The following is a 49,767-nucleotide window of genomic DNA, read 5'->3' as shown; positions in this document are numbered from 1 at the left end:
GGTGGTGGGTGCGGGAGATTGATCTGGGGGGTGCCTAGCGACTTGGCGTGGTCGGTTGGGGGATGTAGTTGGTCTTGACGTTCGGTTCTGGCTTGGGCCGGGGTGGGGGAGTAGCGGTCGGGCTCCCGGCTCTTGCGCTTGGGGTGCTTCGCCCTGGCGGGGAGTTGGGAGAACAGGAAGAGGTGTTCGCCTTGGCGGTCTTCCCTGTGGACGGCGGTGAACGCTGCGCGGTCGACGGCGGGGACCTGCCGGCGGGGGCGTGGAATGTCGGGGGACGTCGCCTCCGCGGTCGCCGGGGCGCCGATGGAGAGGACACCGGCCGCCGCCGTGCAGCCCAGCGCTCCGCATGCGGAGCGGCAGAGGCCGCCGACCACGGCGGCGAGTCTGAGGTCTGCCACGAAACGGTTCATGTTCGCCCCGGGGGATCGCCTTGGTCGTCGTCGGGACCCGATCGTAGCCAGGGTGACTACAGAGCGTTGACTTTTGGTCACATTGAGGCTGTGGGGGTGAAGATCTTTTTTTGTGCGCCCCGGTGTGCTGCCTGGTGATTTCGCGTGAAATGCGGGCCCGGAACACGTGACCGTGCGGTGCTCCCACGGTGCAGTGGGAGCCACACATCTCGAACCGTGGGGTCAGGCGGCCGCGGGCAGCGACGGGTCGGCGGGCGAGCTGATCACGTCGTAGAGGCCGAGCGGGATCTGGTCGCCCCAGAGCCAGTCGTTGACGGTGCCCTCGTGGTCCTCGGGCGGGCCGACGGTCAGCAGACGGGGGGTGAGCGGTGTGAGGACCACCTGGAACGGGGTCGGGGACGTCAGGCGGACCCGGCGGCTGGAGCCCCAGAAGTCGCCGAAGTCCGCTTCGGTGAGGTGGACGTCGCGGTCGATCGTGCGGGAGCGGTGGGCCGGGCCGGTGGCGAGCCAGGACCAGTGGTCGGTCAGGAGCCGGCGGGCCGTGGAGCGCAGCACGTTCAGCGCCGCGAGGTCGTGCGGGCAGGCCACGCCGGCGATCTGGAGTTCGGGCAGCCCGAACCGGCGGAGGCCGCGGGTCCGGAGGCGGACGCACGAGCAGCCGTTGACGCCCTCGGGGTCTCGCTCGGGTTCGGGGGCGGTGCAGCGGCCGTTCGCCCGGAACGGCGGCAGGACGTCGCCGAGCCACTGGTCGGCGAGGACGAAGCGGGACCGTTCGGCGCCGGGTGCGAGGACGTGGCCGGTGACCAGGTCGGCCGCGACTCCGCCGACGGCCTCGGCGAGGGCGCGGGCGGCGGCCCGCGCGACCTGGGACGCGCGCGGCTGGTCGGTGATCGGCGCGGCGGCGGTGACGAGCACGAACTCCTCGGCGTCGTGGAAGGCCCACGCGGCCCGCCGGTCCTCCGGGCGGACGGACGTGACGCCCAGCGGGTTCCAGCGCATGGCGGTCACGTGGTCGCGGGCGAGGTCGAGGGAGGGGGAGCCGACGCGTCCGGCGATGTGCGCGTCGTAGGGACCGGCGGACGTGCGCAGCAGAAGGTTCGCGAGGTCGTGCGGGACGTGCTCGGCGGCGACGGCGAACCGGGACACGGTGGTCGCGGGTACCTGGATCGTGATCATGCGGGTCTCCTTCCGTGGTGACGGGGCCAGCATGGGCCGCCGTGACCGTCCGGCGCGGCGGAAGCGCGGGCTGTGGATAACCGGGGGTCGGGATCCGGTCACGACACGCCGTTCACCATGGAAAAGACCAGCTTCGGCCGAATTCGCGGCGATTCGCGCGGCATCGCGGGCGTAATTGGGGGGAATGTGTACGTTGTGTAGATCAACACTGCTGTGAGCTGCGGGGACGGACCCGCCGCCCAGCCGTCGAACAGGAGGTCCCCGTGACCCGAACGCTGTCGAGGGGCACCCGAGTCACCGGTGCCGAACGCACGCAGCTGGCCAAGGAGCTCGCTCCGCGGTACGCGGCCGGCGAGAGCATCCGGGACCTGGCGGCCGAGACGGGCCGGTCGTACGGGTTCATCTACAACGTCCTGAAGGAGGCGGGGGTCCCGCTGCGCGGCCGCGGCGGCAACACCCGGCGCAAGAAGGGCTGAACCGCTCCCTGCCCGTGACCCAATCCGACGAGCACGAACCGACGCACACAGAGGCGAGCAAATGAACGGACGTCCCCCTCGCCCCCCGGGGGGACCCCGTACGCAGCGGGGCCGCGCCCTACATGAGGCGACGCGCCCCGGTGACCTCCGAGCGGCCGTTGAGGCTCGCGAGGTCCGCGGCCGCCCGTCCGGCCGCCCAGCCCTCGAGGTTGGACACCGAACCCGCCCGTCCCATGGCCAGGTTCGGAAACAGCGACTCGACCGCCCGGTCGACGGCCGCGCCGCGCGCCGCCAGCACGGGAAGCGGATCCCGTTCGCCGGCGACCCGCTCGGCCGCGACCCGTTCCGCCGCGCCGTCGGCCGCGCCCCGCAGCCGTTCCCCGATCCGCGCCGCGTAGGCGTTGAGGAACGCGTGCCTGAACGATCGCGTCCTTGAACGGCCTCGCGCGTCCCGCCGCGGGCCCGCCTGGACCATCGCCGACGTCGCCTGCACGAGCAGGGACGTGAACAGCATCTCCACCGCCGCCAGGTCGGCGGGATAGCCCAGCACAGTGGAGAACCCCAGTTCGCGGTGCCACACGGCCCGGCAGTGGTTCGCGTCCGCCACCACCGTGAGCAAGACGGCCTTGGGCGCGTCGTACGGATTGTCGACGGGCACACGGCATCCGGCCGGCGCGGCCACGTCGTCCGACTCGGCGTCCAGAAGCGCGTGGTCGATGCTGTGCCGGGCGATGAGCTCCTGGGCGCGCGCGCTCAGCGCCTCGGCCTCTTCGGGGAACTCCGTCGACTCGGCTTTCGCGAGCAGCGCCCGGACGCGCCCGAGCATCCGCTGGTCGACGTCGCTCGCACGGTGCCGGGGGACGTCCCTGGGCGCGGACCCCGGCGGCGGCCCGATCCGCGCGAGCCGGGGCAGACCCTCCAGGAGATGGATGAGCTCGGCGGCACAGGTCACGAAGGTCGCGCGGTCGGCGTCCTCACGCGCGCACCAGCCGCCCGGGTGATCCGCGTCGTCGCCCCACCAGACCCGCGCGTCGAGGTCGGCGAGCTGCTGCCGCCAGCGCTCGTCGACGGTCGCGGCGGAGTAGGCGCGCATCTCGGCGGCGATCGCGTCGGTCGCCAGCCGCGCGTGCCGGGCGGAGCGGCGGCGCGCCGTGTAGCGGACGACGTCGGCGGGCTGCCAGCCGCGTTCCCATGCGGTGGTGACGGCCCGGTGCAGCCGTCCGGCGAGGCGGCGGTCGGCGGCGCGGGCGTCCGGGTGCGCGGCGAGCGCGGACGCCCGCTCCCGGAACACGCCCGTGTCGCCGTGCGACAGTGCGGCCAGGGCGGCGTCGACCAGCTCCGCGGAGTCGCCCTCCCGTGGCGGTCGCCACGTATCGCGCACCTGCCGCTCCCGTCTCGTGAGGCCGTTCCGTCGAGGACAGGAGGCATACTGCCACGTCCCCGCACCGACCCGTGCGCGGACGCGTCGCCGTACGCACCGCGGCCTGGCCGGGCGGGCCGGGCCGCGACTGCGGGGGCCGGGCGCGACCGCTGGGGGTGGACGAGACTGCGGTGCTGGACGGAACCGTGGTGCTGCTGGACGGGCTGGACGACGCCGGGAAAAGCGGCGTCCGCATCGCGGCGACACCCGTACCGTCCGCGCCTCGCCTGTCGGTGACAATCCAAGGTGAATGCCCCATGCCGTCGTCAGCAGCCTTCAGCGGCGGTCAGCGGCTGTCGTCGGCCTGTCATGCGCAGACCCCCGAGCTCGTCCCCTGGGGCCGGTACGTCGAGCACGTCGACGCCCTCGCGGACATGGTCGCGTCCCCTCGCGTCGGCGACCCGGCCGCCGAGGTCGAGCCGCTCGTCGCGCGCCGCCAGTGGGAATGCGTTCGGGGGATAGCGCGGCGGGCCGCGCCGAGTGCGCGCGGATCGTCGCCGCTGTTCGCACGCCCGCTCGCCGTCGCCAATGCCGTTGCCGAGCCGGGAACCGGGAGCCGGGGGACGAAAGGGGCGCCGACGGATTAGATAACGGGGCGCGGGTTCGCCGAGATTGCCCCCGGGGTTGTCCGGGCGTTCTGCCGTGCCCGTCCCGAAGGGCGCCGTCCGCCGTCCGTCAGTGGCAGCCGTCGGTCGGTCGCTCGTAGGTGCTTCGGCGGTCGTTCGCGGGGCGGCCGCCGGTAGCGGATGTCAGCCGCCGTCGGCGGCGGGGTGGGGGTCTCGCATCTCGTCGACGACGACGCTCTGGTAGGCGCGGGAGGTGTCGGGGACGTAGCTCAGGCGGGCGAGAGCCCGGCCCGCGTCGTCGCGGATCTCGAAGTGGTAGTGCTCCGGGGTGTCGCCGACGTGCGCGACGGCTTGGTCATGCCGGAGCCGGCACATGGTGTCGACCTTCTCCAGCGCCACCTCCAGGGTCCCCGCGTCGCTGATGAGCCGGGCCGGCTCGCTCGTCTCCCAGATCTCGAACATGGTCGCGTCCTGTCGGCGGTGTGTCGGAAGGAACGGGCGGGACATTCCAGACGTCGGGAGACAGCTTGCGCTGAAATGGTGGATCTTTCAATCAGTACAGATCTCAGATCGATCACTATTCGGAGTCGTTCGCCCCCGTAGCGTCATGCGCGCCGACGGTGACGGAGGTCTCCCGCGCCGCCGGTTCGACGAAGCGCAGCAGCGCCTCGCCCTCCGCCGTCAGCGCGTCGACGGCCTCCGGCGGCAGCGGCTCGAACGGGCGGAGCCGCAGGGTGGCGACCCGGCGCTTGTACTCGGTCTCCCAGACGCCGCGCGCGAACCCGTCCCACAGGAACACGGCCCGCACGCGGAGGTTCTTGGTGGTGAGGTTCGGGCGGTGCGCGTCGGCGATGACCCTTCGGCGGTCCGCGTGCGCCAGGACGAGCGAGTCGAACTCGGGCAGGAAACGCGCGGGCGCCGGGACGTCCGGGTCCGGCCGCGGGGCGTCGGGAAGGTCGAACAGTTCGCGGCCCGTGTCGTCGGTGAAGACGCGCAGCCGCGGCCGCCGCCGGTCGAACACCTCCCCGAGCCCGGCCAACCCCGACCAGGTCTGCGCGTCGGCGGCCGAGGCGGGACCGAAGGCCGCCAGGTAGCGCAGCATCAGCGCGTCCACCGCCGGTTGGGCGGCGAGCGGCGAGCCGAGCCAGGAGTCGGCGAGCGCGAACTCGGACGCGCGCGGGAAGCCCCACCGGTCGTCCGTCGGCACCATGACCAGCGGGACGCACATCCGGACGGCGTAGCCGAGCGCCCGTTCGTTGACGTCCGGGAACTCGTCCTGCAGCAGCGCGCGGATCTCGTTGAACGTCCTCGGCCGGTCCCGGAGCAGCGTGCGCGCGGCGTCGGCCGTCGCGGCGACGTCGAGGCCCTCGGCGCGGCTTCCGAGGACGCGCAGGCCGCCGTCCAGCATCGGCTGGAGCGTTGTGCGGAAGGCGCTGTAGTCCGGGCCCGTCATCAGGTGCAGCGTCGCGCGCATCGCGGTCGCCCGGACGACCGAGCGGTCGTGCAGGGCCGCGTGGAGTTCGGACGCCTCAAAGCCGTCGAGGCGTGACCAGAGGCCGAAGTAGGGCGGTTTGGGCTCCTGCGCCTGCATGCCGAGCAGCCTGCCGACGGCCTCGGCGACGGTCGTCCGTTCGCGCGCCAGGAGCATCTGCCGGGCCAGGGTCGCCCGGTTGAGGTCGCGGATGCCGAGTGTTTCCGTCACCGCGCCGAGCCTACTCTCGGCCGCTTCCGGGCCTGGAGGCGACCGCGCAGCGCCGTCTGGGCGTGCTCCCGCAATGACGCGTGAACGGGCCCGGCATCGCAGCGGGCGTGCCGCGCGAGGGGCAGGACGAGCGGCGGCAGTTCCAGCGGGCTCGGCACCCACGCGAGCCCGAGGCCCGCCGTAAAGAGCCGGTGCGGCCGTTCGCTGGCGAAGCCCACGAGGTTGCTCTCCCGGACGGACGAGCAGCGCCGCGGCGATCGTCGGGACGGTCGCTGCGGCCCGCCTTGATTCCGACGCCCGAGAGGCGCTCGTTCAGGGGCCGGTCAGCCGTCCGCGCCGTGTATGGACAACGTGGGCGGCCCGGCCGAACGACCGATGTGACCGGTTCTCCAGCGCTGGCGGCGACCGTCCCGGCGAACGCCGCGAGTCCTGCCGCCCCTCGTCGTCGGACACCTCCAGGGCCGACTCGAACCCCTCGACGCTGGTGGGCCGCCTCGCGCAGCGCCAGGCTGCAGTTGAAGGAGTTGCCGCGGCAGATCGCCTGCGGGTTGTTCAGGTCGAGGCCCCCGGCCTCTCGCGGCGGGCCCCAAGCTCGCGTCGGTGTCGATTTCGGTCGCTGCTGCCCGCCCGCGCCGGTCTGGGGTCTGGAGTGAACGGTGCCGCGCTGGCACCGTCCTGACCGGCTGGTGTGTGGACGGTCTGCTGCGGTTCGGGGCGGGGCGTTGAGCGCGGTCGACGCGGCGGTGCACGCGGGGGAGATCGAGGCGTTCACGGACGGGGTCTCCGCCGGGTATCGGGGTCGTCGCCATCGTGGTGGGCGTTTTCGCGGTCCTCGCGGCCGCAAGACGGCCCGGGCCTGGGGCCGTCGAGGGGGTGCGGAGGGCGTTCGGGGCGGGTGAGACACGAGTGAGATAAGTCTCAGGGTGCTCGGCGGCGGCAGCGCGTGGTGGGTCCGGCGGCCCGGTTGGGCAGGGAAGTGCAACGTCAGGCGGTGCGTCGCCGGGGGCGGGCCGTCTGGTCGTGTCCGGGCCGGTTCGGTCTCGGACCGGGCGGCGTCCTCCGCATCGGTGCTGGTCAGGGCGTTGCGGGAGGTCGGGAAACGGGAGGTCGGGTGATCGGGAACGAGCGGTGGGCGGGAAGGTTACGGGCTGATATACCGTAAAATGCACGTGCATCGGCTCTTGCACATGCACGCCATTACTAGCAGGATTGCCCCGGACCCCCCGCACGTGAACTCGCCGGAGATCGCGATGACCGCACACTTGAGCGACAGTGACCGACAGGCGCTGCGGCTGGCCCAGGATCTCCGCGAGGAGATGCGGGCCGCGCTCCCGCAGCTGCCGGCCGACCCGTCGGTTTCCCCCTTCGTCGACCCGGGCGGGACGCCCAGCGTCCTCCTGCGGATGGACGCGGACACGGCGCGCGCGCTGATGGCCGTGCTGGCCGAGCGCCGTGCGGCGCCCGCGGGGGAGCAGCCGGCGGAACCGCGCCGGGCCGACGGCTCGCACGTGCCGCCGCCCGTGCCCCCGCAGAGCGCGCAGCCCGCGGCCCCCGCGCAGGCGCCCGCGGCCGCCGCCGGCGTGCCGTTCGGCGACCCGGCCTTCGGGATGAGCGCCGCGCCCTACGGGCAGCCCGCGTTCGCCGAGGCGCCCTACGCGCAGGCGCCGTACGGGGAGGCTCCGTACGGCGAAGCCCCTTACGGTGAGGCCCCCTACGCCGAGGCTCCTTACGCGCAGGCCCCCTACGCGCAGGCCCCCATGGCGGGGCAGGACACGGGCGGGCACATGGCTGTCGGCGGGACCGGCCCGACGCCGCTCGTGCCGTCGGCCTACCCGACGCACTGACCCCCGGCCCGTGCGTTCCCGGGCGTAGGGAGTCCCGCCGAGCGCCGGCTCGCGCGCCCGTCCGAGCTCCCTCGGACGGCGTCCACGCTTTCACTGATCGGCCCCGGCCGCCCTTGGGCGGCCGGGGCCGACTCGTTTCCCGTGTGACCGCCGCCTCACGGAGGTGCGTGGAATGCGGGCCGCCCGTGCGGCGTTACTCCCCGGACACGACGAGTGGGGCGGTGACCCGCCCGTACGCCGTGAAGGTAGATCGATATCGTCCCAGGCCCAGCTCGGGCACCGTCCGCCGAAGATCGTTGCGGGGACGGGGCGACCGGCCGGAAACGCCGATGAGAAAGGCGATCCGGCGCAGTTCTCGATAAAACGATCTACCTTCTCAAAGGTAAAATATCCCTGGATTTGGCGAAATGCAGGTAATGGCGTATATGCTCGTCGTCAGGTCCCGGTCAAAGAACCCTTGACCTGGGCCGTCACAGAGCCGTCGCTCCCGCCCGCCAGGCGGGGACCACTCTGCCGAATCGCGGCCGCATCCATGCAGCCGGCCGCGGCCGGGCGGGCCTGAGCGCCCCCGGTCGGCAATTCTCCCGCTTCATTCCACCCGCGTCGACGCGCGCCCGAGCACGGGCGTCCGGCGAACGGCGCGGGCGCGGCCCCGCCATGCCCGCGGGGTGCGGCATGCGGGTCCGCTCAGCGGCGGTGCATCTCGAGTCCCGAGTCTCGAAAGCCGTTCCCTCCTGCCCGGACGACCCCTGTGCTCCGGCGCGGAACGGCGGTCCTGTTGACCGAACGAAGGAATCACATGCAGAAGCGAGCGATCAACGTCGTCCTGACCAGTATCACCGGCACCGCACTTGCCGGCATGCTCGTGGCCGGTGTGGCGGCCGCCAGCGACGACGGCGCTCCCGACCAGCAGCGGCTCCTGTCCGAGAAGATCACCGCGCAGGAGCACAGCCCCTCCCTGCCGGGCGAGGGGAAGGCCCGGCCCGAGCCCGCGAAGCCCGAGCCGGGGAAGGCCGGCGGCGCCGAGGCGAAGCAGCCCGCGAAGCCCGACGCCGCCAAGGACAAGAAGGACGAGGACGTGCTGCTCAGCGGCACCACGAAGGCGTCCTACTTCTGGGACGACGGCTCCGGCATCCGCGGCGACACCGGCGCCCCCGCGAGCGGGGAGCCCATGCAGAAGGGCATGTTCGCCAGCCCGAGCTGGCCGATGATGACGAAGGTCCGGGTCAGCTACGACGGGCGCACCGTCACCGGCTTCGTCGGCGACCGCGGCCCGGGCGAGCCCTCGCACCGCGGCATCATGCTCGACCTCGACACCCACACCTTCCGGTACCTGCTGGACGGCGGGGAGCCCGAGAGCAACTACGACGCGGGCACCGGCCAGGGCCACATCGAGGGCCTCAAGTGGGAGGTCCTGGAGTGGGGCGACGGCGCCGGCGAGCGCGGCGAGCCCCAGCCCTTCGGGTCCTGACCCCCGGCCTCCGCGCGGACGGGCGATGCCCCGGCGATCTTCGGATCGCCGGGGCGTCGCCCGTTCAAGGAGGGGACGCGGAACGCGTTACGCCGTCACCGGCGGGGAAGCGTCGAGCAGCCGCCGGAACGCCGCGGCGGCCTCGCCGATCCGGTGCACCGAGCACGACTCGTCCGTGACGTGCGCCTGCTCGGGATCGCCGGGGCCGTAGACCACGACGTCCGGTCCGCCGAGCATGCCCGTCAGCACCGAGGCGTCCGTGAAGTACGTCGCGTACTCGGGCTCGCGCGCGGACGCGCCGGGCGCGAGCAGCTCCAGCACGCGCGCGACGTCCGGGGAAGCGGGGTCCGTGGCGACGCCGGGCAGGTCGACGAGCCGCTCGAGCCCGACCTCCGGCCCGCACAGCTCCGCGATCGCCGCGACGGCCGCGTCCGACCCGAAGCCCGGGACGGTGCGGACGTCCAGCCGCATCTCGGCGCGGTCGGGCACCAGGTTCGGCTGCACGCCCGCGTGGAAGGTGCCGACGTTCACCGTCACCGGCCCGTGCGTCGGGCTCACCGGCCATCCCCGGTGCCCGTGGACCCGCGTCGCGGCGGCGGCCAGCGCGGCGAGGGCGTTGCGGCCCAGCTCGGGACGCGAGCCGTGCGCCGACACCCCGTGCGCGGTCGCCCGCAGCCACAGCGTGCCCTTGTGGCCCAGCACCGTCCGGTTCGCGGTCGGCTCGGCCACCACCAGCAGGTCCGTCGGGACGAGCGACGCCGGGTCGAGCCGCGCGGCGCCGTCGCATCCGGTCTCCTCACCGAACGTGAACACCAGCTGCAGCGGACGGTCGCGCCCGGCGTCCGCCGCCGCGGCGATCTGGCACGCGACGCCCGCCTTCATGTCGCTGCTGCCGCGCCCGAGCAGCCGCCCGTCCCGCACCTCGCCGCAGAGCGGGTCGAACGACCAGCCGGACGGGTCGGCGGGCACGGTGTCCAGGTGCCCGGTGAGGGTGACCGGCACGCGGGGCGCGGCCGGTCCGCGGCGGGCGACGACGTTCGCGCGCCCCGCCTCCGGCTCGTCCACGCGGACGTCGAAGCCCGCGCCGTCGAGCACTCCGGCGACCAGGTCGGCGGCGGCGCGCTCCCCGCCGGCCCGGGTGTCGGTCCGCACCAGCCGCCGCGCCAGGTCCAGCGCGTCGATCGTCGGGCCAGCCGTGTCCATTCCGTCCCCCTGCAGCTCAGGCGTCCGCGCGGGTGCTGTCGCGCACGACCAGGCTCGGCACCAGCGAGATGTGCGCGGACGGCCCGCGCTCCTCCCGCGCGGCCCCGGCGGCCGCGGCCAGCAGCCGGACGGCCTCGGCCGCGATCCGCTCGCGGGGCTGGTCCACGGTCGTCAGCGCCGGCTCGCTCAGCCGCGCGAACTCGATGTTGTCGTAGCCGGTCACCTGCACGCGTCCCGGGACGTCCACGCCGTGCGCGCGGCAGGCGCGGGTGACGCCGAGGGCGATCAGGTCGTCGGCGCACACGATCGCGTCCGGCGGGCCGCCCTCGGCGATCAGCCGCGCGGCGGCCGTCTCGCCCCACTCCACGCTGTAGTCGCCGAGGAGGACCTGCTCGGGCGCCACCGCGATGCCGAGGTCGTCGGCGCGGCGGCGGAACCCGGCGAAGCGCTGCTCGGTCGAGGAGTTGGTCAGCAGCGAGCCGACGAACGCGGCCGAGCGCGCCCCGCCCGCGTGCAGATGGTCCATGACCTGGCGCATCGCGGCGACGTCGTCCACGCCGACCCAGTCGGTGCTGGTGCCGCCGACGAACCGGTCGAGCTGGACGAGCGGCAGCCGGTCGGCCGTCTCCTGCACGGCGGCGCCGCTCAGCGTGCCGTGGCTCGGGCTGACGATGATGCCGTCGACGTTGCGGGCGACGAGCGTCGCGAGCCGCCGCGCCTCGACCTCGGGGTCGGAGCGGGCGTCGCACAGCAGCAGCTCCTTGCCCTCGCGGCCGAGGGCGTGCTCGACGCTTTCCACCAGCGAGGTGAAGAACGGGTTGGAGATGCTCGGCACGACCATGCCGACGGTGTCGGTGCGGCTGTTGCGCAGGGCCCGCGCGATCGAGTTGACCTGGTAGCCGAGCTCGTCGGCGGCCGCCCTGACCTTGCGCTGCACCGCCGCGGAGACCGGCCCGCGGCCCGACAGGACGCGCGAGACCGTCGCGGTGGAGACCCCCGCCCGCTCGGCGACCTGTGCGATCGTCACCCGCTGCAATCGATTACTCCTCCAGCCGCCGCCGGCGCCGAACCCTGCCAGATCAAGTTGAGATGTGCCGACTATACCCCCTTGACGGCCTGGGGATCTGAAATCTACGGTTCTCCAAAACTTCACTGCAATCGATTACACAGGAGGCGGCATGACGGCGGCGACGGGGAACGACGAGCGGGCGCTGGGCGTCTTCCCGCCCAGGCCGAACGCGATCGAGGAGCTGTTCGGGACCCGCAAGGTCGTCATCGGCGTCGTGCACCTGCCGCCGCTGCCGGGCAGCCCGCACTACGAGGGCGTCCCGATGGACGACGTCTGCGCGTTCGCGATCGAGGAGGCGCGGGCCTACCTCGACGGCGGCTGCCACGGCGTCATCGTCGAGAACCACTGGGACATCCCGTTCCTCAAGCCCGGCGAGCACGGCTACGAGACGGCCGCGGCGATGGCCGTCGTGACCGACCGGGTCCGGCACGCCACCGGCGGGCGGACGGGCGTGAGCGTGCTGTCGAACGCGGCCGAGTGCTCGATCGCCTCCGCGTGGTCGGGCGGCGCCGGGTTCGTCCGCGTCAACCAGTGGGCCAACGCCTACGTCGCCAACGAGGGGATCATCGAGGGGCAGGCCGCGCACGCCGCCCGCTACCGCAGCCGGATCGGCGCCGGACCGGTGAAGGTCTTCGCCGACGTGCACGTCAAGCACGGCGCGCACGCCATCGTCGCGGACCGCACCCTCGCCGAGCAGACCGAGGACGCCGAGTTCTTCGGCGCCGACGTGCTGATCGCCACCGGCTCCCGGACGGGCGACGCCGCCGCCCTCGACGAGGTCGAGGGCATCGCCGCGCACACCAGCCTGCCGGTCGTGATCGGGTCGGGCATCACCGCCGCGAACATCGGGGAGCTGCTGCCCGCCTGCGACGGCGTCATCGTCGCGTCGTCGGTCAAGGACAACGGCCGCTGGTGGGGCCGCGCGGACGCGGCGAAGGTCCGCGAGCTGACCGCCGCGGCGGCGAAGGCCGGAGCGGAACTGCCGTGATCGTCTTCTGCGGGTACGCCAACGTCGACCTGACGGTCGAGGTCCCCGTGCTGCCCGGCCCGGCGGCGCGCGTGCAGGCCACCCGCGTCCGGCGCGGCGAGGGCGGGATGGCGGCGAACGCGGCGGTGGCCGCCGCCCGGATGGGGGCCGACGCCCGGTTCGCCGGGGTCGTCGGGCCCGACCCGGAGAGCACCGCGTTCCTCGCCGCCCTCGCCGGAGACGGCGTCGACACCCGCTGGACGTCCCGGTCGGGCGTCCTCACCACGGCCGTCGTGCTGCTCACCCCGGACGGGGAACGTTCCATCATCAGCCAGGACGACCTGGTGACGGCCGAGCAGGTGGCGTCCGCGGCGGCGGCCGCCCGGCAGGCCGGCGCCTGGCTCTACCTGGACGGCTACCGGTTCCCGGCGGCCGCGGACGTGCTCGCCGGATCCGGGCGGCCGCGCCTGGTCGTCGACCTCGACGGCTGCGACGGGCCCGACGCGATGCGGGCCGCGCTCGCCGCGGCCGACCACGCGCTCGTCGGCCGCGCGCAGGCGACCGCGTTCCTCGCCCCCGACACGGACCCCGGCCCCGGCGGCCACGCGGCGGCGGACGCCGCGCTGGCCGCCGAGGCCGCCGCGCATCGGGTAAACCTGGTGGTCACCGACGGTGCGCGCGGCTGGACGCTGTTCGCGCCGGACGGCGCGCGGCACGCCGGCGCGGCGATCCGCGTGACGGCCGTGGACGCCACCGGGGCGGGGGACTGCTTCGCCGGCGTCTACTGCGCGGAGCTCGACCGGGGGACCGCCCCGCCGGACGCGGCCCGCACGGCCGCCGTCGCGGCCGGGCTGTCGTGCACCCGGCCGGGGGCGCGCGACGGCCTGCCGCACCGCGCGTCCGTCCTGTCCCGGATCCGCGCCGAGAACGACCCCCGAACCACCGCCCCCCGCCCGGACGACCGACCCGCCGACCTCCGAACGACCGAACCCCGAACGACCGACCTCCGAACGACCGAACCCCGAACGGACGGCTCCCGCCCGAACGACTCCCGCACACCGGCCCCGGACGCGCCCGCCGCGCCCGCCCGGCCCCATCGAGAGGAGACATGATGCGACACGCGGTGCGGGCCGTGGTCGCGCTCTGCCTGCTGCTGACGGCGACGGTCGGGTGCGACGTGCAGGCCAGGCGTGAGATCGCGGCCGAGAAGAAGGCCACCGAGAAGGGGCCGCCGCCGCCCGAGCGGATCGCGGAGTCCTGCGAGGTGGACGGGCGGCCGCCCAGGATCGGCGTCGTCCCGATCAACCTCCAGGCCCTCTTCTTCAACCAGATCAACACGGGCGCGAAGACGGTCGCGGACGCGGCTGGGGCGCACATGCAGGTCGTCAACGGGGACGACGACTCGGCGAAGCAGGCCGACGCGATCGACAACCTGGTCGCGGGCGACTACGACGCGATCATCGTGGACGCGGTCGACACCGAGGGCATCAAGCCCGCGATCCGGCGCGCGAAGGCCGCCGGGGTGCCGGTCGTCGCGGTCGACGCCACCGTCGACGACCCGGCCGTCGCCACCCAGGTCGGCACGGCCAACGCCGAGGGCGGCGAGCAGATCGCCGCGGAGCTGCTGGAGATGTCCGGCGGGAAGGGCGGGATCGGCGTCGTCGGCGCCCTGAACAGCACCGTCCAGAACGAGCGGCAGAAGGGCTTCACCGACGCGGTCACCGCGGGCGGCATGAAGATCGAGACGGTGGTGGACGGCCGCAACGTCCAGGAGCAGGCCCAGACCGCCGCCGAGAACCTGCTGACCGGCAACCCCGACCTGCCCTACGCGTACGCGACGGGCGAGCCCGCGCTGATCGGCCTCGCGGCGGCCGTCCGCAGCCAGGAGCGCACCGACGACATTGAGGTCGTCGGCTGGGACCTGTCCCAGCAGGCCGTGGACGGGCTCCGGGAGGGCTGGATCGCCGGCGTCGTCCAGCAGAACACCTTCACGTTCGGCCACGCCGCCATGAACGCCGCGATCGACCTCGCCTGCGGCCGGTCCGCCCCGGCGGACGTGCCCGTCCCGACGCAGATCGTCACGCCCGCGAACGTCTCGGACTACCTGTACTACCTGGAGAAGTGATGACCGAACCACCCCTGGTCTCACTGCGCGGCATCACCAAGTCGTTCGGTGTGGTGAAGTCGCTGCGCGGCGTCGACCTCACGCTGGCGCCGGGCGAGGTCCTCGGCCTCGTCGGCGACAACGGCGCCGGGAAGTCCACGCTGATGAAGGTCCTGGCCGGCGCGCTGCAGCACGACACCGGGACGATCGAGATCGACGGCCGCGAGGTGCGGTTCGGCAGCCCCGCCGACGCGCGCCGCGAGCGGATCGGGATCGTCTACCAGGACCTCGCGCTGTGCGACACGCTCGACGTCGCGAGCAACCTGTTCCTCGGGCGCGAGCCCCGCAGGGGACCGTTCATCGACCGCCGCACCATGCACCGCCGGGCCGCCGAGACGCTGTCGGAGCTGCACGTCCGCGTCAAGTCGACGTACCAGGAGATCGGGCACCTGTCCGGCGGGCAGCGGCAGGCCGTGGCGATCGCCCGCGCGGTGTCGTTCAAGCCGCGCGTGCTGATCCTGGACGAGCCGACGGCGGCCCTCGCGGTCGCCGAGGTCCGCCAGGTCCTCGCGATGATCAAGGACGTCGCGGCGCAGGGCGTCGGCGTCATCCTCATCACCCACCGGCTGCAGGACCTGTTCGAGGTCTGCGACCGCATCACCGTCATGTACGAGGGCCGCAGCGTGGACGACGAGCCGGTGTCCGCGCTCGACATCGAGCGGCTCGTCGCCCTGATCACCCGCTCCGGCGCCGCCACCGGGCCCGAGTCCACCGAGGAGGTGGCCTGACATGACCGTGCAGGCCCCGCCCGCGCCCACCGTCCGCGCCGAGACGCCCGGCCTGTGGGAACGCGCCAACAAGGCGACCCTGGCGATGGCGGGCGTGACCGTCGCGCTGTTCGCGGTCTTCGGGATCGCCTCCGACAACTTCCTGACCTTCGACAACATGTCGAACCTGGCGACCCAGGTCGCGATCACGCTGATCGTCGCGGTGGCGATGACGTTCGTGATCACCACCGGGCAGATCGACCTGTCGGTGGGGTCGACGGTCGCGTTCGTCGCCGTCCTGACCGCCGAGATGCTCCAGGCGGGCTGGGACTCCTCCCTCGTGATCGTCGCGGCCCTGCTGGCCGGGCTGTTCTGGGGCGGGGTGAACGGCTACCTGTCGGCCTACCACCGGATCCCGCCGTTCATCGTCACGCTCGCGACGATGTCGGTGATCCGCGGGCTGGCGCAGCTGTGGACCGAGGGCTTCTCGGTCCCCATCGACGCCCGGCTGTACGTCGCCAAGATCGGCCGCGCGGAGTTCCTCGGCTTCTCCGCGCTGGCGTGGATCGCGCTCGGCACCGTGGTGATCGGCGCGGTGCTGCTCGCCAAGACCCGGTTCGGCAACTACGTCAACGGGATCGGCTCGCAGGAGGAGTCGGTCCGCCGCGCCGGGGTGAACACGAACCGCATCAAGATGGTCGCGCTGATGCTGACCGGGCTCGCCGCGGGCGTCGCCGGGCTGCTCACCGCGGCCCGGCTCGGCTCCGGCTCGGCGAACTCCGCGCAGGCGTTCGAGCTGACCGTGATCGCGGCGGTCGTGCTCGGCGGCACCGACCTGTTCGGCGGCCGCGGCACGATGACCGGCACCGTCATCGGCGCGCTGATCACCGGGATGATCGCCAACGGCCTGACGCTGCTCGGGGTGAGCCCGTTCCTCACGCCGATCGTCACCGGCCTGGTGCTGCTCGCCGCGATCTGGCTCAACCTGCGCGGCCACGGCATCGCGGAGCTGGGCGCGCACCTCCTGGGACGCGGCCGCGGACGGGACCGCGCGAAGGAACCCGCGTGACCGGGGACCGGCCCGCCCGCGGCGCGGCGGTCGAGGTGGCCACGGTGACCGGCCCGGCGTCCAGCGCGGACCTGGGCCTCACCCTCACCCACGAGCACCTGCGCAACGACGTCCGGAAGGCGGTCGGCGCGCCGGCGGACCCCGCGCTGGCGTACCTGCGCGACGCCCGCACGACCCCCGAGCTGGCCTGGCTGCTGCGCGAGGAGCCGTACGCCTGCCTGGACCACTGCACGCTGGACGACGACGCCGCGATGCTCGCCGACCTGCGGTCCTTCGCGGCCGCGGGCGGCGGGACGGTCGTGGACGTCACGCCGGGCGGCCTCGGCCGCGACCCGCTCGTCCTGCGGGCGTTCGCCGAGCGCAGCGGCCTGCGGATCGTCATGGGCTCCGGCTGGTACCTGGAGCCGTACCACCCGCCGCACCTGGCCGGGACGGACGAGCGCGGCCTCGCGGCCGAGCTGGTCGCGGAGCTCACGGACGGCGTCGCCGGCACGGGCGTCCGTCCGGGCGTGATCGGCGAGATCGGCGTGTCGCCGGACTTCACGCCCGCCGAGCACCGCGCGCTGCGGGCCGCGTCCCGCGCGCAGCGGGAGACCGGCGTCCCGCTCTACGTGCACCTGCCCGGCTGGCAGCGGCGCGCGCACGAGGTCCTCGACATCGTCCTGGACGAGTACGGCGTGCCGCCCGGCGCGGTGGTCCTGTGCCACATGGACCCGTCCCACGACGACCCGGGCTACCAGCGCGCGGTCGCGGACCGGGGCGTCTGGCTGGAGTTCGACATGATCGGCATGCCGTTCCGCTACCCGGGCGAAGGGCAGTCGCCCGCCGCGCACGAGACCGCCCGCGCGGTCACGTGGCTCGTCGTGCACGGGTACGGCGGGCGGCTGCTGCTCAGCCACGACGTCTTCCTCAAAAGCATGCTCACCGCCTACGGAGGCAACGGCTTCCGGTACGTGCCGACCCTGTTCGTCCGGCGCCTGACCGAGCTCGGCGTCCCGCGCGGCGTGGCGGAGGGCCTGCTGCGCGACAACCCCGCCCGGCTGTTCGAGGCCGCCGCGGCCTGACCGGCGCGGTCCCCGCGACCGTCCGGCGCCCGCGCGGCGGCCGAGCACCCACGACCGACCCATCCGAAAGAGAGGAACCACAGTGAGCCGCGTCCTGATCGCAGGAGAGAGCTGGGTCACCCAGTCCACCCACATCAAGGGGGTGGACTCGTTCACCACCACCTCCTACGTCACCGGCGTCGAGCCGCTGCGCCGCGCGCTGGAGGGCCGGGGCCACGAGGTGGTGCACATGCCCGCCCATCTGGTGCCGGCCGAGTTTCCCGGGGACGCGGACGCCCTGGCGGCCTACGACGTCGTCGTCCTGTCGGACATCGGCGCGAACTCCCTGCAGCTCGCGCCGGAGGTGTTCGAGCAGGCCGTCCCGGGCCGGGACCGGCTCGGGGCGCTGCGCGACTGGACGCGGGACGGCGGCGGCCTGCTGATGGTCGGCGGGTACCTGTCGTTCACCGGGTTCGAGGCCAAGGGCGCGTTCCGCAACACGGTCCTGCACGAGGCGCTCCCGGTCGAGCTGCTGCCCGAGGACGACCGGGTGGAGCTGCCCGCCGGGGCCGGTGCGGCCGTCACCGACGCCGGCCACCCGGCGCTCGGCGGCGTCGCGGGGGACTGGCCGGTGCTGCTCGGCTACAACCGGGTCAAGGCCCGGGAGGGCACCGAGGTCCTGGCCACGCTGAACGGCGACCCGCTGGTCGCCGTCGCGGGGTACGGCGCCGGCCGCTCGGCGGTGTTCACCTCCGACTGCTCGCCGCACTGGGCGCCGCGGCCGTTCTGCGAGGACTGGGACGGCTACGCGAAGGTGTTCGGCGGCCTGGTCGAATGGCTCGCGGCGTGACGCGTTCGCGGGCGCTGCTGGACGCGTGCGCCGAGCCGCTCGAGCGGGCCGCGGCCATGCGGTTCGCCGAGGACGTCCGCACGGGTGCCCTCGGCGTGCAGGAGTTCGCCGACTACCTGGAGATCGAGGCGTCGTTCGTCGCCACCGCCGCGCGGCTGCACGGGCTGGCGATCTGGGACGCGCCGGACGCCGCGGCGATCGAGCGGAACGCGGCGGCCGTCCACGCGCTGACCACCGAGCAGGCCGACTACTTCCGCGCCGCCCGCGCGGCCTGGCCGGTCCCGGCGCGTCCGGGCGCGGCGGCGCGCGGCGCGGTGCTGTCGGAGTTCGCGCTGGCGGCGGCCCGCGAGGGCGGGCACCCGGCCGTGGTGACGGTGATGTTCGCCGCCGAGAGCCTGTACCTCGCCTGGTGCGGCCGGGCGCACCGGGAGGGCCGCGTCCCGGCGGGGCCGGTCGCCGACTGGGTCGCACTGCACGCGGGTGACGCGTTCCGGCGGGGCGTCGAGGCGCTCGCGCGGGAGGTGGACGCGATCCCCGCGGACGTCCCGGACGACCGGCTCGCGCGCTGGTTCGCCGGGATGCTGGGAGCGGAGATCGCCTTCCACGACGCCGTCTACGCCTGACGCGGCCGACCGGCCAGGAGCGCCACGACCGGCGCGAACTCCTCCATCGCCGAGTCGGGCACCTGGTAGTAGGTGAACCCGTAGCGCTCCCGGCGCTCGGTCATCTGCGCGGCGATGTGCTCGGGCGGCCCGACGAACTGGGTCGGCATGCCCAGGACGAGGTCGGCGTCGGCGCCCCAGCCGCGCGCCGCCGCCACCCGGGCGGCGGCGGCGCGCGGGTCGGCGCCGAACCGCGGCGTGACCATCATGCTCAGCTCGACGTCCCGGTCCCCGGCGGCCTCCCGGACGCGGTCGACCTTGCGGGCGATCGTGTCCGGGAGCCGCTCGGTGATCGCGTCGGAGATGGCGCCCTCGGGCAGCGCCCGCGGCAGGATGCCCACCGTGTCGGCGTGCCGGCCGGCGATGCCGAGCATCCGGGGGCTTCCGGCGCCGATGACCAGCGGCGGGCGCCGCGCGGGCCGCGGGAAGACGGTCAGCCCGTCGATCCGGTAGTGCTCGCCGGCGAACACGGTCTTCTCGCCGGCCAGGAGGCTGCGGAGGATCAGCAGCGACTCCTCCAGCCGCCCGACCCGTGTCCCGGCGGCGTCGAAGGGGATCCCGGCCGCCGCGTACTCGGCCCGCAGCCATCCGGCGCCGATGCCCAGCTCGAACCGCCCGTCCGACAGGTGGTCGAGCGTCGCGGCCTCCTTCGCGAGCAGCACCGGGTGCCGGTAGTCGTTGGCGAGGACCATCGTGCCCAGCCGCAGGGTGCCCGTGACGGCCGCCGCCGAGGCGAGCGCGACCATCGGCGCGAGCTGGTCCCCGAAGGGCTCGGTCACGAAGTGGTCGCGCAGCGTCAGCGTCGCGTAGCCCAGCTCCTCCGCGCGGCGGGCGGTGGCGGCCAGCTCGGCGCCGGACCGGATCGACTCCCCGACGACCCCGAAGCGGAATGCGCGTGCCTGTTCGTCCATGGCCCCGAGCATGGCGCCGGTTCGGGCGGCGGCGCTGGCAGGAAAACGACGTGGGCTTCGCGAACCGGTGCGGGGGTCGGCGGACGCGCAGACCGGCGGGACGGGCGAGCGGCTCGGTCGCCGTCCGTGCGGCGTAAGGGCGTCACCGACTGCCCGGCCCCACCGGTCCGTTCCAGCGTGCGTCGCGGACGGCCCGTCCGCAAGTCACCGGGCGCCGTGCGGTTCGACGCGCTGGGCGAGCAGCCGCCCCGGCCAGTCGCCGACGGTGAACTCGGCCACCGGCTCGAAGCCGTTGCGGCGGTAGTACTCCACGAGCCGCCCGTCCCCGCCGCCGTAGCAGTCGACCCGCAGCAGCCGCGCGCCGCGCGCCGCGGCCTCCCGCTTCGCCTCGGCGATGAGGGCCGCGCCGACGCCGTGCCCGGCGAACGCGCGGTCGGTGACCAGCAGCGAGATGTACAGCTCCGGTTCGCCGGCGGGCTCCACGTAGGGCATCGGCTCCGGTCCGGCCGCCATGAACCCGGCGGGGCGGCCGTCGATCTCGGCCTCCCACACGCCGTTGTCGCGCGCGATGCCGGTGATCCGCTCCACCCGGCGCGGGTCCCGCGACCACGGCTCGGTGCCCCACTGCCCGGACCGCCCCTCGCGGACGAGCCATTCCACCGCGCCGTCCAGCATCGCCAGCATCGCGGGCGCGCTCTCCGGCCCGCCCCTGCGGATCCTCATGTGCCACCTCCGCCGGTGATCATCGCACGGCGGGACGGCGGAACGGCGGGACGGCGGGGGCGGCCGCCCGGCGTCAGGCGGACGCGATGAAGGTCTGCGCGCGGCGGAAGAGGCCGAGGGTGATCGAGTGGAGCAGGTCGCCGGTCTCGCGCGGCGCCTTCCCGGCGCAGGCGCGGGCGTGCGTGCCCTCCAGGACGATGCCGAGCTTGAAGCACGCCAGCACCGCGTACCACCGGATGGCCGCCAGGTCGCGCCCCGCGACGGCGTCCGCGCGGCCCGCGTAGGCGTCGACGAGCTCGTCCGCGGCGGGCAGCCCGCCCGCGGCGCCGAGCGGTCCGGCGAGCGCGGCGCTCTCGTCGTCGCGGTCCGGCCAGGTGGCCAGCAGCCAGCCGAGGTCGAGCAGCGGGTCGCCGATCGTGCACATCTCCCAGTCGACGATCGCGGCGATCTCCGGACCGGTGGGGGAGTACATCAGGTTGGCCAGGTGGTAGTCGCCGTGCATGATCCCCGGCCGCCACGTCGCCGGGCGCCGCTCCCCGAGCCAGCGCGCGACGTCGTCCAGTCCGGGGATGTCGGGGCCGGGGTAGCCGTCGAGGGCGCCGTAGGAGTCCAGCTCCGCGGTCCACCGGCCGACCTGCCGCTCCAGGAAGCCGGCCGGCTTGCCGAAGTCGGCGAGCCCGACGGCCTCGTGGTCGACCGCCCCCAGCGCCGCCAGCGCGCGCGCCGCGTTCAGGCCCATCTCGTGCCGGACGGACGCGTCCTTCGCGTGCGGGTCCGGGAGGGTCACGGAGGCGTTGAACCCGTCGACCGGGGTCATCAGGTAGAACACGGCGCCGTTCATCACGGACTCGTCGGGGCAGGCGGCGACCAGGCGCGGCGCGGGCACGTCCGTGCCGTCCAGCGCGCCCAGCACGCGGGCCTCCCGGCGCAGGACGTCGTTGGTGCGGGCCCGCAGGTGCGCGGGGCCGCGCCGCAGCACGTACTCCCGGCCGCCGCGCCGGAACCGGACCAGCGTGTTCTGCGTCCCGCCGGTCAGCGGCGCGACGTCCTCGAACGGCCCCTCGGGCAGGCCCCGGGCGTCCATCCACCCGGCGAGGACCTGGAAGTCCACGAGCGCGCGATCGATCTGCTCAGGCTGCTGCACGGCGGGGTCCCTTCGACACGGCGTAGTACCGGAGAGTAACAGTCATGCACTTGCATTACTCGCTCAATCACATGCATTATCGGCGGGACGCCAGCCACCGACGGCAGGAGACGCGCCATGGCATGGGACTTCGAGACCGACCCCGCCTACCAGGAACTCCTCGACTGGGCCGACGCCTTCGTGCGGGACGAGGTCGAACCGCTCGACCTCGTCCTCGGCAGCCCCTACGACAAGTCCGACCCCCGCTACAAGACGCTGGTGCGGCCCCTCCAGGACCGGGTGCGCGAGAAGGGGCTGTGGGCGTGCCACCTCGGCCCCGAACTCGGCGGCCAGGGCTACGGCCAGGTGAAGCTGGCGCTGCTCAACGAGATCCTCGGCCGGTCGCGCTGGGCGCCGTCGGTGTTCGGCTGCCAGGCCCCCGACTCCGGCAACGCCGAGATCATCGCCCACTTCGGCACGCCGACGCAGAAGGAGCGCTACCTGCGGCCGCTGCTGGACGGCGAGATCTCCTCGTCGTACTCGATGACCGAGCCGCACGCCGGCGCCGACCCCACCCTGTTCACCACGCGGGCCGTCCGCGACGGGGACGGCTGGGTCGTCAACGGCGAGAAGTGGTTCTCCTCCAACGCCCGGCACGCCGAGTTCCTGATCGTCATGGCGGTCACGAACCCCGACGTCAGCGCGTACGAGGGCATGTCGATGTTCATCGTCCCCGGCGACGCGCCCGGCCTGGTCACCGTCCGCAACGTGGGCGTCGGCGGGGAGCGCGAGGGGTCGCACGGGTACCTGCGCTACGAGGACGTCCGCGTCCCGGCCGAGAACCTCCTCGGGGACGAGGGCGGCGCGTTCGCCATCGCCCAGACGCGGCTCGGCGGCGGCCGGATCCACCACGCCATGCGGACGATCGCGCAGGTCCGCAAGGCGTTCGACATGATGCTCGAGCGGTCGGTGTCCCGGCAGACCCGCTTCGGGCCGCTCGCCAAGATGCAGATGACCCGGGAGAAGATCGCCGACAGCTGGATCGAGATCGAGCAGTTCCGGCTGCTCGTGCTGCGCACCGCCTGGCTCATCGACAAGCACCGCGACTACAAGAAGGTCCGCAAGGACATCGCCGCCGTGAAGGCCGCGATGCCGAAGGTGTACCACGACGTCGTGCAGCGGGCGATGCACCTGCACGGCGCCCTCGGCGTGTCGAACGAGATGCCGTTCGCGTCCATGATGATGGGGGCGCAGGCCATGGCGATCGCGGACGGGCCCACCGAGGTCCACAAGATCACCCTGGCCCGGCAGCTGCTCCGCGACGTCGAGCCGGTCGAGGGCCTGTGGCCGTCCGAGCACCTGCCGACCCGGCGGGAGGCGGCGCGCGAGCGGTTCGCCGACGCCCTGGAGCTGGCGATCGGCGAGGAATGACGGGCGAGTGACGGGCGAGTGAGGGACGGCGCGGGATGAACGACACCCGGGAACGGCTGCTGGACGCCGCCGAGCGGCTCTACGCCGAACGCGGGGTGGACGCCGTCAGCCTCCGCGAGATCGTGCAGGCGGCGGGCGTCCGCAACGCGACGGCCGTCCAGTACCACTTCGGCGACCGCGCGGGGATGGTCCGCGCCGTTTTCGCGCGGCACGCCCCCGAGGTCGAGGCGCGCCGGCACGCCCTGCTGGACGCCTGCGAGGCGGACGGCGGCGGCGACCCGGAGGCGGCCGTGCGGGCCCTCGCCGCCGCGCTCGTCCGCCCGCTGACGGCACGGCTCGCCGACCCGTCCGGACGCGCGTTCCTGCAGGTCTGGGCGGACGTGCTGAACCGCCCGGACCCGATCGTCCCGGTCGCCGTCCTGGACGACCCGTCCGACAGCCTGTGCCGCTGGCGCGCGCTCGTCGAACCCCTGCTGGAGGAGGACGCGGCGCGCCTGCACCGCCGGTTCACCGCCGTCCGGTACGCCGCCATCGAGGTGGCGCGCCGCGCCCGCTCCGGCCCCCGCACCGACGACCGCCTGTTCACCAGCTACCTGATCGACGTCGTCGCCGCGATCCTCGGCGCCCCGGTCTCGCCGGAGACCCGCCGCCTCGCCGCCGAACGCGACGCCGCCCGCGGGTGACATTCGTCCAAGACGGGCCCGCGCACCCGGGCGCAGAGTGGGCATGTATCCCGCGATGACCAGGGAGGACGACATGGCGAACGAGAAGAACGGCGCGATCAGCCCGATCGTCGGCTACACCGACGTCGAGAAGGCGCTGGCGTGGCTGGAGCGGGCGTTCGGGTTCGAGGTCCAGGCGGTGCACCGGGACGACGACGGCACCATCGTCCACACCGAGATGCGGCACGACAACGGGGTGCTCATGCTCAGCGGCGGCAACCCCGGGAAGGCGGCCAACTACGTCGTGGTGGCCGACCCGGACGCCCACCACGACCGGGCGAAGGCCGCGGGCGCGGAGATCTTCCGCGAGCTCGCCGACAAGGACTACGGCTCCCGCGACTACGCCGCCCGCGACCTGGACGGCAACGAGTGGTACTTCGGGACCTACCGGCCCTGACCGCCGGCGCCGCCCGGCCCTGCCGCCCGGCCCCTGGCGCCCGGTCCCGGCCGGACGCCGGGGCCGGGCGCCGGGGCCCGGAAAACCCGGAGACCCGGACCGGGCCCCTCTGCCAGGGTTGGCCGATGACCATGTCCCGAACAGAGCTGCTGCGCTGGCAGTTCGACTTCACCTGGGCCCTGTCCGAGTACCACCTCGACCGGCTCGTCCCCGCCGACCACCTGTGGGAACCGGGGCCCCTGTGCTGGACCGTCCGCCCCAGCGCCGACGGCGGCTGGGAGCCGGACTTCGCCGAGACCGAGCCCGACCCCGTGCCGGTCCCCACCGTCGCCTGGATCACCTGGCACATCGGCTGGTGGTGGGGCGTCGCCCTCGACCACGTGCACGGGCGCCCCCCGCGCGACCGCACGGAGATCGTGTGGCCGGGGGAGGAGAAGGCCGTCGCCTGGCTGCGCGGCCTGCGCGCCGAGTGGGCGGAGGCCCTCGACGGGCTCACCGACGCCGACCTCGACGCCCGCACCGCCTACCCGTGGCCGGAGGACGCCGGATACACCGTCGCCCACACGGCCGGCTGGGTGAACGCCGAGCTGATGAAGAACGTCGCCGAGATCGGGCAGCTCCGCATGCTGCGCGCCGCGTCCGGCGGCGCGGACGCGGGCGGAAAATGAGCGGAACGCGCTGATCGCCCGATGCTACGGTTCGGGTGCCGGCCGCGGGACTCCAGGTGCGACTTCCGGAACCCGCCTTTACAGCGATGATTCGCCGCTCGCGCCCCCCATTCCCCGGCCGGCACCCCCCCATCCCCGGCCAGAGCGGGACGCCATGACCGAGACGTTCGCCGACCTGATCGCGTGCGAGGACGCGCTGATGTTCGTCAACGCGGCGATCACCTCCACGGGGCAGCGCGAGTTCCACCACGCGCAAGGCGAACAGCGGCTCAGCCTCGACTTCCTGCACGAGTACATCCTGGAGAACTACCGGAACCTGTACGCGGCGGCGCTCGCGCTGAACGTCAACGACCACAACGCCGCGAAGATCGTCCTGAACCTGCTGCTGCGGGCGGGCGACGTGGACGCGCAGCGGCGCCGCCGCGAGGGGCGGCTGATCGCGCGGCGGCTCGAACTGCTGCCGCCGCAGCGCGTCTACCGGCTGTTCCGCGAGCTGCGCCGCCGCGGCGTCAACAACCGGCGCACCCGCGCGATCATGCGGGACTGGATGGCGGCCCGCCCCGACCCCGCGTTCGACGCGGTGAAGTACCGCGGCGCCGTCAAGAGCGCGATGCGGCACGCGCACGTCCGCCCCGGCGCCGCCGCCGGCGGGGAGCTGGGCCCGTTCCTGTTCGCGCCGCGCGGCGTCAAGCGGTTCGGCACGCCCGTCTTCGAGACGTGGCGGCGGGCGCACTTCGAGCGGGAGGCGCTGTACGACCTGCCGTACACGGTCGCGGAGGGGTTCGCCGCCAAGCACAAGGTGCCCCGGGAGGTCTTCCTGCAGCGCATCGAGGCGCGGATGACGCGGCTCGAACGGCTCCGCCTCCAGGAGAGCGCGGGCGTCGGCGCGGACCTCGGCGCGATGCCCCTCACGCGGCTCGCGACGTACGTGCTGTCGCTGCCGCTGGACGACCGCGCCCGGCGCCGCGCGGAGCTGACCGAGGCCCTGCGCACGTCCGCGCGGCGCGTCGCGGGCGCCGCCCGCGGCTCGTGGGGGCGGGTGGCCGCCGTCCTGGACGACAGCCACTCGGCCTCCGGGTCCGGGCAGAAGCGCCGCCGCCCGCTCGCCGTCGCGCTCGCCGCGTCCTGCCTGCTCGAGGCGCTCGCGAAGGAGTACACGCCGCTGTGGACGTCGGGCCGCACCGACGAACTGCTGGTGTACCCGTTCGGGCCGACGCCGCTCGGCGAGCGGATCCTCGACGCGCTGGAGACCGGCCCCGAACGGCTGATCATCGTGTCGGACGGCTGGGACAACGCGCCGCCCGGCCTCGCCGCGGACGTCCTGCGGATCTGGCGGTCGCGCCTGGACTCCGGCCACCGGTACGGCGGCGCTCAGCGGGTCCAGATCACGCACCTGAACCCGGTGTACGACGCCGACGACTTCGACGTCCGACGGCTGGCGCCGACCGTCCCGACCGCCGGGATCCGCGACGCCGAGGACCTGCCGACCCTCGTCGAGCTCGCCCGCTTCGCCGAGGGGCGCGTCGGCCTGGCCAGGCTGCAGGCGCACCTCGACGACCGGACCGCGCGCTTCCTGGAGGACTCATGACGTTCGGCCTGGACGGGCTGGAGACCCGCCCCTCGCAGACGTGGGGCTCGATCCGGCTGGTGCCGCTGGTCCGCGACGAGCCCGTCCCCGGCCTGCGGCTGCACCGCGTCGCGTTCGAGGAGCCGGTGTCCGTCGTGGACGTCGGCGACGGAACGGCCTACGCGTCCTACATCCCGCACGCGTTCGTGGCGCGGTGGGACGGCGGCGACCAGACGCCCGGCGCCTCCTACGGCGCCAGCCTGCTGGAACGCGACACCGCGCCCGCGCCGGAGCGGATGCCGATCCGCACCGTCCGGCGCATGGCGCGGAAGGCGGGCAAGGACCGGCTCCGGTTCCTGCCGCTGCACCTGGCCGTCGAGGGCTACCTCGCGCTGCACTTCGGCGGCCCCACGATCGCCTGGGAGGAATGGTCCCGCAAGGCGATCACCCAGGGGCTGTCGCCGCGCGCCGAGGCCGCCTACCTCGGCCACCGGGTGCGCGGGCTGGAGGACGCGCTCCGCGTCTTCGAGATCCACCCCGGCCAGTGCGGCGTGCTGGTCTACGTCGCCGACGCCCTCGCGAGCGCGTTCGTCGTCCCGCACCCGGACGACTACCGCGCGCTCCACGCGACCCTCGTCGAGGACATGTTCGGCGAGACGGTCTACCTCCACGGGCTGCTCGCCGCGCGGACGGGGGACGTGTCGGCGGGGATCGACGACGCGCAGATCCGTTCGCTGGCCGACCTGCGGACCGCCGCCGACCTCAGCCGCGCGGAGTGGGCGGCGTTCCACGACGGGGTCATGGCCCGGTGGCTCTTCGACGAGCGCGCGACGTACCGGAGCGTCCAGCGGCTGCGCGGGTTCCGCCTCACCCGCTTCCTCCCGTCGTTCGAGATCAAGCGGGAGAACCACATCGGCGAGGCCATCGCCGACGAGGACGGCCGCCTCGCCTACCTCAAGACGTTCCGGCTGTCGGAAAGCCAGATCCGCCGCGGCCACCTGCTGAACTCGCTGGCCGAGCACGACTGGCGCCTCGCCGACGCGGCCGCCGCGATGCACGTCACCGAGGCGAACCTGGCGCTGCGGATCGACCGCGCCGGCTACGGGAACCTGCTGCGCCGGGACGTCCTCGACATGTACCGCGCGCGGGCGCGGCGGGGCGAGACCTACCGCCCCCGCCCGCCCGGCGGACCCGCGGGCGGCGGCGCGGTCACCTGAGGCCGGCGAACAGGTCGTCCTCCAGGTCCGGGGCCGGGACCCGGCTGAACCGGCGGACGAACGCCTCCCGCGCGAGCACGAGCGGCCGCACGTCCTCGGGCATGCGCAGGATGAAGATGTTCTCGCCCTGGCTGGCGTGCGCCTGCAGCGCCTTGAACTTCCGCTCGGTGTACGCCGACACGTCGACCGTGGTGGTGACGAGCTCGTCCGGGGTGCCGAAGTCGTCCGGCGGCTCGAACCCGAGATCGATGCCGAGCTCCCGGGCGCCCTCGATCATCTGCCGGACGCCGGACCGGGGGACCGCGGTGTAGTAGAGCTTGTCGGGCACGCCGGAGCGCTCGGCGGCGGCCACCGCGATCCGGTGCGCCATGATGTGGTCGGGGTGCCCGTAGCCGCCGTTCTCGTCGTAGGTGACGACCACCTGCGGCCGGTACTTCTCCATCAGCGCGACCAGCGGCGCGACCGCGTCGTCGAGCGGCACGTTCGCGAACGCGGCCGGGTCGTCGTTGCCCGCCCACCCGACCATGCCGGAGTCGCGGTGGCCGAGCAGCTCCACGCGGTCGATGCCGAGGTGCCCCGCGGACTCCTCCAGCTCGGCGAGGCGGCGCCGCGCGACGCCCGCCGCGTCGTGCCCCGGGTCGCCGGGCTTGAGACCGCCCTCGTCGTCGCCCTGCTCCCCGTTGGTGCAGGTCACCAGCACCGTCCGGACGCCCTCGGCGGCGCAGCGCGCCAGCACCCCGCCGGTGCCGAGCACCTCGTCGTCGGGGTGGGCGTGGACCGCCATCAGCGTGAGTTCCTGGGGCATCTCGTGCGGCTCCTCGGCTTCTCTCCCGGGACGACGCCGGTGACGCCCGGCGCGGCACCGCCGCGTCGTCCGGCACGATCAACTCTACGGCGGCCGAAGCCGGAAAATTACCTCCTCATCCGCGCCCCGATCGCCTACCGTCCAGGTATGGGGTCGCCGGTGATTCTCCTGGACGTCGACGGGGTGCTGAATCCTTTCCAGAGGCCGAGCCGCCGTTTCAAGCGGCACCGGTGCTCGCCGAACGGCATCACCTACGAGCTGTGGCTCAACGCGCGGCACGGGCCGGCGCTGCTCGACCTGGCCGAGTCGACCGGCGCCGAGCTGGCCTGGGCGAGCTACTGGTGCGACAACGCCAACATGTGGATCGCCCCGCGGATCGGGCTGCCCGTGGCGCTCCCGTACGTCCCCATCCCGCGGTTCCCCGGCGCGGACGAGGGCGTCTCGCTCGGCGCGTGGAAGGCGCGGCACGTCGCCGCCTGGGCGGAGGGCCGCCCGTTCGTCTGGTTCGAGGACGAGCCGGACGCGACCGAGCGCATCGCCGCCGCCCCCGACGTCGCCGAGCACCTCCTCGTGGAGATCGACCCCATGACCGGGCTCACCGACGAGCACCTGCGGACGGCCGGGGACTGGCTCCGCGCCTTGGCCCGCTGACCCGGCGCCCGCCCGGGCCGCCGGTCTCCGCTGGTTGCATTCGTCCAAGACGCGCCCCGCTCCGGCTCCTTAACGTCGTGCGCAGACGAGAGGAGCCATCGATGTCGGCACGACCAGCGCTGCTGGACATGGCATTCGGATACATGCCCGCACAGATCATCCACACCGCCGCCGAACTGCGGCTCGCCGACGCCCTCGCGGACGGCCCCCGGACGAGCACCGACCTCGCCGCGCGGACCGGCGCCCACGCGCCGTCCCTGTACCGGCTGCTGCGCGGCCTGGCCTGCCTGGGCGCGGTGGAGCAGAAGGAACGCGACCTGTTCGCCCTCACCGACGCGGGGCGGGCGCTCCGCGCGGACGGGCCCGGCTCCGTCCGCGCGCTCGTCCGGCTGTTCTGCGGGCCGGACGTGTGGGCGTCCTGGGGCGACATGACCGGGACGCTCCGCACCGGCGAGGACGCGTGGCGGCGGGTCACCGGACGGACGTCGTTCGAGTCGTTCGCCGCGGACCCGGAGCTGTCGGCGACGTTCAACGCGGCGATGGCCGAGCACACCCGCACGATCGCCCCCGCGATCATCGGGGCGCACGACTTCGCCCGGTACCGGACGATCGCGGACCTCGGCGGCGGCGACGGCACCCTGCTCGCCGCGATCCTGCGGGCCGTCCCGGGCCCGCGCGGCGTGCTGTTCGACCTGCCGCCCGCCCTCGCGGCGGCGCCGGAGGTCCTCGGCGACGTCGCCGGCCGCTGCGAGATCGTCCCCGGCGACTTCTTCGCGTCCGTGCCGCCCGGCGCCGACGCCTACCTGCTCAAGAGCGTCCTGCACGACTGGGACGACGAGCGCGCCGCCGCGATCCTGCGCACCTGCCGCGCCGCGCTGCGCCCGGACGCCCGCGTGCTGATCCTCGAGCAGGCGATGCCCGAGGTCGTCACCCCCGACGACCGCGGCACCGTGATGAACGACCTCAACATGCTCGTGTCGGTGGGCGGGCGCGAGCGCACCGAGGACGAGTTCCGGGAACTGGCGCGGGCCGCCGGGCTGTCCGTCGCGTCGATCGGCGGGCCGCTGCCGCCGTCCGGCTACCGCGTCATCGAGGCGCGGCCCGCGGACTGACCGGGCGCTCCCCGGACAGGTTCAGTGGCGCGTCCAGTCGGGCTGCGCGAAGTCGGCGACCCGCGCCCGCCCGCCCAGCAGCACCACCTCGCGGAACTGCCACAGCAGCGCGCCGGTCGGCGCGTGGACCCGCCAGTCCGGGGCCAACCGCATCTGGAGCATGCTCCCGCCGTCCGGCTGCGGCACCCACCGCGGCGTGTCGTCGGCCGCCAGCCGGCGCAGGCTCGTGTGGTGCACCGACCGGACCTCGCGCGGGTCGGGGACGAGCGGGCCGGGATCGTCCAGCGCCACCACGACCGGGGTGATCGCGAACCCGGAAGCGGCCGGGAAGTCGTCGAGCCGGCCGAGGACGTCGGCCGCGCCCGCCGTCAGCCCGATCTCCTCGCGCAACTCGCGCAGCGCCGCGCGCTCGGGCGTCTCGCCGTCCTCCGCGCGCCCGCCGGGCAGCCCCCACTGCCCGGCGTTGCGGCCGCGGTCCGCACGCTTGATCAGGACGACCGAGGGCGCGCCGTCGTGCTCCAGCACGCACAGCACGACCCCCGCGCGGCGCATGCCCGGGGCGTCGGGAACGGTCGTGTGGGCGAACGCGGCCAGCCGTTCGGCCGCGACCTCGCGGAACGCCGCCAGGTCGTCGAGGGGGGACGCGGGAGGGGCCATGGGGCCGATCCTGCCAGGATGCCCGGCGCCCCGCCGGGTAGGGGTCGGCGCAGCGGGCCGCCAGGCCGTGTCGCGTTTCTCCAAGACGGCGCGGCCGGGCCCGCGTAGCGTGGCCGCGTCGATTCGAACAGATAAGCGAAGGAGGGGTCATGGACCTTCGTCACCGGATGCTTCCCGCCGCCGAGGCCGCGGCGCGGATCGTGCTGGAGATACCGGAGGCCCGGCTGGACGACCGCACCCCCGACCCCGAGTGGGACGTGCGCGCCCTGGTCAACCACCTGATCCTGTGGACGTCCCGGGGCGAGAACGCCGCCCGCAAGGAGCCGACGACCGGGCCGGGGGAGGACCACGACTTCACGGCCGAGCCGCGCTGGGCCGAGCGGTTCGAGGAGCAGGCGCGCCGGACGGCCGAGGCGTGGCGCGACCCCGCCGCCTGGGAGGGCACCACCAGCCTGACCGGCAACAAGGAGGGCATGCCCGCCCCGTTCGTCGGCGGGATCCTCTACGGTGAGTTCGTCGTGCACGGCTGGGACCTCGCCGTCGCCACCGGACGCGACCCCGGGTTCCCGCCCGAGGTCGTGCAGGACGCGTGGGAGCAGCTCGTCCCGACCGCCGAGGTCGGCCGCGAGTACGGGGCGTTCGGCCCCGAGGTGCCCGTCCCCGAGACGGCGCCGCTGCTGGACCGCCTCGTCGGGCTCGCCGGCCGCGACCCGAACTGGCGACCCTGAGCGGTCCTGACACCGATTTGGCCGAGCGGCGGGCGATCGGGGCGCGATCCGGTGCCCGCGCGCTCTACGCTGGTGACATGTCTTCAACGTCTTCGATCCGAGTTCGATTCGCGCCGTCGCCGACGGGCATGTTCCACGTGGGCGGCGCCCGGTCCGCGCTGTTCAACTGGGTGATGGCCGCGCAGTCCGGCGGCACGCTGGTGCTGCGGATCGAGGACACCGACGCGTCGCGCAACAGCCCCGAGTGGACCGAAGGCATCATCCGTGCCCTCGCCTGGCTCGGCATGGACGGCGAGCAGTACGAGGGCCCGTACTTCCAGTCGGCGAACGCCGACAAGCACGCCGAGGCCGCCCGCACGCTCCGGGACGCGGGACGCGCCTACTACTGCGACTGCACCCGCGAGGCCGTCACCGCCCGCACCGGCGACCAGCACAAGGGCTACGACGGGTTCTGCCGCGACCGCGGCCTGGAGCCGGGCCCCGGCCGCGCGCTGCGCTTCCGCGCCCCCGACGAGGGCCAGACCGTCGTCGTCGACCTGCTGCGCGGCAAGCCCGTCTTCGAGAACACCGTCCTGGAGGACTTCGTCATCGCCCGCGCCGACGGCTCGGTCACGTTCCTGCTGGCCAACGCCGTCGACGACATGAGCCAGGGCATCACGCACGTCGTGCGTGGCGAGGAGCACCTGTCCAACGCGCCCAAGCAGCAGCTGCTGTGGGAGGCGCTCGGCGGGGAACCGCCGGTGTGGGCGCACGTCCCGGTCATCGTCAACGAGAAGCGGCAGAAGCTGTCCAAGCGGCGCGACAAGGTCGCCCTGGAGGACTACCGCGCCGAGGGGTACCTCGCCGAGGCGATGCGCAACTACCTGATGCTGCTCGGCTGGGCCCCGTCCGGCGACCGCGAGATCGTCCCCTGGGACGTGATCGTCGACGAGTTCCGCATCGACGACGTCAACACCTCCCCGGCGTTCTTCGACGAGAAGAAGCTGCGCGCGTTCAACGGCGAGTACATCCGCGCGCTGCCGGTCGAGAAGTTCATCGCCGAGTGCCTGCCGTTCCTGCAGGAGGCGCCGTTCGACGTGGACGTGTCCGTCTTCGCCGAGCTCGCGCCGCTCGCCCAGACCCGGATCGCGCTGCTGTCGGAGATCGTCGAGATGATCGACTTCGCGTTCCTGGACGAGCCGCCGGCCGACGAGAAGTCCTGGACCAAGGCCATGAAGGAGCCCGCCGCCGAGATCCTCGCGGCGGCCGAGCGGGCCTACATGGACGCCCCGTGGCGCGCCGACGAGCTCAAGGACCGGCTGGAGCGGGTCGGCCAGGAGCACGGGCTCAAGCTCGGCAAGACCCAGGCCCCGGTCCGCGTCGCGGTCACCGGCCGCACCGTCGGCCTGCCGCTGTTCGAGTCGCTGGAGATCCTCGGCCGCGACCGCACCCTGGCCCGCATCGCCGCCGCACGCGCCAAGCTCGCCGCCGGGTCCTGACCCGGCCGGCCCTCACCGGCCCGCGGCCTCCCCGCCCCGGGCGGGCCGCAGGCCGGTGTGGGCCGCGCAGAACGCGAGGATGTCGGTCTGCAGGCCGAGCCAGCGCGACAGCGACCGCTCGCCGTGCCCCACGTCGGCCTCGCAGCGCAGCAGCACCGGCGCGTCCGACGAGGTCGCGTACTGCAGCGCCGCGGTCATCTTCCGCGTGTGCATGGAGTCGACCCGCGGGTCGGTCCGCGCGCACGTCAGCAGCACCGGCGGGTAGCCGGTCCCCGCCCGGACGCGGTGGTAGGGGGAGTAGCCGAGCAGCACGGGGAGCTGCTCGGGATCGTCGGCGGTGCCGAACTCCTCGGTCCACAGCCGCCCGATCCCGAACCGCTGGTACCGGACCATGTCGGTGACCGCGTCCGTGATCACCGCCGCCGCGTACAGCTCCGGGCAGCGGACGAGCGCCGCGGCGACCAGGAACCCGCTGTGCGAGGAGCCCCGCATCGCCAGCAGCTCCGGCGTCGTGTACCCGCCGTCGACCAGCGCGCGGGCGGCCGCGGTGAAGTCGTCCACGGCGTTGGGCTTGTTGCGGCCGCGGCCCGCCGCGTGCCACGCCGTGCCCTCCTCGCCGCCCCCGCGCACGCTCGCGACGGCGTACGCGCCGCCCGCGCCGACCCACGCGGCGACCGCCGGCGAGTAGGCGGGCGGGGTGGACGCGCCGAACCCGCCGTACGCGCTCAGGATGAGCGGGCGCGGGCCGCTCTCCCCGGGCGGCACGAGGACTTGCATCCGCACCGGCGTCCCGTCGGCCGACCGGTAGGTGATCCGCCGGACGTCCGGACGTGCGCCCCCGGCGGCCTCCGCGCCGTCCGGCGCGTCCTCGGCGACGCACGAGCCGTCGCGGACGTCGACGCGGTGCACCGCCGGCGGGGTGGTGTAGTCGGTGTAGGCGAACCAGGCGCGGGGGCCGCCGGCGGGCGGCGCGGTCAGCCGCGCGACGGTGCCGTACCCGGGGGCCGGGACGTCCCGCAGGACGGTCCCGTCGGCGGCGTGCAGGCGCAGCTCGCTCGCCCCGTGCCGGCTGCGGACGGTCAGCAGGCGCGGTTCGCCCGAGTCCGGGTCGGTGAGCGTCGCGCAGTCGGCGAGGACGCGGCCCGGCTCCTCCGCGACGATGGTGCGCCACCGGTCGGCGCGCGGGTCGGCGGGGTCCACGGCGCAGAGCCGCCCGAACGGCGCGTCCCGGTCGGTCACGGCGACGATTCCGCCGTCCGGCGCGAACTTCAGCACGGCGCGCGCGCCGTCGGCGGTGCCGTCGTGGACGAGCGCGGGCGCCAGCTCCCGCGCGTCCTCGTCGGGCGCGTCGGCGAGCCACAGCAGGTTCCCCGACGTGGCGCCGGGCGCGGCGCTCAGCATGAGCCGGCGCCCGTCCGGCCCGATCGTGACGGCCAGCTGCGGGAAATCGGTGGCGAACAGCACCGGGTCGTCGGCGGGGTCGGCGCCGATGCGGTGCAGCCGCAGCCGCCTGCCCGCCTCCAGGCCGGGCCCGGGCGTGTCGACGTAGCAGAACGCCGCGTCGCCCCGTAGCCACGCCACCGGGGTCGGACGGCCGGGCTCCAGCGGACCGTCCACGAGCCCGCCGCCGGCCACGTCGAGGACCCACAGCAGCGGCCGCTCGTCGCCGTGCCGCGTCATCTGGTAGGCCAGCAGCCCGCCGCCGTGCGACGGCCGCCAGACCCCGAGCGTCGTCGCCCCGGACGCGTCCAGGGCGAGGGGGTCGAGCAGCACACGCGGGGGCTCGTCCGGCCCGGCGGTCATCAGCACGGGCAGCTGCATGCCCGGCGTCCGCCGCAGGTAGAACCGGCGGCCGTGCCGCCACACCGGGGGAGACCCGGTCGGGACGGCGGCGCCGCCCGCATCGGCCGCCGCCGCCAAGCGCGCCAGCCACCCGTCGCGGTCCGGCCAGCCGGCGGCGTGCCGAGCGAACACCTCCGCCTGCCCGTCCAGCCACGCGGCGCAGTCCGGGTCGTCGGCGTCCTCCAGCCACCGGTACGGATCGGGCACCTCGTGCCCGTGCAGAAGGTCCACGATCGCGTCCCGGCGCGCCGCCGGCCATTCCGTCGCCGTGCTCATGCCTCTGTGCCCACTTCCGTGCCCCGTCTCGTGTGCCCGCTCCGGTCCCGGTCACGGCCGAGGGCTCCCCGCACGGCGGGGAGCCCTCGGTCGCACCTGGATCGGGTCAGTTCCGGTCGCCCTCGATCAGCTCCTGGCGCCATCCCTCCAGGGTGATGACCTCGTCGGCGAGCAGCAGCGGGAGCCCGATCTGGGTCGGAAGCTCGGTCATGTGTCCCTCCGGTAACGCTCCGTGGTGATCTGAACGCACACAGGTATACCAGCTCTATGCGACGCGCATAGGCCGTTCGGAGGACACCGCGATGAGAAAGCCGGTCAGGACTCCTCGGCGGGGACGCCCGCGGCGGACGCCCCCTCCACGGGAGCCTCGTCGACGGCGAGCGCGGCGCGCAGGCCGGACAGGCGGCGCTCCAGCTCGTCCATCTCGTCGCGCAGCGCGGGCGGCACCCGCTTGCCGAGCAGCTCCGCCTGCTCCTCGACCGCCTTCAGCAGCTCGTCCAGCCGCCCGGCGAGCGCCCGCCGCGCCGCCGGACCCGACTCCTCCGCCGGCCGCTCCTCCAGCAGCGTCGACTGCTCCCGCAGCAGCGCGGACTGCTCGCGCAGCAGGGTCGTCTGGTCGCGGAGCTGCTTGTTCTTGTTGTGCAGCTCGACGAACACCGACACCTTGGCGCGCAGCACCCACGGGTCGAACGGCTTGGAGATGAAGTCGACCGCGCCCGCCGCGTACCCGCGGAACGCGTAGTCGGGGTCGCTGTTGACCGCCGTCAGGAAGATGATCGGCAGGTCGCGGGTCTTCTTGCGCCGCTTGATGTCGCGCGCCGTCTCGAACCCGTCCATGCCCGGCATGACGACGTCCAGCAGGATGACCGCGTACTCGTCGGTGAGCAGCGCCTTGAGCGCCTCCTCGCCCGACCTGGCGCGGACCAGATCCTGATCGAGGGAGCTGAGGATGGCCTCCAGCGCGATGAGGTTCTCCTCGCGGTCGTCCACGAGCAGGATCTTCGCCTTGTCGTCCACGCGCGTCCCTCCGATCCGGTCGGCCCGCCGTCCTGGCCCGTGACCGCACACGTTCACCCACGGCAGACCCTACTGCCCGCGGCGCCGTTCCTCAGCGGACGACGGAGGGCTTCAGCCAGTTCCGCATGACGTCGAGGAGATGGTCCACGTCCACGGGCTTCGGCACGTAGTCCGACGCGCCCGCCTCGAGGCTCTTCTCCCGGTCGCCCTTCATCACCTTCGCGGTGATCACGATGATCGGCAACTCGGCGAACTGCGGCATCTTCCGGATGGCGGAGGTGGTGGCGTAGCCGTCCAGGCCCGGCATCATCACGTCCATCAGCACCAGCGCCACGTCGGGGTTGCGGTGCAGGAGGTCGATGCCCGCCTGCCCGTCCTCGGCGTACAGGACGTCCATCCCGTAGCCCTCCAGCACGCTGGTGAGCGCGAACACGTTCCGGACGTCGTCGTCGACGATCAGCACCTTGCGGCCCGACAGCACGGTGTCCAGGAAGTCCGCGGGAGGCTCCGCCAGCATGCCCTCGACGGCCCGGTCGGGCTCCGCGCGGCGCCGCCCGCGCACCGGGCGCCGCTCGCCCCGCCGGCCGGTCTCGGGCGCCGCGGGCGCGGCCTCCGCGGCGGGCGCGGCGCCCTCCGCGGCCTCCGCCGCGTCCTCGGCCGGGGCGATCGCCGGGACGTCAGGCTCGGCCACCGCGCCGTCCTGCGGCGCCCTGCGGCGCCCGTCGGACTCGCTGTACTGCGCCGGCAGGTACAGCGTGAACACGCTGCCGTGCCCGGGCTTGCTCTCGGCGTGGATCTCCCCGCCGAGCAGCCGCGCGATGTTCCGGCTGATCGACAGGCCGAGGCCGGTGCCGCCGTAGCGGCGGCTGGTCGTCCCGTCGGCCTGCTGGAACGCCTCGAAGATCACCTGCAGCTTGTCGGCGCTCACCCCGATCCCGGTGTCGATCACGCGGAACGCGATGACGTCCGGGGTGTTCCACAGCGCCGGCAGCGTGAAGTCGATGTCCCCGGCGCGCTCGATCAGCAGCCGGACCTCGCCCTCGGCGGTGAACTTCACCGCGTTCGACAGCAGGTTCCGCAGGACCTGCTGCAGCCGCTGCTCGTCGGTGAACAGCGTCCCCGGGACGTCCGGGGCCACCTCCACGCCGAACTGCAGGCCCTTGTCCTGCGACAGCGGACGGAACGTCGCGTCCACGTAGTCGACCAGAGCCGGCACCGACAGCCGCTGCGGGTGCAGCTCCATCTTCCCGGCCTCGACCTTCGCCAGGTCCAGGATGTCGTTGATCAGCGTCAGCAGGTCCGTGCCCGAGTCGTAGATCGTCTGCGCGAACTCCACCTGCTTGTCGGTCAGGTTCCCGCCCTGGTTCTCCGACAGCAGCTTGGCCAGCACCAGCAGGCTGTTCAGCGGCGTGCGCAGCTCGTGCGACATGTTCGCCAGGAACTCCGACTTGTACCGCGACGAGATCGCCAGCTGCTCGGCGCGCTCCTCCAGCGTCCGCCGCGCCTGCTCGATCTGGTAGTTCTGAATCTCGATCGCGCGGTTCTGCTGCGCCAGCAGCGCCGCCTTCTCCTCCAGCTCGGTGTTGGAGTGCCGCAGCTCCGCCTGCTGCCGCTGCAGCTCGTCCGACCGCTCCTGCAGCTCCGAGGCCAGCCGCTGCGACTCGGCCAGCAGCGCCTCGGTGCGGGTGTTGGCGCTGATCGTGTTCAGCGTCACCCCGATCGTCTCGATCAGCTGGCTGAAGAACGCCAGGTGGACGTCGGTGAACCGGCCGAACGACGCCAGCTCGATCGCGCCGAGGACCGTCCCTTCGAACACGATCGGCAGCACGATGATGTTGACCGGCGACGCCTCGCCCAGCCCGGAGCCGATCTTGACGTAGTCGGCGGGCGCCTCGGAGATCAGCAGCGGCCGCCGCTCCTGCGCGGCCTGCCCGACCAGGCCCTCCCCGAACGCGAACCGGACCGTGCCCTTCTGCGTCCGCCGCCGCGTCCCGTACCCGGCGATGAGCGCCAGCTCGGTCTCCTCGCCGGAGGGCTCCGCGAGGTAGAACGCGCCGTACTGCGCGCTCGCCGTCGGCGTCAGCTCCCGGATGATCAGGTTGGCGACCTGCTGCAGGTCGCGGTGGCCCTGCATCATCCCGCCGATCCGCGCGAGGTTCGACTTCAGCCAGTCCTGCTGATCGTTGGCGCGGGTCGTCTCCCGCAGCGTCGCGACCATCAGGTTGACGTTGTCGCTCAGCTCCGCGACCTCGCCGCGCGCCTCCACGGTGATGGTGCGGGTCAGGTCGCCCTCGGCGACCGCGCTCGCGACCTCGCCGATCGCCCGGACCTGCGTGGTCAGGTTGCGGGCCAGCTCGTTGACGCTCTCGGTCAGCCGCTTCCAGGTGCCCGAGACGCCCTCGACCTCCGCCTGCCCGCCGAGGCGCCCCTCGCTGCCGACCTCGCGGGCCACCCGGGTGACCTCGGAGGCGAACGACGACAGCGTGTCGACCATCGTGTTCAGCGTCGTCTTCAGCTCGAGGATCTCGCCCTGCGCGTTGACGTCGATGCGGCGCGTCAGGTCGCCGTGCGCGACGGCCGTCGCGACCTGCGCGATGTTGCGGACCTGGTAGGTCAGGTTGGACGCCATGCCGTTGACGTTGTCGGTGAGGTCCTTCCACATGCCGCCGGCGCCCGGCACGATCGCCTGGCCGCCGAGGCGCCCCTCGGTGCCGACCTCCCGCGCCACGCGGCTGACCTCGTCGGCGAAGGCCGACAGCGTGTCGACCATCGTGTTCAGGGTGTCCTTCAGCTGGAGGATCTCGCCCTGCGCGTCGACCTCGATGCGGCGCGTCAGGTCGCCCTGCGCCACCGCCGTCGTCACCTTCGCGATCCCGCGGACCTGCATGGTGAGGTTGTTCGCCATGCCGTTGACGTTGTCGGTGAGGTCCTTCCAGACCCCGCTGACGCCCGGGACCCGCGCCTGGCCGCCGAGCCGTCCCTCGGTGCCGACCTCGCGGGCGACGCGGGTCACCTCGTCGGCGAACGCCGAGAGGGTGTCGACCATCGTGTTGACGGTGTCCTTGAGCTCCAGGATCTCGCCCTGCGCGTCAACAGTGATCTTCTTGCCGAGGTCGCCCTGCGCGACCGCCGTGGTGACCTGCGCGATGTTGCGGACCTGGAACGTCAGGTTCGACGCCATGCCGTTGACGTTGTTCGTCAGGTCCTTCCAGACGCCGCTCACGCCCGGCATCCGCGCCTGGCCGCCGAGCCGTCCCTCGGTGCCGACCTCGCGGGCGACGCGGGTGACCTCGGAGGCGAACGCCGACAGCGTGTCCACCATCTGGTTCACCGTCAGCTTCAGCTGCAGGATCTCGCCCTGCGCGTCGACGGTGATCTTCTTGCCGAGGTCGCCCTCGGCAACGGCCGTCGTGACCTGCGCGATGTTGCGGACCTGGTACGTCAGGTTGTTCGCCATCGCGTTGACGTTGTCGGTGAGGTTCTTCCAGACCCCGCTGACGCCCTGCACCCGCGCCTGGCCGCCGAGCTGCCCCTCGGTGCCGACCTCCCGGGCGACCCGGGTCACCTCGTCCGCGAACCGCGACAGCTGGTCCACCATCGTGTTCACGGTGAGCTTGAGCTCCTGCAGCTCGCCCGTCGCCTCCACCGTGACCTTGCGGGTCAGGTCGCCCTTCGCCACGGCCGTGGTGACCTCGGCGATGTCGCGGACCTGCGCCGTGAGCCGGCCCGCCATCGCGTTCACCGCCGCCGTGACGTCCCGCCACCGGCCGGTCATGCCCCGCGACGGCGCCTGCCCGCCGAGCCGCCCCTCGGTGCCGACCTCCCGGGCGAACTGCGTGACCTCCCAGGTGAACTGGTCGAGCAGCTCCACCATGCCGTTCACCGACCGCGCCATGCGCAGCAGCTCGCCGCGCATCGGCCGGCCGGCGACCCGCAGCTCGACCCGCCGGCTCAGGTCCCCCGCGGCGACGGCCTCCACCACCTGGTGCATCCCGAGGGAGAGGTCCGTCAGCTTCGCGATGATCGCGTTGGCGTCGTCCACCGCGCCCGCCCACGAGCCCTTCAGCGTGCCCGTGGTCAGCCGCCCGCCCAGCCGGCCCTCCCGGCCGATCTCCCGGCGGACGCGGGCCAGCCCCGCGTTCAGCTCGCTGCCGTTCTGCCGGATCTCCTCCAGCAGCGCCCCGGCCACCGCCACGGCGCCCTCGCCGGGCAGATCCAGCTCGGCCTTGGCCTTCCCGTCGCGCACGGCGACCAGCGCCTTCAGCAGGGGGGCGAGATCGGCGTCGCTGTAACGCGGCGTGGTGTCGCGCGACCCGCCGGAGCGGGCGCGAGACGTGGTGCGCGGCATGCTATTCATCCTCCTGGCCCGCGTTCGTGGGGTACCGGATGCCACTGACTCCTTCTCCGGGCCTTTTCCGGCCGCTTCGGGCGGCCTCCCGGCCGCATCTGTACTCTACGTTGCCGGACGGCCCGGAGCCCGAATCACACTCTGCCGGTCAACGGACGGTAACGACCGCGCATCCGTGCACGTAGTCTTCGCACGTAGTCTTCGTGTTACGGTCTGTCGTGTCGTGGCCGGGGGCTCGACGTTCCCCGGGCTCGGAGGCGCGGTGCGGCCCCGGCGCGCGGCTCTTCTGGCCGGGCGGTCGAGCAGTCTGTCACGATAGCCAGACCCGGGTAGTGGACGCATCGAACGAGGGACGACAGTTGGATCGGCAGACGGCGTCGGCCACCTTCCCGTCCGCCGCGGCGGCGGTCGCGGACGCGCGCCGGTTCGTCCGGAAGGTGCTCGCCGACTGGGGCATGGACGAGATCTCCGACGACGCGATCCTGGCGACCAGCGAGCTGGCCACCAACGCGATCGCCTACGCGGGGACGTCCTTCGAGGTCACCTGCCGGCTCGAGGGCGACGACGTCGAGATCGAGGTCCGCGACCGGCACCCCACCCGCGGCATCGAGATGCCCGGCGTCACCGCGTCCAGCGGGCGCGGCCTCCCGTCCATCGCCACGCTCGCCGACTCGTGGGGCGTCTCCTACGACCGCCGCACCAAGGGCGTGTGGTTCCGCCTCCCGCGTCCCGGCGCCGAAGCACGGGACGAGGACGCCCCTGAGTCCGCCGGTGAGCCCGCCCGCGAGGACGCCCCGGGCTCCGAGACCGCCGAAACCGACCGGGGCGCGCCGCGCGCCGAGCCGGCCGACGCGGCCCTCGCCCGTCCGGCCGACGCCCCCGTCGACCTGACGGCCGCGGGCGAGAGCGGCACGGGCGAGAGCGGCGGGGACCGGGCCGCGGCGTCCCCGAACGGCGCAGCGGCGCTGCGCGACCGCCTGCGCGAGCGCGCCGCGCGCCCCCGCGAAGCAGACCCGGCGGCCGACGCCGCGGTGGCCGCGGACGCGCGCGTCGCCGGCGAGGGCGTCGGCGAGGTCCCCGCCGACGGGGCCCGGCTGCTCCGCTCGCCCGCCGCCGTCGAGTCCATGCAGGACGGCGTCGCCGCCGTCCGGGAGATGCTGGGCGCCGAGGGCGCGGCCATCCTGCTCACCGAGCGCGACGGGCGGCTCATCATGGGCGCGTCCAGCGGCACCGCCGCCGAGCTGCCGCTCGGCGAACTGTCGGTCGCCGGGCTCGCCCCCGCCGTCCGCGCCGGATCCCCCTGGGTCGCCGTGGACGCGGCCGACCCGATCGCCGTCGCCCTGCGGGCCAGTTCGGTCACGGCCGCGCCCCTGGAGTCCCAGGGGCGCCTCACCGGCCTCCTCGTCGCCGTCTCCACCGCCCCGGGCCGCTTCACCCAGAGCGACGGGGCCCGGACCGGACGGCTCGCCGAAGAGTTGTCGCTCTCCCTGGAGAAGGCCCGGGTCGGCGAGCTGGAACGGTCCTGGCGCGGCTGGCTCAGCTTCGTCGCCGAGGCCAGCGACCTGCTCGCCGGCACCCTCGACCAGGAACGCACGATGGCGCTCGTCGCGCAGCTCGTCGTGCCCCGGCTCGCCACCTGGTGCGCCGTCTACACCGTCGCCGAAGCCGAACCGGCCCGGCTCGCCTACGTCTGGCACGCCGACGAGGACCGCGCCGACGGCCTGCGCGCCCTGCTCGACGAGGCCGGGCCCGCCCCCGCCATGGACGTCCCCGGGCCCTGGCACGGCTTCGCCGATGCGCCCGAGGACGTCCGCGCCGCCGCCGGCGACACCGCCGCCGACCAGGTCTACGCGTTCCCGCTGATCGCGCGCGGGCGGCGCATCGGCACCATCCTCATCGGCCGCCCCGCCGGCGACCGCTTCGCCCGCAGCGCCATCGAGCTGGCCGAGGAGCTCAGCCGCCGCGCCGCGCTCGCCGTCGACAACGCGCGCCTGTTCTCCGCCCAGACCGCCATGAGCAGCGCCCTGCAGCGCAGCCTCCTGCCGCCCGCGATCCCCGAGATCCCCGGCCTCGAGGTCGCCGTGGTGTACGAGCCGGCGGGGGAGGGCAGCGAGGTCGGCGGCGACTTCTACGACGTCTTCGAGAGCGGCCCCGGCGACGGCGCGCCCGCGCTCGACGACGCCGCGCCCGGACGCTGGCGGTTCGCGATCGGCGACGTGTGCGGCACCGGACCGGAGGCCGCCGCCGTCACCGGACTGGCCCGGCACGCGCTGCGGATCCTCGCCGCCGAGGACATGTCGGTCCCCGACGTGCTCGGCCGGCTCAACCGGCTCATCCTCGGCGAGGGGGAGCGCGGACGGCTGCTCACCCTGCTGCACGGCGAGATCATCGCCCGCCGCGCCCGCGACGGCGTGACCATCCGGCTGTCCAGCGCCGGGCACCCGCCGCCGCTGATCCTCGACCCGGACGGCGGCGTCCGCGAGGCCGCGTCCTCGCAGCCGCTGCTGGGGGTGTTCGACGACGTCGACTTCCAAACCGATACGGTCGAACTCCGCCGCGGGGAGGTGCTGCTGTGCGTGACCGACGGCGTCACCGAGCGACGTTCCGGCGGACGGCTGCTCGGGGACGGCAACGGGCTCGAGCGGCTGCTGGCCGGCTGCACCGGGCTCAGCGCGGGGGCCGTCGCCGCCCGCATCCAGCGAGCGGTGCGCGACTTCGGCCCCGAGCCGTCGAACGACGACGTTGCCCTGATAGTTCTGCGGGCGTCATGATGGAGACCAACGATCGGTAAGGTGGGGTGGCGTGGGGCTTGCCTTGCACACGACACGACAGGACGGCCGCGCGACGATCACCGCGCGCGGTTCCATCGACCTGAACTCCTCCGATGAGCTGCGCTCACGGCTGACCGAGCTCGTCGACGCGGGAGAGCGGGCCGTCGTGGTCGATCTCGCCGCGGTCGACTTCTGTGACTCGTCGGGCCTGAACGTCCTCGTCCGCGCGTACAAGCACGCGCGGGCGCAGAACGCCACGCTCACCGTCACCGGTGCTTACGGACGGGTCGAGAACGTCCTGCGCACGACCGGCCTGGACCGCTTCCTCATGGAAGACGCGCCGGAGGAGACGGCGTCCGACGGTGGACGGTGACCGGCACACCGAGGACGGGCACACGGGAGTTCGGGACATGACGGAGCGGGACCCGATGCAGAACGGCGAGCGGGCGGAGTGACCGACCCGATGACCGAGACCACGCTGCGCGCGGCGCCGCAGACCGAGGCGGTCGAGTACGCGCGCCGCCTCGCCGCCCGCACCATGCGCACCTGGGCCCTCATGGAACGCGAGGAGCTCGTCACCGCCATCGTGGCCGAGCTGGTGGCCAACGCCGTCCGGCACGCCGGGACGGCGCTGGAGCTGCGGCTGCTGCGCGGCGCCGGGCGGGTCCGCGTCGAGGTCCGCGACCGCGCCGCCCAACTGCCCCGCCTCACCGTCCCCGGCCCCCTGGACGAGTCGCACCGCGGCCTGTTCATCGTCGACCGCTTCGCCACGTCCTGGGGAGCCGACCCGGTCACCGGCGGCAAGGTCGTCTGGGCCGAGGTCAGCATCTGACGGACGCCCGGAACGACGGCGCCCGGCGATCCCGCGGAGGGACGGCCGGGCGCGCGCACGAGGCTCAGACGGACTTGCGGTACAGCTCCGCGACCATGAACGCCAGGTCGAGCGACTGCCCGCGGTTCAGCCGCGGGTCGCAGGCCGTCTCGTACCGCTGGTGCAGATCGTCCTCCACCAGCCCGTGGCCGCCGCCGACGCACTCGGTCACGTCGTCGCCGGTGAACTCGATGTGGATGCCGCCCGGGTGCGTGCCCAGCGCCCGGTGCACCTCGAAGAAGCCCGCGACCTCGTCCAGGACGTCGTCCAGCCGGCGCGTCTTGTGCCCGCTCGGCGCCTCGAACGTGTTCCCGTGCATCGGGTCGCACACCCACGCCACCGGGGCGCCGCTCTGGTGCACCTTCTCGATCAGCGGCGGCAGCGCGTCCCGGATCTTGCCGGCGCCCATCCGGGTGACGAACGTGAGCCGCCCCGGCTCCCCGTCCGGGTTCAGCCGGTCGATCAGCGCGAGCGCGTCGTCGGCCGTCGTCGTCGGCCCCAGCTTGACCCCGATCGGGTTGCTGATGTGCCGGAGGAACTCGACGTGCGCGCCGTCCAGCTGCCGGGTGCGCTCACCGATCCACAGGAAGTGCGCCGACACGTCGTACGGGCGGCCGCTCAGGCTGTCGATCCGGGTCAGCGCCCGCTCGTACTCCAGCAGCAGCGCCTCGTGGCTGGAGTAGAACTCCACGCCGTGGAACTCGTCCGGGTTCACCCCGCACGCCTTCATGAACGTCAGCGCCCGGTCGATCTCGCCCGCGAGCCGCTCGTAGCTGCGTCCCGCCGGGCTCTGCTGGACGAAGTCGCGGTTCCAGGTGTGCACCTGCCGCAGGTCGGCGTACCCGCCCTTGGTGAACGCCCGGCACAGGTTCAGCGTCACCGCGGAGCAGTGGTACGCCTTCAGCAGCCGCTGCGGGTCGTTGCGGCGCGACTCGGCGTCGAACGCGAACCCGTTGACGGCGTCGCCCCGGTACGCGGGCAGCTCCACGCCGCCCCGCGCCTCCACCGGCTTGGACCGCGGCTTGGCGAACTGCCCCGCCATCCGCCCGATCTTCACGACCGGGACGCTGGCGGCGTAGGTGAGCACGACCGCCATCTGCAGCAGGGTCTTCAGCTTGTTCTTCACGGCGTCGGCGTTCGATCCCTCGAACGTCTCGGCGCAGTCGCCGCCCTGCAAGACGAACGCCTCGCCGCGGGCCACGTCCGCGAGCCGGTCCTTGAGCTGGTCGCACTCACCGGCGAAGACGAGCGGCGGCTGCGCGGCGAGCTCCGCCGCGACCGCCCGGACCTCGTCCGGATCGTCCCATTCGGGCTGCTGGAGGGCGGGGAGGGAGCGCCAGGCGTCCAGATCCCCAGAGGGCGTGGAAGTACTCACGTGAAAAGGCTATGGCACGGTCCGCCGCGGCGGGGCCATCCGCCCGGGACCGGACGGTACCTCCGGCCCCGAACGCGAACCGGGCGGCCCCGTTCGGGACCGCCCGGTGATGTTTCTCGGACCGTGGGGACGGGCCGCGGCCGCCGCTCACGCGGCGCGGCTGCCGGCACCGGCCCGCACGGGGCCCCGCACCGCGGCGTGCGCGTCCGCCAGCGCCCGGCGGCCGCTCAGGTCCGTCTCGTTCGCGAGCTGCCGCAGGCGCCGCAGCGACCGGTCGGTGATCTGCCGCACCCGGTTGTGGCTCAGGCCGTACCGGGCGCCGATCTGCGCGTACGACAGCGGCTGGCCGCTGTCCATCCCGAACCGGGCCCGCAGGATCGCGGCCTCCCGCTCCGGCAGCCGGTCCAGCAGCCGCGCGAGGCCCTCGATGTCGTCCAGCGCGAGGATCTCCGCCTCGGGCGTGACGGCGTCGGGATCCTCGAGCAGGTCGCCCATCGGCGTCTCGCCGGCGTCGTCGACGGTCGCGTCGAGGCTCGCCGGGTCGCGCCGCCAGCGCAGCAGCTCGTCCACGTGCTCGGCGTCGGCGCCCACCGCCCCGGCGAGCTCCTCGCGGGTGGGCTCGCGGCCCAGCTCGCGGCCGAGCTGCCGCTCGGCGCGCCGCAGCCGGGAGAGCTCCTCCTCCACGTGGACCGGCAGCCGGATCGTGCGGGCCGTGTGACTCAGCCCGCGCCCGATCGCCTGCCTGATCCACCACGTCGCGTACGTGGAGAACTTGAAGCCGCGGCGGTAGTCGAACTTCTCCACCGCCCGCATCAGCCCCAGGTTCCCCTCCTGGATGAGGTCGATGAGGGGCAACGAGTCGGTCGGGTATTTGCGGGCGATCGAGACCACGAGCCGCAGGTTCGCCTCGACGAAGCGCTGCTTCGCGCGCAGCCCCGCCGCGGTCAACTCCTCCAGCTCCTCGCGGGACACGCCCTCGGGCACGTTCCCCTCGGCGAGGAGCTGTTCGGCGTACAGGCCCCCTTCGATCGCCTTCGCCAGATCGACCTCTTCCTCCGCGTCCAGCAGGGGGGTTCGGCCGATCCGGTCGAGGTACGCCCCGACAAGGTCCTTGTCGGTGACGTCGACCCTGTCGCCCTTGGTACGGGTTGCAGCCATCCTGACCCTTCTCCGGTGCGATCTCCCTATGGGGACAACGCTAATTACCGCTCTGTGATTCCCAGCGGGGGAATACTCCGAGGCTGTAAGCCGCTCTACGGACCTGATACCCCGACTGAGGAGAATCCGACATGGCGACCGTGAACCTGACCGTCGACAACTTCGACGAGGTGGCCCAGGGCGACGGGATCGTGCTGGTCGACTTCTGGGCGTCCTGGTGCGGCCCCTGCCGCCGGTTCGCGCCCGTGTACGAGAAGTCGGCGGGCAAGCACGACGACATCGTGTTCGGCAAGGTCGACACCGAGGCCGAGCCCGAGCTGTCGGAGCGCTTCGGCATCTCCTCGATCCCCACGCTGATGGCCATCCGCGACGGCGTGATCGTCTTCGCGGAGCCCGGGGCGCTGCCCGAGCAGGTCCTGGAGAACGTCATCGAGCAGGTCCGCGGGCTCGACATGGACGACGTCCGCGCCCGGATGAAGTCCTGACCGACGCCGGCGAAGTGCCCCTGTGCGGGCGGACGCGCACGGGCGGACCATACGGGCGGACGTGTGCGGATGGAGGAGCATGTGCCGGTGGGAACGGCCGGTGGCGTCCGGCCGTTCCCCGAGGTCGGCAATGACGGGACGCGCCGGGTGGCGAGCGCGGCGCCCGCCGGGTGACGGGACGGGGACGTCCGACCGAAGCCGCGGCGGCACGATGGCAAAGAAGGCCGCCGCGCCGCCCGTTCCGCCCGGTGGATGGACGATGATGGACGGATGCTCGTCGATGTCGTGCCATACCTGGTGTGCCCCGTGTGCGGAGCGGACCTCGCGTTGACGGACGGCCGGCTGCACTGCCCGTCCGGACACGCTTTCGACATCGCACGGCAGGGCTACGCGAACCTGCTCCCCGGCAACGCCCGCCCCGGCACCGCCGACACCCCGGAGATGGTCCGGGCGCGCGCCGAGTTCCTGGGCGCCGGCCACTTCGCCCCGATCGTCGACCGGCTCGCCCGGATGGTCGCCGCGTCGCCGGACGGCCCGGGCTGCGTCCTGGACGCGGGCGCGGGCACCGGCTACTACCTGGCCCGCATCCTCGACCGGACGCCCGGCGCCGTCGGCCTCGCGATCGACATCTCCAAGCACGCCGCGCGCCGCGCCGCCAAGGCGCACCCGCGCGCCGGCGCGGTCGTCGCCGACCTGTGGCGCCCGCTGCCGGTGCGGGACGGCGCCGCCGACGCCGTCGTCAACGTGTTCGCCCCCCGCAACGCCGCCGAGTTCCACCGCGTCCTGCGTCCCGACGGGCCGCTGTTCGCCGTGACCCCCTCCCCGGGGCACCTGGGTCCGCTCGTCGAGTCGCTCGGACTGATCTCGGTCGACGAGCGCAAGACCGAGCGCACCGACGCCGCGCTGGCCGGCTACTTCAAGCCGGACGGCCGGGAGCGCCTGGACACGGAGGCCGTCCTCACCCACGAGGAGATCACCACGCTCGTGGGCATGGGGCCGAGCGCGCACCACGTACCGGAGGAGGCGCTCCGGGAACGCCTCGGACCGCTACCCGATCCGCTGCCGGTTCCCCTCTCCTTCGTCCTGTCCGCCTACCGGCGCCTCGAATAGCCGCGCGGGAGCGGTCCCCGCGAAGGTGAGCGACACCTGCGGAACCTCGCCCGGCTCCATCGGATCCCCGACGTGGGGGAGACCGTGCCGCCCGTACGCGAACGACGTGGAGACGGACCGGACCGTCCCGGCGAGGATCACCCGCTGCAGCGCCTGCCCCGCCCGCAGCCACTCGGCGGGGGAGTCGCCCCGCGTCGCGAGCAGCGCCCGCCGGACCCCGTCGCCGGGACCGGCCGGCAGGACGTGGAGCCTGGCGCCCTCCAGCCGCGCCGCCTCACCGAGCTCGTTGACGGCCGCCGCGGACGGTCGCCGTCCCGCGACCGGAGGGGCGAACGGGCGCAGCGTCGCCGCGTAGAGCAGCCGTTCCTCCCGGGTCACCCGCTGCCGTCCCACGAGCCGGACGGTCGCCAGCAGCGTCGGCCGCTCGACGTCCGGCAGGAGGCGCACCACGGGCGCGTGCCCGAGCTGCGCCGCGGCGAGCCGCACGTTCACCAGGACCGCGCCGCTGCCGAGATGGAGCCCGCGCCCGCCCGGATCGTCCGTCGGGCGGAACCTGCCGCGGTCGGCGTGGACCTCGATCAGGCCCGGCACGACCTTCAGCCGCCATGCGTGCACGTCATGGATCGTCGGCCCCATGGTCGCCGCGACCACCAGACGTTCCGCCGAAGCGCGGATTCCGACGGGCACACTCACGAGGCGCTCCTCCTCACTCCGGCCGGTTCCTTGCCGGGCCGGACCGCGGGCCCGCACCGCCCGACCGTCCGAACCGCCGGAAACTGACCGAACCACCGGAACGGGACGCTCGGGAGCACGGGCCTGCGACGGTACCGCAAGCGTGACCTCGCGCACATAGGTTGTGAACTGGGGTTGAGAAGGGATGAAACGGTTCGGCGGGAGCGCTGTCGAGGAGAGTGGCGCGCGGGTCTGATTTGACGGTCCGACAAGGGCGCTCTAATGTTCTTTCTGCCCCGAGGGGATGCAGAACGCCGCAAGGCGGTCGGCCCCGGGGACGTCGGGACACGGAAAACGGTTCGAGTCACGCTCGAGCTGCTGTACGATGGAACGACACGCCCGGAACGGGATGCAGGACGCCGACAGGTGGCCGGCCCGCAGGGCACTCCCACGAGACGATCGAGCGGACTCCGCGTCCGCGACATCGCCGCGCGAGACGGACAAGCCTCCGTCGAACGAATCGATCTTGATCGGTCCGCTTGACACCGGAAGCGAGTCTGGTAAGTTAGAAGGGTTGCCCCGGAGCGTGGGCCGCGAGAGCGGGTCCGAGCGCGGTGGGTGTCCGTTTCTTGAGAACTCAACAGCGTGTTAAAAGCCAGTGCCTTTAACGATTCGGCCGGCAGGCCGGATCAGCCCCGAGGCCCTGCACCCCCGTCAGGGGATGTAAGGCTGGGGATTTCTTTGAGGCAAGCACCCGAGTGGTGCATTGCCGGGATTGTTTCCAAGGTTTGGCTCTTCGGGTTCGCCCCCGAAGGGTCGGTAAGACCTTAATGGAGAGTTTGATCCTGGCTCA

44 protein-coding genes are annotated in these 49,767 nt (G+C 73.8%); 27 read left to right on the top strand and 17 right to left on the bottom strand.

Annotated features, from left to right (window positions below; all coding sequences use genetic code 11):
* Window positions 1–632 precede the first annotated feature (632 nt).
* Window positions 633–1,586 carry a hypothetical protein gene (locus DMH08_RS15325; RefSeq protein WP_125614942.1) on the bottom strand — a complete coding sequence of 318 codons (954 nt, stop codon included), beginning with the start codon at window positions 1,584–1,586 and terminating at the stop codon, window positions 633–635.
* Window positions 1,587–1,849: 263 nt separating this feature from the next.
* On the opposite strand from DMH08_RS15325, the gene DMH08_RS15320 reads away from it, so the two are divergent.
* Complete coding sequence (locus DMH08_RS15320) at window positions 1,850–2,062, top strand: helix-turn-helix domain-containing protein (RefSeq protein ID WP_026402102.1); 213 nt, start codon at window positions 1,850–1,852, stop codon at window positions 2,060–2,062.
* 118 nt (window positions 2,063–2,180) lie between these two features.
* Here DMH08_RS15320 and DMH08_RS15315 read toward each other — a convergent pair whose 3' ends face one another.
* Window positions 2,181–3,443 carry a DUF2786 domain-containing protein gene (locus DMH08_RS15315; RefSeq protein ID WP_125614939.1) on the bottom strand — a complete coding sequence of 421 codons (1,263 nt, stop codon included), beginning with the start codon at window positions 3,441–3,443 and terminating at the stop codon, window positions 2,181–2,183.
* Between the two features lie 185 nt (window positions 3,444–3,628).
* Here DMH08_RS15315 and DMH08_RS15310 point away from each other — a divergent pair, with 185 nt between their 5' ends.
* Window positions 3,629–4,069, top strand: a complete 441-nt coding sequence (locus DMH08_RS15310; RefSeq protein ID WP_125614937.1) for a hypothetical protein — start codon at window positions 3,629–3,631, stop codon at window positions 4,067–4,069.
* 162 nt (window positions 4,070–4,231) lie between these two features.
* Here DMH08_RS15310 and DMH08_RS15305 read toward each other — a convergent pair whose 3' ends face one another.
* Both DMH08_RS15305 and DMH08_RS15300 read right to left on the bottom strand, forming a co-directional pair.
* Window positions 4,232–4,510 (bottom strand): hypothetical protein, encoded by a 279-nt coding sequence (locus DMH08_RS15305; protein WP_026402103.1) that lies wholly within the window; start codon window positions 4,508–4,510, stop codon window positions 4,232–4,234.
* 115 nt (window positions 4,511–4,625) lie between these two features.
* Window positions 4,626–5,750: a winged helix DNA-binding domain-containing protein gene (locus DMH08_RS15300; protein ID WP_233617608.1), complete on the bottom strand. Its 1,125-nt coding sequence runs from the start codon at window positions 5,748–5,750 to the stop codon at window positions 4,626–4,628.
* A gap of 1,262 nt (window positions 5,751–7,012) precedes the next feature.
* On the opposite strand from DMH08_RS15300, the gene DMH08_RS15295 reads away from it, so the two are divergent.
* Together DMH08_RS15295 and DMH08_RS15290 are read left to right on the top strand one after the other, a co-directional pair.
* Window positions 7,013–7,594 carry a hypothetical protein gene (locus tag DMH08_RS15295; protein WP_125614934.1) on the top strand — a complete coding sequence of 194 codons (582 nt, stop codon included), beginning with the start codon at window positions 7,013–7,015 and terminating at the stop codon, window positions 7,592–7,594.
* A gap of 799 nt (window positions 7,595–8,393) precedes the next feature.
* Complete coding sequence (locus DMH08_RS15290; protein ID WP_026402106.1) at window positions 8,394–9,065, top strand: hypothetical protein; 672 nt, start codon at window positions 8,394–8,396, stop codon at window positions 9,063–9,065.
* 87 nt (window positions 9,066–9,152) lie between these two features.
* Here the strand turns inward: DMH08_RS15290 and DMH08_RS15285 are convergent, their stop codons facing one another.
* Together DMH08_RS15285 and DMH08_RS15280 are read right to left on the bottom strand one after the other, a co-directional pair.
* On the bottom strand, window positions 9,153–10,268 hold the full coding sequence (locus DMH08_RS15285) for a M20 family metallopeptidase (protein ID WP_125614931.1): 1,116 nt from the start codon (window positions 10,266–10,268) through the stop codon (window positions 9,153–9,155).
* A 16-nt stretch (window positions 10,269–10,284) separates the two neighbouring features.
* Entirely contained in the window at window positions 10,285–11,295 is a 1,011-nt protein-coding gene (locus tag DMH08_RS15280; RefSeq protein WP_199747805.1) for a LacI family DNA-binding transcriptional regulator, read from the bottom strand.
* Between the two features lie 151 nt (window positions 11,296–11,446).
* Here DMH08_RS15280 and DMH08_RS15275 point away from each other — a divergent pair, with 151 nt between their 5' ends.
* The 8 genes from DMH08_RS15275 to DMH08_RS15240 all read left to right on the top strand — a co-directional run bounded on the left by DMH08_RS15275 (window position 11,447) and on the right by DMH08_RS15240 (window position 18,760).
* Window positions 11,447–12,325 (top strand): BtpA/SgcQ family protein, encoded by an 879-nt coding sequence (locus tag DMH08_RS15275; RefSeq protein WP_026402109.1) that lies wholly within the window; start codon window positions 11,447–11,449, stop codon window positions 12,323–12,325.
* On the top strand, window positions 12,322–13,416 hold the full coding sequence (locus tag DMH08_RS15270) for a carbohydrate kinase family protein (RefSeq protein ID WP_158642311.1): 1,095 nt from the start codon (window positions 12,322–12,324) through the stop codon (window positions 13,414–13,416). Before DMH08_RS15275 ends, DMH08_RS15270 begins: the two co-directional genes overlap by 4 nt.
* A complete protein-coding gene (locus DMH08_RS15265; RefSeq protein WP_026402110.1) occupies window positions 13,413–14,429 on the top strand; it encodes a substrate-binding domain-containing protein in 1,017 nt (338 codons plus the stop codon). The genes DMH08_RS15270 and DMH08_RS15265 overlap by 4 nt, the downstream gene beginning before the upstream one ends.
* Window positions 14,429–15,196, top strand: coding sequence for an ATP-binding cassette domain-containing protein (locus tag DMH08_RS15260; RefSeq protein WP_125614928.1), 768 nt, complete (start codon window positions 14,429–14,431; stop codon window positions 15,194–15,196). Before DMH08_RS15265 ends, DMH08_RS15260 begins: the two co-directional genes overlap by 1 nt.
* 1 nt (window position 15,197) lies before the next feature.
* Window positions 15,198–16,244 carry an ABC transporter permease gene (locus tag DMH08_RS15255; RefSeq protein WP_051300545.1) on the top strand — a complete coding sequence of 349 codons (1,047 nt, stop codon included), beginning with the start codon at window positions 15,198–15,200 and terminating at the stop codon, window positions 16,242–16,244.
* Window positions 16,241–17,308: a phosphotriesterase family protein gene (locus DMH08_RS15250; RefSeq protein WP_125614925.1), complete on the top strand. Its 1,068-nt coding sequence runs from the start codon at window positions 16,241–16,243 to the stop codon at window positions 17,306–17,308. The genes DMH08_RS15255 and DMH08_RS15250 overlap by 4 nt, the downstream gene beginning before the upstream one ends.
* An 82-nt stretch (window positions 17,309–17,390) precedes the next feature.
* Window positions 17,391–18,137 carry a glutamine amidotransferase gene (locus tag DMH08_RS15245; protein ID WP_125614922.1) on the top strand — a complete coding sequence of 249 codons (747 nt, stop codon included), beginning with the start codon at window positions 17,391–17,393 and terminating at the stop codon, window positions 18,135–18,137.
* Window positions 18,134–18,760 carry a TenA family protein gene (locus tag DMH08_RS15240; protein ID WP_125614917.1) on the top strand — a complete coding sequence of 209 codons (627 nt, stop codon included), beginning with the start codon at window positions 18,134–18,136 and terminating at the stop codon, window positions 18,758–18,760. The genes DMH08_RS15245 and DMH08_RS15240 overlap by 4 nt, the downstream gene beginning before the upstream one ends.
* On the opposite strand, the gene DMH08_RS15235 is transcribed toward DMH08_RS15240, so the two are convergent.
* From DMH08_RS15235 to DMH08_RS15225, 3 genes are all read right to left on the bottom strand, one after another.
* Window positions 18,751–19,710 carry a TIGR03621 family F420-dependent LLM class oxidoreductase gene (locus tag DMH08_RS15235; RefSeq protein ID WP_158642310.1) on the bottom strand — a complete coding sequence of 320 codons (960 nt, stop codon included), beginning with the start codon at window positions 19,708–19,710 and terminating at the stop codon, window positions 18,751–18,753. The two genes, DMH08_RS15240 and DMH08_RS15235, sit on opposite strands and share 10 nt — an antisense overlap.
* A gap of 204 nt (window positions 19,711–19,914) precedes the next feature.
* Window positions 19,915–20,433: a GNAT family N-acetyltransferase gene (locus tag DMH08_RS15230; protein WP_026402116.1), complete on the bottom strand. Its 519-nt coding sequence runs from the start codon at window positions 20,431–20,433 to the stop codon at window positions 19,915–19,917.
* Between the two features lie 73 nt (window positions 20,434–20,506).
* Window positions 20,507–21,577 carry a phosphotransferase family protein gene (locus DMH08_RS15225; protein WP_026402117.1) on the bottom strand — a complete coding sequence of 357 codons (1,071 nt, stop codon included), beginning with the start codon at window positions 21,575–21,577 and terminating at the stop codon, window positions 20,507–20,509.
* Window positions 21,578–21,694: 117 nt separating this feature from the next.
* Between DMH08_RS15225 and DMH08_RS15220 the strand changes: the two genes are divergently transcribed.
* The 6 genes from DMH08_RS15220 to DMH08_RS15195 all read left to right on the top strand — a co-directional run bounded on the left by DMH08_RS15220 (window position 21,695) and on the right by DMH08_RS15195 (window position 27,558).
* Window positions 21,695–22,987: an acyl-CoA dehydrogenase family protein gene (locus DMH08_RS15220; RefSeq protein ID WP_026402118.1), complete on the top strand. Its 1,293-nt coding sequence runs from the start codon at window positions 21,695–21,697 to the stop codon at window positions 22,985–22,987.
* Between the two features lie 35 nt (window positions 22,988–23,022).
* Window positions 23,023–23,670, top strand: a complete 648-nt coding sequence (locus DMH08_RS15215) for a TetR/AcrR family transcriptional regulator (protein ID WP_125614911.1) — start codon at window positions 23,023–23,025, stop codon at window positions 23,668–23,670.
* Window positions 23,671–23,743: 73 nt separating this feature from the next.
* Window positions 23,744–24,106 carry a VOC family protein gene (locus tag DMH08_RS15210; RefSeq protein ID WP_026402120.1) on the top strand — a complete coding sequence of 121 codons (363 nt, stop codon included), beginning with the start codon at window positions 23,744–23,746 and terminating at the stop codon, window positions 24,104–24,106.
* A gap of 125 nt (window positions 24,107–24,231) precedes the next feature.
* Entirely contained in the window at window positions 24,232–24,774 is a 543-nt protein-coding gene (locus DMH08_RS15205) for a DinB family protein (protein WP_125614908.1), read from the top strand.
* Between the two features lie 154 nt (window positions 24,775–24,928).
* Window positions 24,929–26,362, top strand: a complete 1,434-nt coding sequence (locus DMH08_RS15200) for a hypothetical protein (RefSeq protein ID WP_125614904.1) — start codon at window positions 24,929–24,931, stop codon at window positions 26,360–26,362.
* On the top strand, window positions 26,359–27,558 hold the full coding sequence (locus tag DMH08_RS15195) for an ARPP-2 domain-containing protein (RefSeq protein ID WP_125614901.1): 1,200 nt from the start codon (window positions 26,359–26,361) through the stop codon (window positions 27,556–27,558). Before DMH08_RS15200 ends, DMH08_RS15195 begins: the two co-directional genes overlap by 4 nt.
* Here DMH08_RS15195 and DMH08_RS15190 read toward each other — a convergent pair.
* Window positions 27,551–28,363, bottom strand: coding sequence for a PIG-L family deacetylase (locus DMH08_RS15190; RefSeq protein WP_026402123.1), 813 nt, complete (start codon window positions 28,361–28,363; stop codon window positions 27,551–27,553). The two genes, DMH08_RS15195 and DMH08_RS15190, sit on opposite strands and share 8 nt — an antisense overlap.
* Window positions 28,364–28,510: 147 nt before the next feature.
* Between DMH08_RS15190 and DMH08_RS15185 the strand changes: the two genes are divergently transcribed.
* Both DMH08_RS15185 and DMH08_RS15180 read left to right on the top strand, forming a co-directional pair.
* Window positions 28,511–29,014 carry an HAD domain-containing protein gene (locus tag DMH08_RS15185; RefSeq protein WP_026402124.1) on the top strand — a complete coding sequence of 168 codons (504 nt, stop codon included), beginning with the start codon at window positions 28,511–28,513 and terminating at the stop codon, window positions 29,012–29,014.
* A 101-nt stretch (window positions 29,015–29,115) separates the two neighbouring features.
* Window positions 29,116–30,126: a methyltransferase gene (locus DMH08_RS15180; RefSeq protein ID WP_026402125.1), complete on the top strand. Its 1,011-nt coding sequence runs from the start codon at window positions 29,116–29,118 to the stop codon at window positions 30,124–30,126.
* A 21-nt stretch (window positions 30,127–30,147) separates the two neighbouring features.
* On the opposite strand, the gene DMH08_RS15175 is transcribed toward DMH08_RS15180, so the two are convergent.
* Window positions 30,148–30,783 carry an NUDIX hydrolase gene (locus DMH08_RS15175; RefSeq protein WP_026402126.1) on the bottom strand — a complete coding sequence of 212 codons (636 nt, stop codon included), beginning with the start codon at window positions 30,781–30,783 and terminating at the stop codon, window positions 30,148–30,150.
* A 149-nt stretch (window positions 30,784–30,932) separates the two neighbouring features.
* Between DMH08_RS15175 and DMH08_RS15170 the strand changes: the two genes are divergently transcribed.
* Both DMH08_RS15170 and gltX read left to right on the top strand, forming a co-directional pair.
* The gene (locus tag DMH08_RS15170) at window positions 30,933–31,511 is read left to right on the top strand and encodes a TIGR03086 family metal-binding protein (protein WP_051300549.1); all 579 of its coding nucleotides are present in this window, start codon (window positions 30,933–30,935) and stop codon (window positions 31,509–31,511) included.
* A gap of 77 nt (window positions 31,512–31,588) precedes the next feature.
* Complete coding sequence (gltX, locus tag DMH08_RS15165) at window positions 31,589–32,989, top strand: glutamate--tRNA ligase (RefSeq protein ID WP_125614897.1); 1,401 nt, start codon at window positions 31,589–31,591, stop codon at window positions 32,987–32,989.
* A 12-nt stretch (window positions 32,990–33,001) separates the two neighbouring features.
* Here gltX and DMH08_RS15160 read toward each other — a convergent pair whose 3' ends face one another.
* From DMH08_RS15160 to DMH08_RS15150, 3 genes are all read right to left on the bottom strand, one after another.
* Window positions 33,002–35,107, bottom strand: coding sequence for a prolyl oligopeptidase family serine peptidase (locus tag DMH08_RS15160; protein WP_125614894.1), 2,106 nt, complete (start codon window positions 35,105–35,107; stop codon window positions 33,002–33,004).
* 315 nt (window positions 35,108–35,422) lie between these two features.
* Window positions 35,423–36,124 carry a response regulator gene (locus DMH08_RS15155; protein WP_125614891.1) on the bottom strand — a complete coding sequence of 234 codons (702 nt, stop codon included), beginning with the start codon at window positions 36,122–36,124 and terminating at the stop codon, window positions 35,423–35,425.
* A gap of 91 nt (window positions 36,125–36,215) precedes the next feature.
* Window positions 36,216–40,481, bottom strand: a complete 4,266-nt coding sequence (locus tag DMH08_RS15150; RefSeq protein WP_199747804.1) for a HAMP domain-containing protein — start codon at window positions 40,479–40,481, stop codon at window positions 36,216–36,218.
* 350 nt (window positions 40,482–40,831) lie between these two features.
* Here DMH08_RS15150 and DMH08_RS15145 point away from each other — a divergent pair, with 350 nt between their 5' ends.
* From DMH08_RS15145 to DMH08_RS15135, 3 genes are all read left to right on the top strand, one after another.
* Complete coding sequence (locus DMH08_RS15145) at window positions 40,832–43,243, top strand: SpoIIE family protein phosphatase (protein ID WP_233617606.1); 2,412 nt, start codon at window positions 40,832–40,834, stop codon at window positions 43,241–43,243.
* Window positions 43,244–43,274: 31 nt separating this feature from the next.
* Complete coding sequence (locus DMH08_RS15140) at window positions 43,275–43,616, top strand: STAS domain-containing protein (protein WP_026402133.1); 342 nt, start codon at window positions 43,275–43,277, stop codon at window positions 43,614–43,616.
* A gap of 90 nt (window positions 43,617–43,706) precedes the next feature.
* Window positions 43,707–44,075: an ATP-binding protein gene (locus DMH08_RS15135; protein WP_034517645.1), complete on the top strand. Its 369-nt coding sequence runs from the start codon at window positions 43,707–43,709 to the stop codon at window positions 44,073–44,075.
* A 64-nt stretch (window positions 44,076–44,139) separates the two neighbouring features.
* Here the strand turns inward: DMH08_RS15135 and DMH08_RS15130 are convergent, their stop codons facing one another.
* Together DMH08_RS15130 and DMH08_RS15125 are read right to left on the bottom strand one after the other, a co-directional pair.
* A complete protein-coding gene (locus tag DMH08_RS15130) occupies window positions 44,140–45,489 on the bottom strand; it encodes a class II 3-deoxy-7-phosphoheptulonate synthase (protein ID WP_026402135.1) in 1,350 nt (449 codons plus the stop codon).
* Between the two features lie 147 nt (window positions 45,490–45,636).
* Window positions 45,637–46,647, bottom strand: coding sequence for a sigma-70 family RNA polymerase sigma factor (locus DMH08_RS15125; protein WP_026402136.1), 1,011 nt, complete (start codon window positions 46,645–46,647; stop codon window positions 45,637–45,639).
* A gap of 131 nt (window positions 46,648–46,778) precedes the next feature.
* On the opposite strand from DMH08_RS15125, the gene trxA reads away from it, so the two are divergent.
* Together trxA and DMH08_RS15115 are read left to right on the top strand one after the other, a co-directional pair.
* Window positions 46,779–47,132, top strand: a complete 354-nt coding sequence (gene trxA / locus DMH08_RS15120; protein WP_026402137.1) for a thioredoxin — start codon at window positions 46,779–46,781, stop codon at window positions 47,130–47,132.
* A 270-nt stretch (window positions 47,133–47,402) separates the two neighbouring features.
* Entirely contained in the window at window positions 47,403–48,242 is an 840-nt protein-coding gene (locus DMH08_RS15115) for a putative RNA methyltransferase (protein ID WP_125614888.1), read from the top strand.
* On the opposite strand, the gene DMH08_RS15110 is transcribed toward DMH08_RS15115, so the two are convergent.
* Window positions 48,180–48,935, bottom strand: a complete 756-nt coding sequence (locus tag DMH08_RS15110) for a hypothetical protein (RefSeq protein ID WP_125614885.1) — start codon at window positions 48,933–48,935, stop codon at window positions 48,180–48,182. The genes DMH08_RS15115 and DMH08_RS15110 overlap by 63 nt on opposite strands.
* Between the last annotated feature and the right edge of the window lie 832 nt (window positions 48,936–49,767).

The organism is Actinomadura sp. WAC 06369 (genome assembly GCF_003947565.1).
In the GTDB taxonomy this organism is placed as follows: domain Bacteria; phylum Actinomycetota; class Actinomycetes; order Streptosporangiales; family Streptosporangiaceae; genus Spirillospora; species Spirillospora rifamycini.
Note: the sequence above shows the minus strand (reverse complement) of the source record. Positions and strands in the feature narration are given on the sequence as shown.

What these genes read in the sequence shown, in the direction of transcription:
- DMH08_RS15325 (WP_125614942.1), bottom strand. Translation starts at nt 1,586, where the DNA reads ATGATCACGATCCAGGTACCCGCGACCACCGTGTCCCGGTTCGCCGTC.
- DMH08_RS15305 (WP_026402103.1), bottom strand. Translation starts at nt 4,510, where the DNA reads ATGTTCGAGATCTGGGAGACGAGCGAGCCGGCCCGGCTCATCAGCGAC.
- DMH08_RS15290 (WP_026402106.1), top strand. Translation starts at nt 8,394, where the DNA reads ATGCAGAAGCGAGCGATCAACGTCGTCCTGACCAGTATCACCGGCACC.
- DMH08_RS15285 (WP_125614931.1), bottom strand. Translation starts at nt 10,268, where the DNA reads ATGGACACGGCTGGCCCGACGATCGACGCGCTGGACCTGGCGCGGCGG.
- DMH08_RS15275 (WP_026402109.1), top strand. Translation starts at nt 11,447, where the DNA reads ATGACGGCGGCGACGGGGAACGACGAGCGGGCGCTGGGCGTCTTCCCG.
- DMH08_RS15265 (WP_026402110.1), top strand. Translation starts at nt 13,413, where the DNA reads ATGATGCGACACGCGGTGCGGGCCGTGGTCGCGCTCTGCCTGCTGCTG.
- DMH08_RS15260 (WP_125614928.1), top strand. Translation starts at nt 14,429, where the DNA reads ATGACCGAACCACCCCTGGTCTCACTGCGCGGCATCACCAAGTCGTTC.
- DMH08_RS15255 (WP_051300545.1), top strand. Translation starts at nt 15,198, where the DNA reads ATGACCGTGCAGGCCCCGCCCGCGCCCACCGTCCGCGCCGAGACGCCC.
- DMH08_RS15235 (WP_158642310.1), bottom strand. Translation starts at nt 19,710, where the DNA reads ATGGACGAACAGGCACGCGCATTCCGCTTCGGGGTCGTCGGGGAGTCG.
- DMH08_RS15230 (WP_026402116.1), bottom strand. Translation starts at nt 20,433, where the DNA reads ATGAGGATCCGCAGGGGCGGGCCGGAGAGCGCGCCCGCGATGCTGGCG.
- DMH08_RS15220 (WP_026402118.1), top strand. Translation starts at nt 21,695, where the DNA reads ATGGCATGGGACTTCGAGACCGACCCCGCCTACCAGGAACTCCTCGAC.
- DMH08_RS15215 (WP_125614911.1), top strand. Translation starts at nt 23,023, where the DNA reads ATGAACGACACCCGGGAACGGCTGCTGGACGCCGCCGAGCGGCTCTAC.
- DMH08_RS15210 (WP_026402120.1), top strand. Translation starts at nt 23,744, where the DNA reads ATGGCGAACGAGAAGAACGGCGCGATCAGCCCGATCGTCGGCTACACC.
- DMH08_RS15205 (WP_125614908.1), top strand. Translation starts at nt 24,232, where the DNA reads ATGACCATGTCCCGAACAGAGCTGCTGCGCTGGCAGTTCGACTTCACC.
- DMH08_RS15200 (WP_125614904.1), top strand. Translation starts at nt 24,929, where the DNA reads ATGACCGAGACGTTCGCCGACCTGATCGCGTGCGAGGACGCGCTGATG.
- DMH08_RS15195 (WP_125614901.1), top strand. Translation starts at nt 26,359, where the DNA reads ATGACGTTCGGCCTGGACGGGCTGGAGACCCGCCCCTCGCAGACGTGG.
- DMH08_RS15190 (WP_026402123.1), bottom strand. Translation starts at nt 28,363, where the DNA reads ATGCCCCAGGAACTCACGCTGATGGCGGTCCACGCCCACCCCGACGAC.
- DMH08_RS15185 (WP_026402124.1), top strand. Translation starts at nt 28,511, where the DNA reads ATGGGGTCGCCGGTGATTCTCCTGGACGTCGACGGGGTGCTGAATCCT.
- DMH08_RS15180 (WP_026402125.1), top strand. Translation starts at nt 29,116, where the DNA reads ATGTCGGCACGACCAGCGCTGCTGGACATGGCATTCGGATACATGCCC.
- DMH08_RS15175 (WP_026402126.1), bottom strand. Translation starts at nt 30,783, where the DNA reads ATGGCCCCTCCCGCGTCCCCCCTCGACGACCTGGCGGCGTTCCGCGAG.
- DMH08_RS15170 (WP_051300549.1), top strand. Translation starts at nt 30,933, where the DNA reads ATGGACCTTCGTCACCGGATGCTTCCCGCCGCCGAGGCCGCGGCGCGG.
- gltX (WP_125614897.1), top strand. Translation starts at nt 31,589, where the DNA reads ATGTCTTCAACGTCTTCGATCCGAGTTCGATTCGCGCCGTCGCCGACG.
- DMH08_RS15160 (WP_125614894.1), bottom strand. Translation starts at nt 35,107, where the DNA reads ATGAGCACGGCGACGGAATGGCCGGCGGCGCGCCGGGACGCGATCGTG.
- DMH08_RS15150 (WP_199747804.1), bottom strand. Translation starts at nt 40,481, where the DNA reads ATGAATAGCATGCCGCGCACCACGTCTCGCGCCCGCTCCGGCGGGTCG.
- DMH08_RS15135 (WP_034517645.1), top strand. Translation starts at nt 43,707, where the DNA reads ATGACCGAGACCACGCTGCGCGCGGCGCCGCAGACCGAGGCGGTCGAG.
- DMH08_RS15125 (WP_026402136.1), bottom strand. Translation starts at nt 46,647, where the DNA reads ATGGCTGCAACCCGTACCAAGGGCGACAGGGTCGACGTCACCGACAAG.
- trxA (WP_026402137.1), top strand. Translation starts at nt 46,779, where the DNA reads ATGGCGACCGTGAACCTGACCGTCGACAACTTCGACGAGGTGGCCCAG.
- DMH08_RS15115 (WP_125614888.1), top strand. Translation starts at nt 47,403, where the DNA reads ATGCTCGTCGATGTCGTGCCATACCTGGTGTGCCCCGTGTGCGGAGCG.